Consider the following 55463-nt stretch of genomic DNA (forward strand, 5'->3'; position numbering starts at 1 on the left):
CGATCATAAGCTTTGACCGGCCGTACGGGTTGGTCGCGCTGGTCGGAAAGTTTTCAGTGATCGGCAGGCTGGCCGGGTCGCCATAGACGGTGGCTGACGAGCTGAATACCAGATTACGCACGGTGGATCGCTGCATGGCCTGCAGTAGCGAAACCGCGCCGGTGACGTTGTTGTGGTAATACATCAGTGGCTCGGCCACGGATTCGCCGACGGCCTTGAAACCAGCAAAGTGAATGACCGCGTCAACCGGGTTGCTGGCAAACAGGTCGTCCAGCAGGCTGCCGTCGTTGACGTCGCCGGTGATGATGTCGAGCGTCTTGCCGGTGAGGTTTTGCACCCGGCGGAGCGCTTCAGGGGAGCTGTTGCTGAAGTTATCCAGCACGATGACCTGGTAGCCGCATTCCAGCAGGCGCAGGCAGGTGTGTGAACCGATGTATCCGGCACCGCCGGTCACCAGTATGGTTGCTGCGTCGGTGTTCATGGGGTGGCTCCCTTAGGGTGTGCGGCGGTAGCCGCACACCTGCCTTGAGCGGTGGTTACTCGACGGTAACCGATTTTGCCAGGTTTCGTGGTTTGTCGACATCGGTGCCCTTGACCAGTGCAACGTGGTAGCTCAGCAGTTGCAGGGGTAGGGTGTAGATAATCGGTGAGACGCAGTCTTCAACCCACGGCAGGCTGACGTCGCGCACTTCGGGGTCGGTACTTTGCTCGATGGTTTCGCAGGCAAAGTTGATCAACTGGCCGCCACGGGCGCGCACTTCTTCCAGATTGGACTTGAGTTTTTCCAGCAGGCTGTCGCTGGGTGCGACTGAGACCACGGGCATGTCTTCGTCCACCAGGGCCAGCGGGCCGTGCTTCAACTCCCCAGCAGCGTAGGCCTCGGCGTGGATGTAGGAGATTTCCTTGAGTTTGAGGGCACCTTCCATCGCGATGGGGTAATGCGGACCGCGGCCGAGGAACAGGGCGTGGTGTTTGTTGGCGAACTGCTCGGCCAGCGCAACAATCGCCGGTTCCAGCCCAAGCACCTGTTCCACCAGGGCGGGCAGCGTGCGCAGGGCGTTGACGTTACGGGCAACAAACTGGCTGCGGCCGTGGGTCTGGGCGAGGGCCGTGGTCAGCCACAGCAGTGACACCAGTTGAGTGGTGAAGGCCTTGGTTGAGGCCACGCCAATTTCCGGGCCCGCATGCGTGAGCAAACGCCAGTCGGCCTCACGTACCAGCGAGCTGCCAGCGACGTTGCAGATGGCGAGGGTGGCGAGGTAGCCCTGATCCTTGGCGTAACGCAGCGCGGCCAGGGTGTCTGCGGTCTCACCTGACTGGGAGATGGTGATCAGCAGGGTGTTGGCCGGCACCACAACGCTGCGGTAGCGGTATTCGCTGGCGACTTCAACCTGGCAGGGAATGCCAGCCTGTTCTTCGATCCAGTAGCGGGCGACCAGTCCGGCATGGTAACTGGTGCCACAGGCAACGATGTGGATGTTGGCGATGTCGGCCAGTCGGGTTTCCGCTTCGGGGCCGAGGATGGCGGTCAGCACGTGGTCATCGCCAAGGGTGCCAGCCAGGGTGTCGCTGATGGCTTGTGGCTGCTCAAAGATTTCCTTGAGCATGAAGTGGCGGTATTCGCCCTTGTCCAGACTGTGGGCAGCGTGCTCGTAGCGAACTACCGGGCGGTCGGCAGTATTGCCGGCGTGGTCCCAGATGTCGCAGGTGTCCAGAGTAACGCGGGCGTAGTCGCCTTCTTCCAGGTAGCGGAAGCGGTCGGTTACCTGCAGCAGCGCCAGCGGGTCGGAGGCCAGATAGTGTTCGCCGCTGCCTTCTCCGATCACCAGCGGGCTGCCCATGCGTGAGCAGTATAGGGTGCCGGGCTCGGATTCATGGACCACCGCCAGCGCATAGGCCCCGTGAATCTCGCCCAGAGTGTTGCGGAACGCGCTGAGCATGTCGCCGGTTTCGGCAAAGTGGTGCGCCAGCAGGTGGGCGACGACTTCGGTATCGGTTTCGGACGTAAAGCTGTAGCCCAGATCCTGCAGCTGTTTGCGCAGCGGAGCGTGGTTTTCGATGATGCCGTTGTGGACGATCGCCAGTCCGTTGGACAGGTGCGGGTGGGCGTTGTGTTCTGCCGGTTTGCCGTGTGTCGCCCAGCGGGTGTGGGCGATGCCAAGGTGACCACTGACCGGTGTGGCCTGCAGTGCGTTTTCCAGCTCTACGACCTTGCCGACGGCGCGGACGCGTTGAATTCCGCCGGCGCTGTCGATGATTGCAACGCCGGCCGAGTCGTAGCCGCGGTACTCAAGACGGCGCAGGCCTTCAAGCAGGATGGGGGTGATGTCGCGCTGGGCGGTTGCGCCGACGATTCCGCACATGGAGGTGTCCTTGTTTCACAGGCAAAGGCGGCAGTTTAGCACTGTCGCCCCGCGGGTGGGTAACGTCTCAGGGGCGGCAGGACAAGGTTGTCGAGAGCGCTGGGGCTTGGCCCGGCGAAGCGCGTGTGGTGCGGCCTGTGGGTCGAGCTGATGCTCGACCTTCTCGGGAGGTGGTTACCGGTCAACGGCGGTTAAAACGGTCAACCAGGTCGACCTGGCGCTGGGCGGTGGTCGCCAGTTCGCCACTGAGCTCGGCGCTGCGGCTGGCCTGGCCCGCCGTGCTGTCTGCCAGCGAGGCGATGCTGGTGACGTTGCGGTTGATCTCTTCGGCAACGCTGCTTTGCTCCTCGGCGGCGCTGGCGATCTGGCCGGCCATTTCGTTGATCCGTTCGATGGCCTGACGAATGCCTTCGAGCGCTTCGTCTGCTTCGATGACCTGAGCAACACCGCGCTCGGCCTGTTCGTTGCCGGCCTGCATGGTATCTACCGTGCTCTTGGCGGCCTGTTGCAGGTTGGCGATCAGACCATGGATCTGTTCGGTGGCTTCGGCTGTCCGGCTGGCGAGGGCGCGCACCTCGTCGGCAACGACGGCAAAGCCGCGTCCCTGCTCGCCTGCGCGTGCCGCCTCGATAGCGGCATTCAGAGCCAGCAGGTTGGTCTGTTCGGCGATTCCTTTGATGACGTCGACCACGGTGCCAATTTCACGGGCGTCTGATGCCAGTTTGTTGGTGACGGTGCTGGCTGACTCAACCACGCCGGACAGGTTCTCGATGGCGGTACGGGCGTTGCTGGCCAACTGTTTGCCTTGTATGGCCAGTTGCGCTGCGTCGTGGGTTGCGCCTGCGGCGTTCTGGACGTTGCCCGATACCTCTAGCGTCGCCGCAGCCATCTGGTTGATGGCAGTAGCCACCTGATCTGTTTCGGCACGCTGTTGGGCCAGCCCCTCACTGCTTTGGCGAGCGATGTCGCTGGCTTCATGGGCCTGCAGCTTCAGGCTGTCAGCGCTGTCTGCCACTCGGGTGAGGCAGGTCGTAAGGCGTGCCTGCTGGCTGAGAATGGCCATTTCCAGTTGGCCCATCGCGCCGCGGAAGGGGGTAAACATCTGGGCCAGCAACGGGTCACTGATACTGTTGCCGGCCGAGTGCACAATACGCTGCAGACGTTGCTCAAGGCTGGCTTTCATGAGGTACCCGGCGGGCACACCGAGCAGACCCGCGACAGCTGCGCCGGGCCAGCCGAACAGCACGCCTGCAGCGCCGCTGGCCGCCATTGCCACTGCGGACGGCAGGATCTGCATGCCCAGACCGGCGACGTCACTCTGCACCGCCTTGCCGCCACGTGAGAGGCGTTGGTAGAGCGCTGATGCCCGTTCAATCTGCCCGGCCGTGGGTTTGGTGCGGACCGACTCGTAACCGGTGATCTGGCCGTTCTCCCAGATGGGGGTGACGAAGGCATTGACCCAGTAATGATCGCCGTTCTTGCAGCGGTTTTTGACGATCCCCATCCAGGCCTTGCCGGCTTTGATATCAGCCCACATGTGCGCGAAAACCGCTGGCGGTACGTCCGGATGACGGACCAGGTTGTGCGAGGTGCCGATCAGTTCGTCGCGGGTAAAGCCGCTGATTTCAATAAAAACGTCATTGCAGTAGGTGATGACGCCCTTGAGGTTGGTCGTGGATATGAGCCGCTCGTCCGCCGCAAAGGTACGTTCACGCTGGGTTACGGGCTGGTTGTTACGCATTGGTGAATGTCCTTGAATGTCTGCCCGTGAGCCATATCGGGCTGACTATTGTCTAAACTGCTATATCGGCAGCGATGGCAATGGCTGTAGGCCTCGACTCTGACTCCTCCGCAGGACGGTTTCAGTCTGCCGTGGGGGAAGTGAGTGGAGCCGTGTGAGCGGTTTCCGGATGGTGGGAGTGGTTCCGGCGACCTGCGGGTTTCAGCATTTACCGGAACTTCCTGCCATCCTTGCAGGCCAGATACTAGAGGCCTCGCAGAATCTTGCCTCAGATTATAGCAATCCATGCAGGCCCAGTGCCCGCGCAAGGAGGTTTATCGCATGACCCAAGCCAATAGCCTGAGTACGCTTGACACATTGGATGTCTCGGGAGAGCGCTATCAGTACCACTCGCTCAAGCGTGCAGCAGCCGAACTGAATGGTGTCGAGCACCTGCCCAAGTCGCTCAAGGTGCTGCTGGAGAATCTGCTGCGTAATGAAGACGGCGAGACGGTCACGCTGGATGATATTCGCGCCGTAAGTCAGTGGCTGGAGCAGCGTCGATCCGACCGTGAAATTCAGTACCGTCCGGCGCGGGTGTTGATGCAGGACTTTACCGGGGTGCCGGCGGTCGTGGATTTGGCCGCCATGCGTGATGCGGTTGCGCGGGCTGGTGGCGATCCGGAGCAGATCAATCCACTGTCGCCGGTCGATCTGGTCATCGACCACTCGGTGATGGTTGACCGCTTTGCCAGCGACTCGGCCTTTCATGACAACGTGGAGATCGAGATGCAGCGTAACGGTGAGCGTTACGCATTCCTGCGCTGGGGGCAGAAGGCCTTTCAGAACTTTCGCGTAGTGCCGCCGGGCACTGGCATCTGCCACCAGGTGAATCTGGAGTACCTGGCCCAGACTGTTTGGGCCGCTGAGGTGGACGGTGAGCAGTGGGCCTGGCCTGATACCCTGGTCGGCACTGACTCGCACACCACCATGATCAACGGGCTGGGCGTACTGGGCTGGGGCGTCGGCGGTATCGAGGCCGAGGCGGCCATGCTCGGTCAGCCGGTTTCGATGCTGATCCCGGAAGTGATCGGTTTCAAGCTGACCGGGCGCCTGCGTGAGGGCATCACCGCGACCGATCTGGTGCTGACCGTTACTCAGATGTTGCGCAGCAAGGGCGTGGTTGGCAAGTTTGTTGAATTCTACGGTGACGGTCTGGCCGACCTGCCGCTGGCGGATCGGGCGACCATTGCCAACATGGCCCCGGAGTATGGCGCGACCTGCGGCTTCTTCCCGGTGGATGACGAGACCCTGCGCTATCTGCGCCTCAGTGGCCGCCCCGATGCGGTGGTGCAGCGGGTAGAAGCCTATTGCAAGGCGCAGGGACTGTGGCGCGAACCGGGTGACGAGCCGGCGTTTACCGACAGCCTGCACCTGGACATGAGTACCGTGGAGGCCAGCCTGGCCGGTCCGCGTCGACCGCAGGACCGGGTGGCGCTGCCGGATGTACCTGAGGCCTTCGATGCACTGCTGGCGCTGCAGGTGGCACCGGCTGATACCGAGCAGGCACGGCTGGAAAGTGAAGGCGGTGCCGGTACCGCCGTCGGCGGCCCGAATGCCCATGCCACGGTGCAGCTGGATGGCAAGGAGTACGCGCTGGACCACGGCGCCGTGGTGATCGCTGCGATTACCTCCTGTACCAATACCTCCAATCCGAGTGTGATGATGGCTGCCGGTCTGCTGGCGAAGAAGGCTCTGGAGCGGGGGCTGCAGCGCAAGCCTTGGGTCAAGTCGTCACTTGCGCCGGGCTCCAAGGTGGTGACCGACTATCTGAATAAGGCCGGTCTGACCGAGAGCCTCGATGCGCTCGGATTCAATCTGGTGGGCTATGGCTGCACCACCTGTATCGGCAACTCCGGGCCGCTGCCCGACGAGGTGGCGCGGGCTGTCAGCGAACACGATCTGGCTGTGTCGGCGGTGCTGTCCGGCAACCGTAACTTCGAAGGGCGGGTGCATCCGCAGGTCAAGGCCAACTGGCTGGCGTCGCCGCCGTTGGTGGTGGCCTACGCGCTGGCCGGCAACACCCGAATCAACCTGCGTGACGAGCCGCTTGGTCTGGATCAGGATAACCGCCCGGTGTTTCTCAAGGACATCTGGCCGACCAACAGCGAGATCGCCGATGCAGTGGCGCTGGTCGAAGATGAGATGTTCCGGACCCGCTATGCCGACGTGTTTACCGGTGATGATCACTGGCGCTCGATCAGCGTCAGCGAGGGCAAGACCTATGCATGGGATGATGCCTCGACCTACGTGAAAAATCCGCCGTACTTTGATGCCATCGACGAGCCACTGGAACCCCTGCAGCCGGTTACCGGCGCGCGGGTGCTGGCGGTATTCGGCGATTCGATTACCACCGACCACATTTCGCCGGCCGGCAATATCAAGGCAAGCTCGCCGGCAGGTGAATATCTGCAATCGCTGGGCGTGGAACCGGCCGACTTCAACTCCTACGGTTCGCGACGCGGTAACCACGAAGTGATGATGCGCGGCACCTTCGCCAACATCCGTATCCGCAATCGGATGCTCGGTGGCGAGGAGGGCGGTGAGACCATTCATGTGCCTTCCGGTGAGCGGATGTCGATCTATGATGCAGCCATGCGCTATCAGCAGGATGGCACGCCGCTGGTGGTGCTGGCCGGCAAGGAGTACGGCACAGGTTCAAGCCGGGATTGGGCGGCCAAGGGCACCAACCTGCTGGGTGTGAAGGCCGTTCTGGCCGAGAGCTTCGAGCGCATCCACCGTTCCAATCTGGTTGGTATGGGGGTGTTGCCGCTGCAGTTTGTGGATGGTCAAAGCGTGGCCGAGCTGGGTTTGACCGGGCACGAACAGATCGAAATCACGGGTATCAGCGATGACCTCAAGCCGGGGCAGCGGCTGACGGTGGAAGCAACCGGAGACGATGGTCAAAGCGTGAGCTTCGAGATGCTCTGCCGAATCGATACCGTCAATGAGATCGCTTACTTTAAGGCGGGCGGCATTCTGCATCACGTGTTGCGTGAGATGCTTGATTAGAGCCTGTCGCCGTTTCGTTCACTTGCCTGCCGGAGACCGTTCTTCGGCCAGGCAAGGCGAAGCGGCAACAGATCTTGGACGGCAGAAAAAGAAAAACCCCTGACTCAATGAGTCAGGGGTTTTGCTGTTGGTCGGAGCGACTGGAATCGAACCAGCGACCTTCTCGTCCCGAACGAGACGCGCTACCAGGCTGCGCTACGCTCCGTTGTGGGCGGCATTTTACCTAAAGTTTGTCATCGCACAAGAGGCAAACGAAAAAAAATCGACTGTTTATCACAGGGTTACTGCAGCGCCTGCCACAGAATAGGGGTATTGGCGCTGGTCAGGCGTGGCTCGTCGGCGGCCAGATCGAGGCAGATCGCGTCCATTGTCCGCAACCAGCGCAACGGGCTGCGCACTCCTTGCAACCAGGCGTTTTCCAGCGCCGGTAGCAGCCGGCGTGGGATCAGGCAGGGCAGTGGCTGGGGCTGCTCACCGGTGCGAAAAAACACCGGTCGGTCAGGGTCGGCTTGGTCAAGCAGCTGCTCAAGCAAGGCTTGATCGATCAGCGGCATGTCACAGGGCAGCACCAAAAGCTGCTCGCCGCTCGTCTGGCGCAGGCCGCTCAGAATGCCGGCCAACGGGCCGGGGTAGTCCGTGCTGCTGTCGGTCACGAGCCTGTCAGCCCATTGCCGGTAGTGCTCGGCGTTGCGGTTGCAACTGATCAGCAGCTCATCGGCCACGCTGCGCAACAGCGCGCTCAGATGAGCGCTGATAGGGGCGCCGCGGTAGGTGAGCAGGCCCTTGTCTGCACCGCCGACGCGGCGGCCCCGGCCGCCGGCCAGCAGCAGGGCGCTGATACGGGGTGACGCTGACATGTTCAATGCTCTGGCTGGTGTGGTCTGTGTTATAACACCGGGCCTGTAGCGGACGAAAGCGGCGCCTCTGCTGATTGCCGTCCGGCTTTATCCGAACGCAAGGAATCCATCCATGAGCTGCTCATCTGATACTCCCTTTGCCGCCCTTGGCATCGCCGTGCTGACCGTCAGCGACACCCGTACCCTGGAAACCGACACCTCTGGCCAGTTGCTGGCGGACAGCCTGACCGCTGCCGGCCATCGTCTGGCCGATCGCCAGCTGCTGCCCGACGACCGCTACCAGATGCGCGCACGGGTGTCGGCCTGGATCGCAGACCCGGCAGTTGAGGTCGTGTTGATCACTGGTGGCACCGGCTTTACCGGCCGTGACAGCACCCCTGAGGCCATCGCGCCGCTGCTGGACAAACAGGTCGATGGCTTTGGTGAGCTGTTCCGTCAGGTGTCTTACGAAGACATCGGCACTTCCACGCTGCAGTCCCGTGCGCTGGCTGGCTTGGCCAATCGTACGCTGGTGGTCTGCATGCCGGGCTCATCCAACGCCTGCCGTACCGCCTGGACGCGGATTCTCGAAACCCAGCTGGACAGTCGTACCCGCCCGTGCAACTTCGTGCAGCATCTGGGCAACCCGGATCAGGACGGTCGCCGCGCATGAGTCTGATGCCGGTTGCCGAGGCCCTGCAGCGGCTGCTCGCCAGCGCGGCCGCCCATCAACAGCAGCCCGTGCGGGCGTTGTCGCTGACCGATGCGCTCGATCAGATTCTGGCCGAGCCGGTCTGTTCTGCTATCGACGTACCGCCTTGGGACAACAGTGCGATGGACGGTTATGCACTGGCCGAGGCCGACCTGGCACAGGCGATGGCTGATGGCCTGCCGGTTAGTCAGCGCATCACCGCCGGGGTTGCTCCGGTGGCGCTGCAGCCCGGCACCTGTGCGCGTATCTTTACCGGTGCTCCCTTGCCTGCTGGCGCCAATGCCGTGCAGATGCAGGAGAATGCCGAGCTGCTGGCGGGTGGCCGGGTGCGCCTGCTGGAACCGGTGGCTGCTGGCGACAACGTCCGACGCCAAGCGCAGGACGTCGTTGCCGGTCAGCCGTTGCTGGCTGCCGGAACCCGGCTGAGACCGCAGGATCTGGGGGTAATTGCCTCGGTAGGGATAGATCAGGTCGGGGTCCGCACGCCGCTGCGGGTAGCGGTGGTATCGACCGGTGACGAGCTGGTCGAGCCGGGGCAGCCGCTGAGCCCCGGGCAGATCTACAACAGCAACCGCTTTACCTTGATCGGCTTGTTGCAGGGCATGGGGCAGACTGTGGTCGACGCTGGTATTCTGCCGGATGACCTTGCCTCGACCCGTGATCGTTTGCAGCAGTTGGCCAGGCAGGTTGATGTGATTATTACTTCCGGCGGGGTGTCGGTCGGCGAGGCGGACTGCCTTGGTCAGGCGTTGCGCGAGGCCGGTGAGGTCGCTCTGTGGAAGCTGGCGATCAAGCCGGGCAAGCCGTTCACGCTGGGTCACTATGCCGGTGTGCCCGTGCTCGGTCTGCCCGGGAATCCGGCGGCGACGCTGGTCACGTTTTTGCTGCTGGTGCGTCCCTATCTGTTGACCCGCCTTGGCGCAGCAGAGGTGGCCGCGCCTGCCTATACCTTGCCTGCCGGGTTCGCCTGGAGCCGCGCTGGCAGTCGTGAGGAGTACCTGCGTGCGCATGTCGAAGACGGCCGCGTAATGCTGTCGGGCAATCAAAGTTCCGGTGTGCTCAGCAGCGCCAGTCGCGCCAGCGGCCTGTTACGGGTGCCAGCCGGGCAAACCTTCAGCCCCGGCGATCTGGTCGCGTTTCTGCCGTTCTCGGGCCTGCTCGGCTGAGCCGCAGCCCGAGTTTCTGCTATGGCCGAGTTCTCATTCGGCCATATGTCTGGGCAAACGCTTGTCGGTCGCCCCATCGTTCTACCTTCCCGGGTCTAACAGACCGTGTTCCACCAAGGCCCAAGCCGCTGCCCGTTCGGCGGCCCGTCTGCGGCTGGTGCTGGGCTACTCCTTGATGCTTTAGATGAAAATCAGCGTTTCCGATTTGGATACGCTGAAATAGTGTTTTACATATTTTGTTACAGGTATGATTTGGCCGTATTCAAATTCATTCTCAATTGCGGCTGATTTTCATGATTGTTCCATTTCTGATTATGCTGCGCGAAGGTCTCGAGGCTGCGCTGATTGTCGGCATCATTGCCAGCTACCTCCGTCAGACCGGGCGCGCCGCATGGATGCCGGTCATCTGGACTGGCATTTTTCTGGCTGTGACGCTGGCCTTGCTTGGCGGCGCAGCCTTGCAGTTTGTCAGCGCCGAGTTTCCCCAGCGTCAGCAGGAAATGTTCGAAGCGGCGGTTGGCCTGATTGCCGTCGGCGTGCTGACCTGGATGGTGTTCTGGATGCGGCGCGCGTCGCAGGGGCTGCGCAGTGAGCTGACTGGCGCACTGGACCAGGCGTTTCAGGCCGGCCAGGGGCAAACTTGGGCGTTGATCGGCATGGTCTTTCTGGCGGTTGCCCGTGAGGGACTGGAGTCGGTGTTCTTCCTGCTGGCCGTGTTTCAGCAGGGGCGGGGCACCGGCGCGCCGCTGGGGGCACTGCTCGGCGTTCTATGCTCGGTGCTGGCCGGTTGGGCGTTCTATCGGGGCAGCCTGCGCTTGAATCTGAAGCACTTTTTCCGTGGCACCGGCCTGTTCATTTTGCTGGTGGCTGCTGGTTTGTTCTCGGGTGCGGTGCGCGCATTGCACGAGGCGGGCCTGTGGAATCACGGCCAACGCATTGTCTTCGATCTGAGCGAATGGCTGCCGCTGGACACCCCGTTGGGCAGCCTGTTTGCCGGTATTTTCGGCTATCAGCCTGCGCCCAGTGTCAGTGAAGTCGTCGCCTATCTCGGCTTCTTGCTGATCACCCTGTTTTTCTTCTTCCGACCCGGTACTGCGCAGCTCGCTAGACCTGCCGCAGCGCGGGTTGGTGGTTGAGTTTTACACCTGTCCAACACTGCCTGCGAGTGTCCTGATGTCTGATCCTTCTGCTTCTGCTCCGTCGCCGCTTGCGTTGTGGGCTGGCATGGCTGGTGCTGCCGTGCTGATGCTCGGCGCGCTGGGTATTTTCTATTTGTCGCTGGGTTCGAAGTCGGCAACCGACACGGCTGATACCCACCAGATCACCATTGACGCCAGTGGTTGTACGCCGAACACGCTTACCGTGCCTGCCGGTGCTCAACGCTTTACTGTGATCAACGAGAGTGAGCGTGCGATCGAGTGGGAAATTCTCGATGGCGTGATGGTGCTGGAAGAGCGGGAGAACATCGCTCCCGGTCTGCATCAGCAACTGACAGCCAGGTTGCTGCCCGGTGAATACCAGATGACCTGTGGCCTGCTCAGTAATCCGCGCGGGACGCTGACGGTGACGGCGGTCGCCGGGCAGACCGTTGCCGCCGATCTGTCCGCACGCGCACTGATCGGCCCGTTGGCTGAGTACCGCGTTTACCTGACGCTGGAAGGCCGTGCGCTGGCGCGCGCGGTGGGCGACCTGCAGCAGCAAATTGCCGACGACAACCTGGACGCGGCGCAGCAAGCCTGGCTGCAGGCCCGCGCAATCGATCAGCACATGGCGCTGGCGGTGGGGCTGTTCAGCGATCTGGATCAGCGCCTGAATGCCCGCGCCGAGTACTTCGCCGAGCGCGAACAGGATGCCGATTTTCGCGGCTTTGAACGCCTGGCTTATGGCCTGTTCGAGCAGCAAAGCACTGCCGGGTTGCTGCCGGTGGTCAAGCAACTGAGCGCCGATGTGGGCGCTCTGCGGTCACGTTTGAGTGCCCAGGGTGTGCCGGCCTCCCAATTGGCCAATGGCGCCGGTCGGGTATTGCAGGCCTGGCATGACCAGCAGCAGAACAGCGAGCAGCTCAGCAGCAGGGCGCGCAGTGACCTGCAGGGCTTGCAGGCTGGTATCGACAAGGTCGTATCGCTGCTGCTTCCGGTTCTCCAGCAGGCGCACCCGCAGGAGTCTGAGGCCCTGCAGGCGGCCAATGCGTCACTGGCCGAGCAGGTGCCCGACGCTGATACCCAAACCCTATTGCAGGCCAGCCAGCAGTTGGCCGACCAGTTGGCCAGCGTTAACGCGTTGCTGGCCAGCGCCTACTGACATTCCGCATCGGGAGTATTTATGAGTGATCGTGATGACCTTTCACCGGGCTGCCCGTTCTCGGGCCTTAATCGTCGCCGCTTTCTGCAAGGTCTGGGCGCTGCGGGTATCGGTGCTGCTGCGACGGCCCTGAGTGGCGGTGCGTTGGCCAGTCAGCAGCCGCGTACAGCGGAAGTAACCGATGCGCCGTCCAGCTCGGCAACCCACCAGGCCCATCCGTTCTTCGGGGCACAGCAGCAGGGCATTACCACCCCGCGTCCGGCGGTCGGCATGCTGGCCAGCTTTGATGTGCTGGCGACAGACCAAGCCGGGCTGGAGCGCCTGCTGCGCACGCTGACCGAACGCATTGCTTTTCTGACACAGGGCGGCACCTATGAGCAGCGCGACCCGCGCTACCCTCCGGTGGATTCCGGCATCCTCGGCCCCAGCATCGACCCGGACGGGCTGACTATCACGCTGTCGGTTGGGGCCTCGCTGTTTGATGACCGTTTTGGACTGGACGCGGTCAAACCCCGTCACCTGCAGCGCATGGTCGCGTTCTCCAACGATGCGCTGGATGCCGATCGTTGCCACGGTGATATTTCCCTGCAGTTCTGTGCCAACACCGAGGGCACCACCATTCACGCCCTGCGCGACATCATCAAAAATACCCCTGGCATGCTGATGCTGCGCTGGAAGCAGGAAGGCACGGTGCCGGTCATGGCGCCGCGCTCCGACGGCTCGACCGAGAGTGCGCGTAATTACCTTGGTTTCCGCGATGGCACCGCCAACCCGCCAGCAGATAACAGCGGCCTGATGCAGAAAGTGGTGTGGGTCGATGACAGCAACCAGGAGCCCGAATGGGCACGCAACGGCAGCTATCAGGCCGTGCGCATCATCCGCAACTTCGTCGAACGCTGGGACCGCACACCGCTGCAGGAGCAGGAAGCCATCTTTGGTCGTCGTCGCGATAGCGGCGCGCCCATGCACGGTGGCATCGAACACGATCTGCCGGTCTACGACAACGACCCCGACGGCAAGGTGACGCCACTGGACTCGCATATCCGTCTGGCCAACCCGCGCACCCACGGCAGTGAGCGCAACCTGATTCTGCGTCGACCGTTCAACTACTCCAACGGCGTTGAAGCCAACGGCCAGCTGGATATGGGCTTGCTGTTCATTGCCTATCAGGCGGACCTGGAGGCCGGTTTCATTACCGTTCAGAAGCGCTTGGACGGTGAGCCGCTGGAGGAATACATCAAGCCCGTGGGCGGCGGCTACTTCTTCACGCTGCCGGGCGTACAAGCCGGGGACTACCTCGGCAGCAGCATGCTGGCTGCCAGCCAGCGCCATTCGTGATTGGCCTTAATACGTCTATTCAGGAGCAGGACAATGTCTAACCTTCGCACCGTCATTACCGCCGCTGCCTTCGGGCTGGTTGCCATGCAGGCACAGGCCGCTGTGGCACCGCAGGATCTGGTCAATCCGATTACCGACTACAAGCTTTATGTGCTCGACAACCTGGAGCAGTTCAGCAGCCACACCCGTGAGTTCACCGATGCCATCAAGGCCGGCGAACTGCAGCGTGCCCAGCAGCTGTACGCACCGACCCGCGTTTACTACGAGCGCATCGAACCAATTGCTGAACTGTTTGCCGATCTGGATGCCAGCATCGACGCCCGTGAAGACGACTACGAGCATGGCGTGCAGGACCCGACCTTCACCGGTTTTCACCGCTTGGAGTACGGGCTGTTTCACGAGCACAGCACCGCTGGCCTGGGCGACTATGCCGAGCGCCTGATGAGTGATGTCGAGACTCTGGAGCAGAGTGTGCAGGACCTGACTTTCCCGCCGGAGAAAGTGGTGGGTGGCGCTGCGGCGTTGATGGAAGAGGTCGCCGCGACCAAGGTCTCAGGTGAAGAGGATCGCTACAGTCACACCGACCTGTGGGACTTCCAGGGCAACCTGGACGGCTCGAAGAAGATCTTCGAACTGGTTAAACCGCTGGCAGCGCAGGAAGACCCCTCTTTTGTTGCGCGTATTGAAGAAAACTTCACTGCCATCGAAAACACCCTGGCGCATTACTATCTGATCGAGGGGGATGCCAGCAGCGGCTTTGAGTCCTACGACAAGGTCAGCGAGCGTGATCGCCGTGCGCTGGTTGGGCCGGTCACGGTACTGGCGGAAGAGCTGTCGACCTTGCGCGGGTTGTTGGGTCTGAATTAACCCCCGGGCACAGCATGCTGAGCCCGAGCGGACTGCGCGGGTTCTTCGGGGTGTAGAAGGGTGTGCAATCATCACCACGGGCACGGCATGCCGTGCCCGAGCGGGTGTACCTTGCGCCGATGGTTGCGTCGGGGCGTAGTATGCGGCGTTCTTATTCCCGCACCCGCCGAATCGCATCCAGCCACCCTTCATACAGTGCGTCGCGCTGGGTTTCCGCCATTTCGGGCGCGAAGGTGCGCTCGCAAGCCCAGTGGGTGGCGATATCGTCGAGGTTTTTGAAAATGCCGAGCTGCAGGCCTGCCAGGTAGGCGGCACCCAGCGCGGTGGTTTCGGTAACCTGGGGGCGGTCGACGGTGACGCCGAGGATATTGGCCAGTTCCTGTACCACCCAGTTGTTGATCACCATGCCGCCATCCACGCGCAAGGCGGCGGTGCTCTGAGCGCCATCGGCCTGCATGGCTTCGAGCAGGTCGCGGGTCTGGAAACAGACCGATTGCAGGCCGGCGGCGACGATCTGGGCGATGCCGGTGTCACGGGTTAGGCCGAAGATGGCCCCGCGTGCGGTTGGGTCCCAGTAGGGGGCGCCAAGGCCGGTAAAGGCGGGCACCAGATAGACACCGGTGTGCTCGCCAGCCTGGCGGGCGAGGGCTTCGGTTTCGCCCGCGTGCTGGATCAGCTTGAGACCGTCGCGCAGCCACTGGATGGCGGCTCCGGCAACGAAAATACTGCCCTCCAGCGCGTAACTGGTCTGACCGTTCAGGCGATAACCGACCGTCGTCAGCAGGCGATTCTGCGAGCGAATCGGCGTGTTGCCGGTGTTCATTACCATGAAACAGCCGGTGCCGTAGGTGCTCTTGACCATGCCCGGCTGGAAGCAGGCCTGGCCAATCAGGGCGGCCTGCTGGTCGCCGGCGATGCCGCAGACCGGAATGCTGGCGCCAAGTACCTCGGGCGCGGTCTGGCCAAAGTCGGCGGCGCTGTCCATGACCTCGGGCAGCAGGCTGGCGGGGATGTCGAGCAATTGCAGCAGGTCTTCATCCCACTGCTGGGTGTGGATATTGAACAGCATGGTGCGTGAGGCGTTGGTGGCGTCGGTGCGGTGTACCTTGCCGCCGGTCAGGCGCCAGAGTAGGAAGCAGTCGACGGTGCCAAAACGCAGTTCACCGTGCTCGGCGCGGGCACGAGCGCCTTCGACATTGTCGAGAATCCAGCGCAGCTTGGTTGCGGAGAAGTAGGGGTCGATCAGCAGGCCGGTACGTTCGCTGACCATCGCTTCGTGGCCGGCGGCCTTCAGTTCGGCGCAGTAGCTGGCGGTGCGACGGTCCTGCCAGACGATGGCACGGTAGAGCAGCTCGCCAGTCGCTGCGTCCCAGACCAGCGTGGTTTCGCGCTGGTTGGTAATGCCGATCCCGGCGATCTCTCCTGCGTCCAGCCCGGCCTTGGCCAGCACTTCGTGGCAGACGGCGACAGTCGAGCGCCAGATTTCCTCACCATCGTGCTCCACCCAGCCGTCTTTGGGGAAGTGCTGGGCGAATTCCTGCTGGGCGACGTGTTCCGGGCGACCGTCGGCGCTAAACAGAATGGCACGGCTGCTGGTGGTGCCCTGGTCGATGGCGAGGATTGGCTTGGCCATAGGGATGTGTCCTGTTCTTGATCTTGTTGTGAAAACTCAGTCGCGGCACAGCTCGCAGAGTTGAGCGCGGGTCTGGGCTTGCAGGTCGCTGGCGGCCAGCTCGATTTCGAGCCCCCGTCGACCGCCGCTGATAAACATCGTTGGCCATTGGTTGGCGGAGGCGTCGATAAAGGTGCGCAGACGCTTTTTCTGCCCCAGTGGGCTGATACCGCCAACCAGATAGCCGGTGCTACGCTGCGCCGCAGCGGGATCGGCCATGGCGGCTTTCTTCACGCCTGCAGCCGCCGCTAACGCCTTGAGGTTCAGCTTGTCCGATACCGGGACCACCGCGACCAGTAGCTCACCGGTTTCGGTGGCGGCGAGCAGGGTCTTGAAGACGCGGCCGTGTTCCAGTCCCAGTTTGTCGGCGGCCTCCGTGCCGTAGGACGCGGCCTGAGGGTCGTGGCTATAGCGGTGTAGTTGGTAGATGACCTTGGCTTTGTCGAGCAGTTTGGTGGCGGGTGTCATGTCGGGTCCGTACTGTTCAGGGCAAGGCGCGTTTCGGTTTTGCGCCCGCGCCGCTACGATAAGGCTCCAAGGGTAAACCGGGCGAGGGCAACGGCCAAGAGGCTGCGCGGACTGCGTGAGCGGTCACACGGCGTGTCTTGTCGCTGACACAGTGCCCGTTGCACACTGGGGCTCGCTGCGCACCGCCCATTGTTGAGGAACCATCATGTTGCCACCCCATCCGGACGAGCGTCAGGCTGTGCCTGACAAAACTGCCAGAGTGATAGACCTGGTCGTGATCGGCGGGGGCATCAATGGCACTGGTATTGCGGTGGATGCAGCCGGACGCGGGTTGTCTGTGCTGCTTTGCGAGCAGCATGATCTGGCGGCTCATACCTCCTCTGCCAGCAGCAAGCTGGTGCACGGAGGGCTGCGTTATCTCGAACAGTTCGATTTTCGTTTGGTCCGCGAGGCGCTGGGTGAGCGCGAGGTGCTGATGGCCAAGGCACCGCACCTGATCTGGCCGCTGCGCTTTGTACTGCCGCATCGGCCGCACCTGCGCCCGCGTTGGATGCTGCGCGCGGGGTTGTTTCTCTACGATCATCTGCACCGGGGAATCAGTTTGCCGCGCTCAAAAGCGCTGGAGTTGAACGGGCAGGGCATTCTCAATCCGGTGATCAGTCACGCCTTCGAGTATTCCGACTGCTGGGCTGACGATTCGCGGCTGGTTGCGTTGAATGCGGTGCAGGCCGCCAGTCTGGGCGCTGATATCCGGCTGCACACTCGCTGTGAGTCGGCGCGTCGCCGCAGTGATCTCTGGGATATAGATCTGGTCGGGCCCGATGGCGAGACTCAGCAGGTCACCGCTCGCGCACTGGTCAATGCGTCTGGTCCCTGGGCTGCGCGCGTGATGGAGCGGGTGATTGATCAGCGCTCGCCGCACGGCGTGCGGCTGGTCAAGGGCAGCCATATCGTGGTGCCGCAGATTCATCGAGGCCAGGAAGCTTACATTCTGCAGAACGAAGACAAGCGCATTGTATTTGTTCTGCCTTACGAGGGCGCGTTTTCGCTGATCGGCACCACCGACGTCGATTTTCAGGGTGATCCGTCGGTGGTCAAGCCGGATGCGTCTGAGGTCGACTACTTGATCAGCGTGGTCAATGCCCACTTCAAGCGCCAGTTGCGTGCCGAGGATGTGGTGCACAGCTTTGCGGGTGTACGACCGTTGATCAGCACCGACACGGCCAAGCCCTCCGAAGTGAGCCGCGACTACAGTCTGACGCTGGAGGGTGAAGTGGGGCAGGCGCCGTTGCTCGCTGTGTTTGGCGGCAAGTTGACGACCTACCGGCGGCTGGCGGAAAACGCGATGGATCAGCTTGCCCGCTGGTTCCCCCAGGCTGGCAAGGCCTGGACGGCAGAGTATGCCCTGATCGGCGGAGATTTCGCGTCACAGACCAGCCTGCACGCCGAACTGCGCGCCGAGTATCGCTGGCTGGATGAGGCGCAGATTGCCCGTTACGTGCGCAGCTACGGCACCTTGAGTCGGATTTTCTTGCGGGGTATGCGCTGTGCGCCGGACATGGGCGAGGACTTTGGCGCCGGGCTGACCGAGCGCGAGGTGAAATACCTGCGTGAGCGCGAGTGGGCGCGGGATGCCGAAACGCTGCTTTGGCGGCGCAGCAAACTGGGCTTGCACCTCAGTGCGGGCCAGCAGGCACGACTGGCGGCTTATCTGCAGGAGCTCAACACGGCCGAACGGGAAGTCTGCCCGTCCTGAGACGGGCAGAGCGGGCTGATCAGTCGGCGATCTTGACCACCAGCTTGCCGAAGTTCTTGCCTTCGAGCAGGCCCATGAATGCCTCGGGTGCGTTCTCCAGGCCTTCCACGCGGTCTTCCTTGACGCGTACCTTGCCTTCGGCCACCCAGGGCGTCATCGCCTTGAGGAAGTCCGGGTAGCAGTGGCCGTAGTTGTCGAAGATGATGAAGCCCTGCATGCGGATGCGCTGGCTCAGCATCAGGCGCATCAGTTGCGGCATGCGGTCCGGGCCGTCCGGCAGCGAGGTCATGTTGTACTGGGCGATCAGGCCGCAGAGCGGGATGCGGGCGTGGGCGTTGAGCAGCGGCATGACCGCGTCGAACACCTTGCCGCCGACGTTTTCGAAATACACGTCAATGCCATCCGGGCAGGCGGCCGCCAGCTTTTCGGTCAGCGCCGGGTCCTTGTGGTCGATGCAGGCGTCAAAGCCCAGTTCCTTTACTGCGTATTCGCACTTCTCGGCGCCACCGGCGACGCCGACTGCACGGCAGCCCATTAGCTTGGCGACCTGACCTACCACGGTGCCGACCGGGCCGGTGGCGGCACCGACCACAACGGTTTCACCCGGCTTGGGCTGGCCGATGTCGGTCAGGCCCATGTAGCCAGTGAAACCGGGCATGCCCAGCACGCCGAGTGCCAGCGACGGTTCAGCCATGTTCGGATCAAGGCGGAACACCATGCTGCCGTCGGACAGGGTGTAGTCCTGCCAGCCGGAGGCAAAGCACATGACCAGGTCGCCAGCCTTGTAGCCGTCGAGTTCCGAGGCGATAACCTCGCTGACCGTGCCGCAGGTCATCACGCCGCCAACCGGCACCGGATCCGCGTAGGATTTGGCGTCGCTCATGCGCCCACGCATGTAAGGGTCGAGTGACATCCAGCGGTTGCGCAGCAGCATCTGGCCGGGGCCAGGTGTGGGGACCGGGGTTTCAACCAGTTGGAAGTTGGCAGCGGTCGGTGCGCCGACCGGGCGGGAGGCGAGCAGGATCTGGCGATTGACGTTAGCTGTCTGGGGCATTGTTGTTTTCCTTTGACCAGGTGGATGCCGAATCCGTCTGTTGACGGGCGTGTCGGGCACAATGCTCCTCTGATCGGACCCGGGTCAAGCTGACCCCGACCTGCTTGATGCTGTGCTATAGATGGCTCAACTGAGCGCCCGCGGACGTCGGCGAAAGGCTTGGCGCCAAGCATAGAGGAAGTCGCTCGCCTGACCACCCCGATGGGGGTAGGAGGCCTCCCAGATTCGCGCTAGGCTAGCTGGATCCGAGCCGTTGGGCAGTTGCAGTTGCTGGCTGTGATAGACCAGCCAGGCGATGGCAGTGGCGTAGGCGAGGTTGTAACCCAGCTCGGCGTGGGGATCGCGCAAGAAGCAGTGCTGACTGGCTAGGCCACGTATCTGACTGGCCAGCTCCGGTTGCAGCGCCAGGTAATCGTCCCACAGGTGGGTGTGCAGCTGGGCGCTGATGCCGTAGGGGCCGATGGCCTGGGCGGCCCGCTTGCCAGGTGCCAGACGTGCCGTGCAGAGCAGGGTGCCGAGGAGCAGTTGGGTCGTGCGTTGACAGCTCACTCCGAGGTAGTCGAGGGTCGGCTGGATGATCCCCTGGTGCAAGCTGGCGCTGTCACCCAGCTGGACAAGACTGAATGAAGGAGTCGGTTCGGGCTGTTTCGGGGTGGATTGCGCTGCAATGGCGGACATCGGTTTACGTCCTGTAGGTTACCGTCATGTTTTAAAGCGTAGTTGTAGTTTTATCTGGTAATGCATTGTTTTTAAATTATTTTGAATGCTGCGGCGCGCCGCATATAACAGCTCGTCATAACAGCTGTATCCATAACAACAATGGGCCTTGAACCATGCAGGAACCGCCACGCCGGAGCAGTACCAGCCCTATCGACGAGCCCGCCTTTCTGGCCGAAGAGCAGGGGCTGAAGCAACTGCGCTTCAGTAAGCCGATCGAGGATGCGTTTCAATATTACCTGCACGCCAAAATGGCGAGTCGGGTGGTTGTGGTGGCGCTATCATCGGTCTTCTTTATGCTGCTGTTCATGTGGCTGGACCATGTCTATCTGCCGCCCGAGCTGGCGCACTACACCCTGAGTATTCGTGGGGTTGGTCTGGCGGTGATCTGTTTCGCCATCTGGTATGCCAACCGGCCGGGGCGGGTGCCGCCACGCCGCGCGTTTGCGGTCGCGACCATGGGGTATATCTGCGCGGGTCTAATGGTGGTGATGGTCATTACCATGGCTCGCGCGGCGCAGGTGCCGATTCGGGTGACCCACGATGGGTTGTATCTGGTGCTGCTGTCAGGGATGTTTCTGCTGGCACTGCCAATGCGTCAGGCGGTGCTGGGGTCCTGGGTGATTGTGCTGTGCTATCTGTTTGCTGAGAACCTGATCGATGCGCCGCCGGCGATGAGGATATCCGACGGGATATTTCTGTCCAACTTTGCGGTCATGGGCTCACTGGGCACCTATCTGTATGAATACATGCAGCGCCGCGCCTACCTCAATGAGCAGTTACTTGAAGCGGCCCGGCGCCGCGCCGAGCGCGAAAGTCAGAGCAAGACGCACTTCCTGGCAACCGCCAGTCACGATCTGCGTCAGCCATTGCATGCGATGCTACTGTTCATTCAGCATCTGCAGGAGCAACCACTCAGTGGCGAGGTACAACGCACGGTCGGGCGGTTGAGCGACTCGACCCAGCTGTTGCAGGCGATGCTGAATTCGCTGCTGGATATATCGCGGCTGAGTGTCGGTATGGTCCGACCGCAGCTGCGCTCGTTCAATCTTGCCCCCTGGCTGCAGCGGCTTGTCGCCAGCCTCGATAGCTACGCGCAACGCCGCGGCATTCGCCTTGAGGTTTCCTGTCCACCTTATCTGGCGGTTCACAGCGATACGCTGCTGCTGGAACGGTTGCTGCGCAACTATCTGAACAATGCTCTGCTGCACGCCGAGGCGACGCTGGTCCGGATCGAAGTTACCCGCAACCAGGAGCGTTTGCGCATCGCTGTGGTGGATGATGGGTGCGGGCTGGCTGAAGCCGACCAGGAGCGGATCTTTGAAGAGTTCACCCAACTGCGCAATCCGGCGCGCACGCTCGACAAGGGCGTGGGCCTAGGACTGAGCATTTGTCGACAGATACTGCACTTGCTGGAGTATCCCTCGGGGGTCCAGTCGCGTCTGGGAGAGGGGGCATGCTTCTGGGTAGAGGTGCCGGTCGGCGAATGGCAGAACCAGCCAGAAGAGCTGCGTCAGGCGGTGGTACCCAGCCTGAAGGGGCAGGTGGCATTGATTGAGAATGATCGGGTGAGCCGTGAGGCAATGCAGTCGTTGCTATCCAGCTGGGGCTGCGTGGTCTGGGCGTTCGCGAGCGCCGATGAGGCGCTGGCCAGGCTGGACACCGCGAGTGTGGATGTACTGCTCAGTGATTTTCGACTGGAGGGCGAGCTCAATGGCCTCGAGTTGATTCGACAGCTGCGTGAGCGCGGCATCTTTGGTGGGCCGGCCGCGCTGGTAACAGCCGATACCGCAGAGGAATTGGTCGAGGCCGCACGGCTGGCAGACCTGCAGCTGCTGTACAAACCGGTATTGCCGGCGCGGCTGCGCCGGGTTGTCAACGATATGCTCGTGCATGCCACCCGCGCGGTGTCGGGCAGTTGATCAGAAGCTGACCAGGCCCAGCTTGCGGGCATGGCTGACACACTCGGTACGGTTGTGGCTGTTGAGTGAGGCAAACAGCGCCTTGAGGTGGGTTTTGACGGTGTCTTCCGATAGCGACAGGCGCTGGCAGATCACCTTGTTGGGCAGGCCCTCGGCCAGCAGGTCAAGAATTTCCAGTTGCCGTGGGGTAATGCCCACTTCGCGCGCGTTGCTCTGACGGTCGACGGCCATGGTGGCGTCGCCAATCACGATCTGGGCGCCGTATAGCAGTTGGGTAACCGCATCCAGCAAGGTTTTGCCATCGGTCGTCTTGCTGATGAAGCCAGCGGCACCCATCTGCAGGGCTGTTTCCAGATCGCTGGGGCTGTTGCTGGCAGTGAGGATGGCGATCGGGACCATGGCGTCGGCGGCGCGGAGTTTTTGCATCAGCGCCAGACCGCTGCTGTCGGGTAGCTGCAGATCGAGCAGGATCAGGTCGTAGGGGTGTTCGCGAACGCTCTGCATGGCCTCGGCGGCGTTGCGAGCGTGGTCGAGCTGCACCCCTTCGCAGAGTGAACCAAGGGTCAATGTGAGGCCATCCAGGTAGATCTGGTGGTCGTCAATCAGCAAAAGCCGGGTATCGGGCGGCAAGCTGCTCATAGGTCGTCCTCGACTCTAGTGCCGCCGATTGTCCGGTGGAAATGGCGACGTTTGTTATTGTTTGCCGCTTGATGATATGCAAAGCCCGCAGTGAGTACCACCCCGGGCATGCAAGGGGGTGACTCAGTCGCGTGGGGGCAGCTGTTTGCGCAGTTCCTGCAGCTCGCTGCGCAAGGCCTGCAGCTCACTGAGTAGTGCCTGTGGGCTGGCCGGTTCGGCCGCCGCATCGGCGGCAGTGTTGGCCTCACGCTGGTGCTGGATTGCATCGACGATGACCGCGATGAACAGGTTCAGCATCATGAAGGTAGCGATCAGGATGAAGGGAATGAAGTACAGCCAGGCGTAGGGAAACTCCTCCATTACCGGCCGCACGATGCCCATCGACCAGCTCTCTAGGGTCATGACTTGAAACAGGGTGTACAGGCTATCGCCTAGGGTGCCGAACCATTCGGGAAATGCTTCGCCAAACAGTTGCGTGGCGATGACTGCGGCGACGTAGAAGATCAGCCCCAGCAGCGCGACGATGCTACCCATGCCGGGCAGCGACGATAGCAGCGACTGCACCACCACCTTCATGCTCGGCACGATGGAAATCAGCCGCAGCACCCGCAATACCCGCAGGGCACGCAGCACCGCCAACGGTCCGCTGGCCGGTACCAGCGCGATGGCAATCACCAGGGTGTCGAACAGACCCCAAGGGTCGCGCAGCAGGCGCCAGCCGTGGGCGATGAAACGCAGGCCGATCTCGATAACGAAGCAGCCGAGGATCAGGTGGTCGAGCAGTCGCAGCATGCCGCCCCAGCGTTGCATCACCGAGGGCGCCGTTTCCAGTCCGAGAATGACCGCGTTGATCAGGATCAGCGCGGTGATGAAGTATTGAAAACGGGGGCGTTCCAGCCAGGCGGCAAGACGCTCGCGCCAGTGCGCGTTGAGTTCCAGGGTTGTGTTCATGGTGTTCTTCGGGAGAGGAGATAGCGGCCCGCAGGGCGGGCCTCAGTGCTCGTTCTCTGCAAATGCGCAGAGTGTGTAGGTCGGAATGCCGCTGTCTTGCATGACCTGAGAACCGCCGAGGTCCGGCAGGTCGATGATAGCGGCGGCCTCATAGACATCGGCGCCGCATTGACGAACCAGACTGGCTGCAGCGAGGAAGGTACCGCCGGTAGCGATCAGGTCATCCAGCAGCAGCACCTGCTCGCCACCGGTGAGAGCGTCACGGTGCATTTGCAGGGTGGCTTCGCCGTATTCGGTGGCGTAACCGGCGCTGATGGTATCAGCAGGCAGCTTGCCGGCCTTGCGGAACAGCACCAGCGGACGGTTCAGTTCGTAGGCGAGAATCGAGCCAATCAGAAAACCGCGGGCATCGATCGCACCGATGTGGGTCACCGGGCTGTCGATATAGCGCTGGATCAGGCTGTCCGCCACCATGCGCAGTCCTTTGGGTGACTGGAACAGTGGCGTGATGTCGCGAAAGGTCACGCCTTCCTTGGGAAAGCCGGGTACCGGTCGGATCAGGGATTTGATGGCGTATTCGTCAAAGATCATCTCTGGGTCCTGAAGGTCAGTCGAGTTGGCCGCCGGCTACCGCACACAGCTCGCCGTGGTCGAGAATCTCTACTTCCTTGCCGTCGGCGGCAATCAGCCCCTGCTGCTGGAAGCGGGTAAAGACGCGGGACACGGTTTCGACCGCCAGGCCCAGGTAGTTGCCGATGTCGTTGCGTGACATTGCCAGGCGGAACGAGCGGGCCGAGTAACCACGGGCACGGAAACGCGCCGACAGGTTGATCAGCAGGGTGGCGATACGCTCGTCAGCGGTCTTCTTCGACAGCAGCATCATCATCTGCTGGTCATCGCGAATTTCCCGGCTCATCAGGCGCATGACCTGACGACGCAGCGTTGGCATGGTCGCAGTGAGGTCGTCCAGGCGCTCGAAGGGAATCTCGCATACCGATGTGGTTTCCAGCGCGACGGCGGTGACCGGCTGGCGTTCACCGTCCATGCCGGACAGGCCGATCAGCTCGCTGGCCAGATGAAAGCCGGTGATCTGCTCGATCCCTGCATCGTCCACGGTGAAGGTCTTGACTGTGCCGGAGCGAAGAGCATACAGGGAGTCGAATGAATCGCCTTGGCGGAACAGTACCTCACCCTTACGCAGTGGGCGGCCACGCTTGACGATGCTGTCCAGCGTGTCGAGCTCCTGATCCTGTAGTGCCAACGGCAGGCACATCGCAGCGAGGCTGCAGTCCTTGCAGTGCGCTTCAGGAAGCGCTTTGAGTTTGATTGCATCGGTCATGACGGTGACGGCTCCGTGTGTCAATGGGCAAAGCGTACAACATGCGAGGCAGAGCTGCCACGTCCGGGAGTGTTGCAACAGGTTTTCACGGGTGTGACTGGTGTGATTGCGACGGCAGGCTCAGGTGCTGCATTAACCATTTCTGGTGTGGACCGGGCAGTGTCCAGATGCCGAACAGAATGACCAGTAGCGCAGCGCTGACGCGCAGGCTGCGGCGCCGCAACAGTGCGGTCAGGCGCTCGGCAGCGGCGCCCGTGGCGAGCAGCGTCGGCAGCGTGCCGAGGCCAAACGCCAACATCAGCAATGCTGATGTCACGGCATCGCCGTGGCTGCTGCTCCAGATCAGGGTACTGTAGACCAGGCCGCAGGGCAGCCAGCCCCAGAGTGCACCCAGTAGCAGTGCCTGACGGGGGCGCTGTACCGGCAGAAGGCGACGGGCGTGCGGTTCGATATGGCGCCACAGGCCGCGCCCGACCCCTTCGATCCGGGTCAGGCCGGACCACCAGTTGGCCAGATAGAGGCCCATGGCGATCATGATCAGGCCGGCGATGCCGCGCAGCAGTACGTCCAGCCCGGCGCCATGCAGTGCCCAGCCCAGGCTGCCAATCAGCGCACCAGCGAGGGTGTAACTGGCAATGCGGCCGGCGTTATAGGCCAGCAGCAGACGCCAGAGCGGCCAGCCACGGCGTTGCTCCGGTGGGATGGCCATGGTCAGGGCGCCCATCAGTCCGCCGCACATGCCAATGCAGTGCCCGCCACCGAGCAGGCCCAGAGCCAGCGCGGTCAGTAGCTGGGCAACAAGTAGTTCACTCATTTTGTTTGATCGCTGTCGTCTTGCTCGGCGTTGTCTTCGCGTTTCTGAGCGGCGAGGTGGGCCGGGTCGTCATCATCGAACAGGATACTGTGAGCCGGGCTGTCGAGGTCGTCGTACTGACCATTGTTAACCGCCCAGTTGAAGACCCAGATAGCGATAATTACCAGCACGATGGCAATGGGCACCAGGATGTAAAGAACGGTCATGCGCTTGCCTCCGGTAGATGGCTGGCGGCTTGGCTGCCGGCGGGATGGCCGACGCGAGTCAGTCGCAGGGCGTTGAGTACGACCAGCAGCGAGCTGAGTGACATGCCGAGGGCGGCGAGCGCTGGGGTAACCAGACCGAATGCGGCCAGCGGCAGCACGGCGAGATTGTACAGGGTAGCCCAGCCGAGGTTCTCAATCATGATCGCTCGGGTCTTGCGGGCAATGGTCATGGCCTGCAGTAGGGCGCTCAGATGGCTGCCGAGCAGCACTGCGTCGGCGTTGGTCTTGGCCAGATCAGATGCGTTGCCCATGGCTACCGAGATATCGGCACTGGCCAGTACCGGGACATCGTTGACGCCGTCACCGAGCATCATCACCTTTTCTCCGGCGGCCTGGCGGGCCTGGACGAAGGCCAGCTTGTCGTCCGGACTGGCGTTGCCGAGGGCCTGCTTAATGCCAAGCGTGCGGGCGACGCGATCGACGACCCGTTGATGGTCGCCGGACAGCAGGACGATTTTCAGGCCGCGGGCGCGCAGTCCGTCAATCAGCTCGCCAGCGTCGCTGCGCAGCCGGTCATTGAGAGCAAACCAGCACAGCGGTCCCTGTTCGCCGGCGAGCAGCAACCATTGGCCGTCTCCAGCAGGGCGCTCGGGTTCAGCCTGGCCGGACAGCGCCATGGCGAAATCGGGCTTGCCGATGCGTAGCATCTGACCGTCGCATTCGCCTTCCAGACCCTGGCCGGGCACGTTGTTGCATTGCTGCGCCTGGGCGCTGCTGCGGCCGAATGCGCGGGCGATGGGGTGCTCTGAGTGGCTTTCGAGCATCTGCGCCCAGCGCAGAGCCTGATCCGCATTGACCCCGGCCAAGGGCAGCACCTGCTCGAGTGTCATGCGGCCTTCGGTCAGGGTGCCGGTCTTATCCAGAATGACCGTCTGGATCTGTGGCAGACCTTCGAGCACGTGGCCGCGGGTGATCAGCAGCCCCAGCTTGTGCAGGCTACCGGTGGCGGTGGTCAGCGCGGTGGGCGTGGCCAGTGACAGCGCGCAGGGGCAGGTGGCAACCAGCATCGCCAGCACGATCCAGAAAGCTGTATGCAGATCGGCCGCCCACCACCATGCGCTGCCGACCACCACGGCGGCGAGCAGCACGGCCAGCAGGAAGTACTGGGCAACGTCATCAGCCAGACGGCCGAGTCGCGGTTTGTCGGACTGGGCACGTTCCAGTAGACGAACGATAGCGGACAGCCGCGTCTCCTCGCCCAGCGCCTCGATGCGCAGGCGCAGCGGGCCTTCCACATTGAGCGTGCCGGCGGTGACGGTATCGCCGGCTGCTTTGGCGATCGGCAGGTACTCGCCGGACAGCGCGGACTCATCAAGGCTGCTTTGGCCGCTGATAATGGTGCCGTCGGCGGGGATGCTTTCCCCCGGTCTGACTTCCACCACGTCGCCGCAGCGCAGCTCATCCAACATGATGCGCTGGCTGTTGCCGTCGGCATCTATGCGCACGGCGCTGGGCGGCAGCAGGTTGACCAGTTTGGCGGTGCTTTCGACCGTACGCTGTCGAGCCCGCCGCTCCAGGTAGCGCCCGGCAAGCAGGAACAGGGCAAACATGGTGACCGAGTCGAAGTAGACCTCGCCGCTACCGATCAGGGTGGCGTAGATACCGGCCAGATAGGCACCGCCAATCGCCAGCGAAACCGAAACGTCCATGCTAAGGCGCCGGTTGCGCAGGTCGCGCCAGGCACCCTGGAAGAAGGGCGCACAGCTGTAAAACACCACGGGTGTGGTCATCAGCAGGCTGGCCCAGCGCAGCAGGTCGGCCATGCGTTCGGTGACGTCCTGGTTGAATTCCTCGGACAGAGCCATGGTCGCCATCATTACCTGCATAAACAGCAGGCCTGCCAGTCCCAGACGGCGCAGGTAACGACGGTTCTCGGCAGCGATCTGCTCCGAGGCCTTGTCCGGCTCGTAGGGGTGGGCGGCGTAGCCAATTTTGCGCAGCGTTTTGAGCAGCGTCGACAGCCGGGTCTGGTCGTCTTGCCAGCGCAGGGTGAGGCGTTGGTTGCCCATGTTCAGGGCAGCGTCACTGACCCCGGGCTGGGCACGCAGGTGGCGTTCGATCAGCCAGCCGCAGGCTGCACAGCTGATGCCTTCGACCAGCAGTATGGCCTGTTGCTCTTCGCCTTCACGCCGGGTGAAGCGCTGCTGTACGTCGTCCCGATCGTACAGCTCCAGTTCTTCCTGCAATGCACGTGGCATGGCCTCGGGGTTGGCCGAGGTTTCGGTACGGTGACGGTAGTAGGATTCGAGACCCGCGCTGCAGATGGCTTCGGCCACGGCCTGACAGCCGGGGCAGCACATCGGCCGCGATTCGCCGAACACGGTAACGTGCCAGGGCGCGCCGGTGGGAACCGGCTCGCCGCAGTGGTAGCAGGGGGTGGGGTGGGACATGCCTTACTTTGCAGTCAGCTGGTATTGCTTTCCCTTGGCCAGATGCAGTTCACCGGTCAGGCGCCATCCATCGTCGCCTGAGTTGTCCGGGTCACCCAGTTCGATGTAACGACGCCCTTCGATACGATTTTCCAGCTGACCGGTGTAGGTGTTGCCCTGAATTTGGCGCAACACGATGCTGCGGTCGCGGGAGGCGTGGGTCGGTGAGATTAGATCGAGTTTGAGACTGCTTGGCAGCGGCTGCAGCTCGCCACCGAGCTGCAGGCTGATATCGCCGGTCACATCGTCGATACTGAAGCCAGCCACAATGCCCAGCCTGCTGGCATTGTGGTCCTGGTCCAGGTACATGTTGATGGCCTTGCCTTCACTGTAGTAATTGTCGCGAACCAGACTGTCAGGATTGAGGGTTGCGACCATCAGCAGGCCAATACCAATGAGCACCGCAAAACCAAGGATGGCAATAACAAACCATGCCCAGAACTGCTTATACCAGGGTGAGGTTGAATTGAGGTGCTGCGTCATGCTTGGTCCTGTGGTCATCAGCGAACCTGCGGTGCCATAAAGCGGCTTTCGGCTTCGGCGCGCACGTCCTCATCATCAGTTGCGGTCACTTTGAAGGTGATCGGGATGTTGGTCGCACCACCCAGCTCGGCCGGATCCATCTGCACGTTCAGAGGCAGCTCCAGCTTGTGGCTAGGGGCTACGGTGAGACGGTTGTCGGGCAGTTCCAGTTTCAGGCCCGGATGCCCGGCCACCTCGATCTGATAGGTTCGCTCGGTCTGTGCCTTGTTGAAAACTTTGACAATGTACACGTTCTCGACATCACCAGCACTGGTTTCTCGATACAGAACGTTGCGGTCGCGTTCAATATCCAGCGACACCTGGCTGAGGTTGCCCACAGTGATGATGAACAGGCAGATCATGGCCACCAGAGCGGTACCGTAGCCGATCAGGCGAGGGCGCAGCCAATGGGTGTTCTTGCCTTCCAGCGCGTGCTCAGTGGTATAGCGAATCAGGCCGCGCGGGTATTCCATCTTGTCCATGATTTCATCACAGGCGTCGACGCAGGCAGCACAGCCGATGCACTCGTACTGCAGGCCTTCACGAATGTCGATGCCGGTAGGGCAGACCTGGACACAGACCTGGCAATCGATGCAGTCACCCTTGCCAACTTCTGCCGGATCGACCCCTTTCTTGCGTGCGCCGCGTGGCTCACCGCGTTTGGTGTCGTAGGAAACGATCAGGGTGTCGGCATCAAACATGACGCTCTGGAAGCGGGCGTAGGGGCACATGTAGATGCACACTTGCTCACGCAGCCAGCCAGCGTTGATGTAGGTCGCGGCGGTAAAGAAAAATACCCAGAACAGTGCCCAGCCAGCGATCTGCAGGGTGAAGATGTCGACGAACAGCCCGCGAATAGGCGTGAAATAGCCGACGAAGGTAATCGCGGTGATCAGTGATACCGCCAGCCAGATGCTGTGCTTGGCCGCCTTGCGCAGGAACTTGTTGGCGCTCATGGGGGCGTTGTCGAGCTTGAGTCTGGCGTTGCGCTCACCTTCGGTTACGCGCTCGGCCCACATGAAAATCCAGGTCCACACGGTCTGCGGGCAGGTATAGCCGCACCAAACGCGGCCAGCGAACACGGTAATAAAGAACAGGCCGAAGGCGCAGATGATCAGTAGAAACGACAGCAGGAAGAAGTCTTCCGGTTGGAAGGTTGCGCTGAAGATATGGAACTGGCGCGCTGGCAGGTCCCACAGCACGGCCTGGCGGTCGCCCCACGGCAGCCAGACGGTGCCGAAGTAAAGCAGAAACAGGAAGGCTACACCGAGCAGCCGAATGTTCTTGAACAGGCCCTTGTAGGAGCGGGTCTGAATCTTGTTGCGTTTGGCATACAGGTCGATGGTTTCGACCTTGGGAGTCACATCTTCGAGAGGGATCTTGCTCATGGTCAGGCTAACCCTATCAGGCAGGTAGGATGGCTAGGCAGACTGGCCTCACGTAGGGACAGACTTTGCCTTCAGTACAGAAAATAGACCTCTTGGGCCAGTAGAACAATGCGACCGGTAGTCGCGTGCAGGGTCTATTGACCTAGGTCATAAAGTAAAACGGGGAGACCTAGTCTCCCCGTTTTACTGTCAGAACACCCTGCGTGTTACTGCGCGTCTTTGTGGGACAGGCTGTAAACGTAGGAGGCGAGCATGTGAATCTTGTCCTCGCCCAGGTGTGCCTGAGTCGGCATGTGACCGTTACGACCGTAGCGGATAGTCTGCTGGACTTGCAGGTTGCTGGAACCGTACAGCCAGATGTCGTCGCTCAGGTTCGGCGCACCCAGTTGCTGGTTGCCCTTGCCCTCGGGGCCGTGGCAGACCGCACAGGTGTTGGTGTAGATAGTCTTGCCTGCTGCCAGGTCGACACCTTCGGTTTCCAGACCAGACAGGCTGCGGACGTAGCCAGCGACGTTACGTACACCGTCTTCGCCGATGACCGCCAGCCAGGCCGGCATCGCAGCCTGACGGCCGCCACGCAGGGTGGTCTTGATGGTCTCCGGGTCACCGCCATACAGCCAGTCGTTGTCGGTCAGGTTCGGGAAGCCGAACGCGCCGCGGGCGTCAGAGCCGTGGCAGACCGAGCAGTTGGTGGCAAACAGACGTTGGCCGATGGCAACCGCTTCCGGGATCTTCGCGACGTCTTCTACCGGCATGGCCGTGTATTTGGCAAAGATCGGCGCAAAGCGCTCTTCGGCTCTGGCAACTTCAGCCTCGTACTGGCCAACCTGGGTCCAGTTCAGGTAGCCCGGCCATTTGCCCAGGCCCGGGAACAGGAACAGATAGACCGCAGAGAAGACCATGGTCAGGATGAAGAGCATGAACCACCAGCGGGGCAGGGGGTTATCGTACTCCTCAATACCGTCAAAGCTGTGGCCCATGGTCTCGTTGGTCGGGCCGGGACGCTGGGTTTTGCGGGTGGCCAGCAGCAGCCAGAGGATCAGGCCAAGGCAGGTCAGGGTCAGAATGACAATGTACCCGCTCCAGAAATTAGTCATTGCTTGTTACTCCTAGCATCTTTGTGCTGCTCGTCCGAGGTCTCTTGCACGTCGTCGTCGGCAAACGGCAGCTGAGCGGCTTCGTCGAAGTCCTTCTTCTTGTATGAGCTGTAGGCCCAAATCACGACGCCGATGAAGGCCACCATGGCGAAGACGGTGCCGAGACCCTGGAGAGTGCTGTTATCCATGGTGGCTTACCGATCCGACAGGACAGTGCCGAGGTGCTGCAGGTAGGCGATCAGAGCATCCATTTCGGATACACCCTGAACGGCTTCCTTGGCACCGGCGATGTCTTCGTCGGTATAGGGAACACCCATGCTGCGCAGCACTTCCATCTTCTTGGCGGTGTACTTGCCATCAAGTACGCCTTCCTGAAGCCAGGGGAATGCAGGCATTTTGGATTCCGGCACTACATCCTGAGGTTTGATCAGGTGAGCGCGGTGCCAGTCGTCGGAGTAACGACCGCCGACACGAGCCAGGTCCGGACCGGTACGCTTGGAGCCCCACAGGAAGGGGTGATCCCAAACGCTTTCACCGGCAACCGAGTAATGACCATAACGCTCGGTCTCGGCACGGAACGGACGGATCATCTGCGAGTGGCAGCCAACGCAGCCTTCACGGATGTAGATGTCGCGACCTTCCAGTTCAACCGCAGTGTAAGGGCGCAGGCCCTCAACCGGTTCGGTGGTTTCTGGCTGGAAGAACAGCGGGACGATCTGCACCAAGCCGCCGAAGCTGATCGCAATGACCATCAGGACGACCATCAGACCAAGGTTTTTTTCTACTGTTTCATGCAGTTTCATTAACGCGTCCCTCAGGCAGTCTGTGCGGCGGCTTCGAGGTTGGCCGCTTTGCTGTGGCGCACGGTACGCCATACGTTGTAGGCCATCAGCAGCATGCCGATCAGGAAGAAGGCACCGCCGATTGCGCGGACGATGAAGCCATAGTGGCTTGCTTCCAGTGCTTCAACGAAGGAGTAGGTCGGTGTGCCGTCTACGTTCACTGCGCGCCACATCAGGCCCTGGGTGATGCCGTTGACCCACATGGAGACGATGTACAGTACGGTACCGATGGTCGCCAGCCAGAAGTGGGTGTTGATCAGCGCGGTGCTGTACATGGCTTCACGGCCGAACACTTTCGGGATCAGGTGATACAACGAGCCAATGGAGATCATGGCAACCCAGCCCAGTGCACCGGCGTGTACGTGACCAATGGTCCAGTCGGTGTAGTGCGACAGCGCGTTGACGGTTTTGATGGCCATCATCGGGCCTTCAAAGGTGGACATGCCGTAGAACGCCAAAGCCACAACCAGGAAGCGCAGGATCGGGTCGGTGCGCAGTTTGTGCCAGGCGCCGGACAGGGTCATCATGCCGTTGATCATACCGCCCCAGGAGGGTGCCAGCAGAATCAGGGACATAACCATGCCCAGGGACTGAGCCCAGTCAGGCAGAGCGGTGTAGTGCAGGTGGTGCGGACCGGCCCAGATGTAGATCGCGATCAGCGCCCAGAAGTGCACGATGGACAGGCGATACGAGTAGATCGGACGCTCTGCCTGCTTGGGAACAAAGTAGTACATCATGCCCAGGAAGCCGGCAGTCAGGAAGAAACCAACCGCGTTGTGGCCGTACCACCATTGAACCATGGCGTCGGTTGCACCGGCATACAGCGAGTACGACTTGGTCAGGCTGACCGGAATCGCCATGCTGTTGACGATGTGCAGGACGGCAACGGTGATGATGAAGCCACCGAAGAACCAGTTACCTACATAGATGTGCTTCATCTTGCGCTTCATGATGGTGCCAAAGAACACCAGAGCATAGCTGACCCAGACGACAGCAATCAGGATGTCGATCGGCCATTCCAGCTCGGCGTATTCCTTGCTGGAGGTCAGACCCATCGGCAGGGTAACGGCGGCGAGCACGATGACTGCCTGCCAGCCCCAGAACGTAAAGGCTGCCAGGCCATCAGAGACCAGGCGCGCCTGCGAGGTACGTTGTACCACGTAGTAGGAAGTGGCAAACAGGGCACATCCGCCGAAGGCGAAGATGACCGCGTTAGTGTGCAACGGACGCAAACGTCCGAAGGTAGTCCACGGCAAGCCAAAATTCAGTTCGGGCCAGACCAGTTGGGACGCAATGAAGACGCCCATGGCCATGCCCACGATACCCCAGACCACCGTCATGACGGCGAACTGGCGTACCACCTTATAGTTATAGGCTGTCGGAGTGGTAGCTGTGCTCATGCGAGATTCCACGGATAGCAGTTGGTTTATGGGTATTAAAGCGTTGGCAAGTATGAGGAAAGCCCGTGCTCATTGCAATGACATAGGTCAGTGCTACGGTGCCTTGCAGAGCCTCTGAGCTGGTCGGTTGCGGTAGCCAAAAGCAGGCATTCAGCTGCTCTTTGCTGACTGCCTTATGCCCCCGAGCGACCTGCACAGGGCGCTGCGCAGTTCTGCCATTGGCGGCAGACCGTGCCTCGCTCTTGAGCCTAGCCAGCTATTGCCGAGAAGTGAAGCTGGCAGGCGTCGCCAGTGTGTGACAAGGTGTCGCACTGTTTCAGTGCATATATATAAAAGGAAGGCATGAGCGTTTCATTTCTTGTTGATGAACCAACTGGCGCTCCGTTAGCACAGCTGTTGCTGGCTCATGGCGCGGGCGCCCCGATGGATAGCCCGTTCATGGATTTGCTCGCGGCGGCGCTGGCTGCGCGTCACGTGCGGGTGCTGCGCTTCGAGTTTCCTTATATGGCCGAGCGGCGGGAAACCGGGCGCAAGCGTCCACCGAATCCGATGCCGGTGCTGCAATCTGCGTTTCGTGATCAGGCGGGTCGGATTGATGCTCCTTTCTATGTCGGAGGCAAGTCGATGGGCGGGCGGGTCGCCAGCATGCTGGCTGCCGAGATCGGCGCCAGTGGCTTTGTGTGTTTCGGCTATCCATTTCATCCGCCGGGCAAGCCGGAGCGCACCCGTATTGATCATCTGCAGGAGCTGGGTTGCCGCGGGTTGATAGTGCAGGGTACCCGCGACCCGTTTGGCAAGCCGGATGAGGTGGCTGGCTATGCGCTGGACCCCGCGTTGCGTTTGCACTGGCTGCAAAGCGGTGAGCACGACTTCAAGCCGCTCAAGGCCAGCGGGTTGTCCCAGCAAGGGCTGATAACGGAGGCCGCCGAGGTGGCGGCCGGGTTTATGCGCGGCATTTGAGGCGCGGCCGGGTCGCCGTCCCGCTGCGTCTGCTCCTGAGGCTTGCTGGCAAGGTTACACGCCAAGCGCTGCCGGCATTACCGCAGCTGACATGGTGCCCCAGCGGCGGCCCTTGACGAACAAGGGAACGTAAAGCACGAAAATCACGGTGCTGGTGCCGGGTAGCACGAAGGTCCCCAGGTTCAGATAGGTGCAACTGCTCATCACCCGCAGGTCGCTCTCGCTGGCGACAGCAAAGCGCTTGTAGTTGCTGCGTGCGGCGTCGATGCGCGGGTCTCCGGTCGGCGGCTGTGACGAGGCGCTGCGACTGGTCGGCAGGTAGCCTTTCTCGTTCACTGCGGCCATATAGACAATGCCGTCCTTGCCGCCCTTGTCCCACTCATCCAGCAGTGGCCGAATGCGCTCGATGAAGGCATCTGCCCAGCGCACGTCGTGTTTCGGAGGATTGGTGTTTGGGATGGGGGAGTAGTTCTGATCGAACAGATCAACGCCTGTTGCGGCAATCTGATCCAGCTGCGATTCGATTTCGTGCCGGCGCGCCATCAACAGTTCGGTTACCGCCTCCATATGGCCTTCGCCGAGCCGGAACCCGGCCAGCGAGCGCAGCGTCAGGTTGGTGTTGTCACGCAACGAGTCGGCCTGGCTGAGGCTGGACTCCATATGCTGGCTGATGGTGATACTCAAATCGCGAATTTCACCCCCATGCTTGAGCGTCTCGGCATTCGTAGCGGTCAGCTCTTCCAGCGCGCTGCTGACCACCAGCAAGTCATCGTTGGCGCGCTGGAAGTCGTCGACCATGGCGTCGAACTGATCGGCGGCGCTGCTGACCGCGACGCCTGCTGATGCCGCCTGTTCCTGCATGCCCTGGGTTTGCTGGTCAGCGCCGGCCATGGCGCTGGACATCTCTTCCATAAGCTGACTGATCTGGTCAGCCGCGCTGCCTACCTTGATTGACAGGTTACGGACCTCGTCGGCAACAACGGCAAAGCCGCGGCCTTGCTCTCCGGCACGCGCCGCCTCAATGGCAGCGTTGAGCGCGAGCATGTTGGTCTGTGCGGAAAAGTCCTGCACGGTGGTCAGGATCTCGCGAATACGGCTGGATGTGGTATTCAGTGCGCTGACGTTGTCCTTGAAGCCACTCATGACGTCGCCGATGCGCTGCATCTGCGTACGCGCGTCATTCATCTGCACGCGCGACTCGCGGGCGACGTCGAGGTTGCGTGCGTTCACTTCGGTGACGCCACTGGCTCGATGGGAAATATCCTGCAATGCGCTGGTGGTCTGCTCGCTGGCCTGGAAGATCAATTCGGACAGTTGTTGCTGGACCTGGGCGTCCCGCGCCGCCTGCTCTGACAGTAGCCGGCTATTGGCCGAGGCGAGGGCGGTGGCCAGGCTGTTGTGCTGCAGCTCGATAATCACGCCGCGCAGGCGATTATTCAGCTGCGCAAAGGTTTGGCTGGCGTCGTCCTGTTCGAGCTGCTGGGGGTTGAGCCGAAGGTCGATTTGGCTGCTGTTGATGCGAGTAAAGAGTTGGGCAAGGCCGCTGCTGCTGCGCTGGCGCGCCAGCCCCTGCCAGGTAAACGCCAAGGTCGGCAGGATCATCGCCGCTGCGACCCAGAACAGCACGCCAGACGTGCTGGCAAGGACCGCAGCAAAGAAAAAAGCTTCGCACGCAAGCAGGCCGCTGAGGGTCAGACGTCCGCTGGTTAAGCTGGATGCGGGGGTGTCCGCAAGGGCGTTGCTTTGTTGTTGGGATATCATGCGGCCTCCGTGGCTGCCTGGTATTAGTTGTTATCTCGGCAGTGACAAGGAAGGCTTTCGCAGTGGTTTTTTACGCGCTTCCCTGCTGTCTGCTTGCCAGCATATCGGCGCCGTTTCCCATTTGCGATAGGGCATTTATGCCATTGTTAGCGACATATTTCTTTGCCGCCTATTTGGCCAGCGAAGGCAGCCACAGCGACAACTGTGGAAATAGCACCAGCAGAGCGGTTGCCAGCAACAGAATGAGAATAAAAGGAGGCGTTCCGCGAATAACCTCAAAGTAGGGACGGCGGAAGATCGCCATGGCGGTGAAGATATCGCAGCCGAACGGCGGGGTTGCGGAGCCGATGGCGGCTTGCAGGGTGACAATGACACCCACATGCACCGGGTCGAGGCCGGCGGCTTCCACGGCGGGCTTGAACAGCGGGGTCAGGATCAGGATCACCACAATTGGGTCGACGAACATGCAACCGATGAAGAATGAAATCGCAATCAGCCCGAGTACCAGGGTGGGGCTGTCGCCAATGCTGGCAATCACCGGTTCCAGGATGGCCTGGGGAATCCCGGCGAAGGAAATGGCGTAGGTAAAGGCGTTGCCGGCTGCGACCAGAATGAAAACCACAGCAGTAATCAGCCCGGTGGAAAGCGCGACGTCCCACAGCTCGGTCAGCTTGACCGCACGCAACACCACGACCTCCAACACCAGTGCATACAGCACAGCGATGGCCGCTGCCTCGGTCGGGCTGAAGATGCCGCCATAGATGCCGCCAACCACCACCAGAGGAAAACCCAGCGGCAGCAACGCTTTCTTTAGTGCGGTCAGTCGGGTCGCCCAGTCGCTGCGCGGCTCGGGGGCGATACCCATGCGAATTGAGGCAATCCAGCAGTAGATGGAAAACAGCAGCAGAATCAGCAGGCCCGGAATGATCCCGGCGATAAACAGATCGCCGATCGACGAGCCAGAGATAACGCCGTAGATGATCATGCCGATACTCGGCGGGATCAGCAGCGCGATGTCGCTGGCATTGATGATCAGTGCCAGGGTGAAGGTATCGGAGTAGCCCTTTTCCAGCAGTTTCGGCCGCATTGGCCCACCCATCGCGACGACCGTAGCCTGGGTGGAGCCGGAGACCGCGCCGAACAGGGTACAGCTGGCTGCGGTGGTGATTGGCAGCCCGCCGCGCAGGTGGCCGACAAAGCTCTGAACCAGGTCCAGCAAGCGATTCGCGGTGTGCCCTCGGGTCATGAGATCGGCGGCGAAGATGAACAGCGGGACGGCGGCGAGTGCCCAAGATTGAACGCCGCTAATCATCTGCCCCATCAGCAGTTCGACATTGCCCAGCCCGATCACCAAAAACAGCAGCATCAGTGCCGCGACCAGCAACGGCACCATCATCGGAAAACCCAGGGCCAGCAGCGTGATCATGGTTATCAGGGTTAGGGTCAGCATGGGAGGTCCGTGTCGGTGCGGTTCAGAGAGTGCCGTCGTCGGGCGCGGCCAGATACTCGTCTTTCTCGGTGAAGGAGCGATAGGTATCGCGTGAGGTGAGGTTGCGTACGGCGGTCAGGCAAAACTGGATGCCGGCCAAGGCCAGGCCAATAGGCGCGGCGAGATAGGGAATCCACAACGGGATTTGCAAGGCCGATGAGGTTCGACCCCGTTCAGCCATGGTGGCTACGTATTCGCCGGCATACCAGGCCAGGTAGAACATCAGCGCCGCTGTGCCGAGACTAATGATGATCAGCATTACCTTGCGCGGCAGACCGCTGAGCTGGTCGAAGAAAGCCGACATGCTGATATGGCGAGCCCGACGGACGGCGTAACCAAGGCCGGCGAAGGTCATGATAACCAGGCTCATCTGGGTCAGTTCCACCTGGCCGGTGACGCCGTTGCCGAGCAACTGGCGGCCCAGTACGTGGATTATCAGCAGGCCCGCCAGAAACAGCACGCTGGCGCCAAGAATGCCCTTTTCCAGCCATTCGGTCAGGCGGTCAACGCCCTCGAGCAGGCGCAGTACAGCGGAAGCGGGACGACGTTTTGCCGAGCTGTCGGCAGGTCGGGACATCGGTTTGTTCCTTTTCGCGGCGCTAACGGTCAAATTGTGACCGAAAAGGCTAACTCCGGGAGTTAGGCGCCGACTTCTGTGTGCAAATGGACGTATTGGTCACATTCGATTCAGATGGTGAATTTGCTCTCCTTTTTTGACCTTAGCGCATATGAATCGTCTTTGCACGACGTGAACATGTGCGTTTGCTGTGTTAGGGTCTGACAGGAATCCAGAACAATTGAAAAGGAGTGTTCCATGAATTTGCGTAATGGATGTCTTGCAGCGGCTGCTGTCTTGCTGGCTGCCTGCGGTTCCGAGGAAGAACCTGTTGCTGGTGACAGCAGCACGGCGGCACCGGAGCAGAGCACTATTGCCCAAGTGGAAGAAGTGGAAACCGAAACCTGGGGTTTCGCTCTGGAAGAGATTGAGGGCAGCGTGCAGTATGAGTACGGGGCCAAGTTTGCAGAGCTGATCAAACAGAAAACCGGCGGGGCGGTTGAGGTCAAACTTTACCCCTACGGTCAGCTCGGTGGTTTGACCGACATCTATGATCAGGTTCAGTCTGGCGCGGTCCAGTTTGCTTTCGGCTCCGGCTTTCTCGGCGGCACGGTGCCCGAGTCGCAGCTGTTCAGCCTGAACTTTGTGCTGACCGATGACGAAAAGACCAACACGGAAATTCTCAACGCTCCCGAGTTCCGCAAAAACGACGATCTGGTTGCCTCCTATCGTGACCGCGGCTTGCAGCCGCTGGCCATTGTCCCTGAGGGCTGGCAGGTCTGGAGTGCCAATAAGGCTGTCAGGTCACCGGCTGATTTCGACGGTATGGCTATCCGCACCATGGACAACCGCCTGCTGCGCGAGACTTACAGCGCCTACGGTGCCGATCCGACTACCATGGAATACGGTGAGTTGTTCAGTGGCATGCAGCTGGGCCAACTGGACGGCAATATCCAGCCCGTATTTGCCCATCAGGAGATGGACTTCTACAAGGTTCAGGACTATCTGATCTTTGCCAATCAGGCGCAGTTTATCGCCACCTTCATGGCCAACAGCGACTGGTATGACGGCCTGACCGAAGAGCGCAAGGACATCATTGATGATGCGGTCGTTGAGCTGGTGCCGTGGATTCATGAAGTGCAGACGCGGCTGAACACCGAACGCCTGGACATCATCACCGAGAACAGTGACATCGAACTGGTTTACCTAACGCCCGAGGAGCGCGAGGTATTCCGCGAGCGCAGTTTGCCGGTGCGCGATGTGTTTGCCGAGATGGTGGGCGAGCGCGGTACCCGTCTGATGAACACCTTGATTGAGCAAGTCGAGGCTGCCTCGGCGGGCAAAGAAGCCGAGCAACCGGCTCAGAGTGAAGCCGACTCTGCCGCAGAAGAGCCATTGAAAGACGCTGCCTGAGCAATCAGCAGTGATGCGCGGCCCGTCCGGGAAACCGGTCGGGCCGCGTTGCGTTTGGCCCTGTACCCTTTCATCGTGACAGATGAGCCAGTAGCATAGCGGCCTGTTTCCTCCAGTCCTTCCGGGATATCGCCATGACTACGCTTGATCGCGCCGCTGTTGAGCAGGCCCTCGCTCAATATCAGGACCCTTACCTTCGCACCGACTTGCTGAGCGCCGGGTGTTTGCGCCGGCTGGATATTGATGGTGGTCGGGTCGAGGCCGAGCTGGTGCTGGGTTACGCCGCGGGTAGTTTGGTCGGTGGTATCGCCCAAATGATGCAGATGGCGGTCGAGAATATTGACGGCGTGACCGCAGCGAAGGTCAGCGTGCGCTGTGACGTTCAGGCTGGCAACGTGCAGGGTCAGGTGCCGGCGCTGGAGAAGGTCAAGAACATCATCGCTGTTGCCTCTGGCAAGGGCGGTGTCGGCAAGTCTACGACCGCAGCCAACCTGGCGCTGGCGCTGGCGCGCGAAGGTGCCAAGGTGGGCGTGCTGGATGCCGACATCTATGGTCCGAGCATGGGGCTGATGCTGGGTCTGCCGGAAGGGACCCGTCCGCAGGTCAGTGATGGCAAGTGGTTTGTGCCGCCGCGCGCGCATGGCCTGCAAGTGATGTCGATGGCGTTTCTGGTTGACGACAACACGCCGGTGGTATGGCGCGGGCCGATGGTGTCGGGCGCGCTGATGCAGCTGCTGACCCAGACCGCCTGGGATGAGCTGGACTATCTGGTAGTCGACATGCCGCCAGGTACCGGAGATATCCAACTGACGCTGGCGCAGAAGGTACCTGTGACCGGCGCGGTGATCGTCACCACCCCGCAGGACCTGGCGCTGCTCGACGCCCGCAAGGGCATCGGCATGTTCGAGAAGGTTAATATTCCGGTGCTGGGTGTGGTCGAGAATATGGCCATTCACATCTGCTCCAACTGCGGTCATGCCGAGCACCTGTTCGGTGAGGGCGGTGGCGAGCGGCTGGCGGCGGACTATGGCGTGGAGTTGCTGGGTTCGATGCCGTTGTCGATGATGATTCGTGAACAGGCCGATGGCGGCAAGCCGACTGTCATTGCCGAACCGGAGTGCCAGATCAGCATGGTCTACCAGGATATGGCACGCCATGCTGCCGCACGTATCGTCGAGTTGGCGAACGCCGCACAGATGCCGGAAATCAGTATCAGCGACGACTGAATCTCCGGACTTTTGTCGGCGGGTATAACCCGGTAACATGCAGAGTCTTTTTTTCGCACCGCCTATTTCAGGACACGCCATGAGCATCAAATCCGACCGTTGGATCCGTACCATGTCCCAGGAACACGGGATGATCGAGCCCTTTGTCGAGCGCCAGATACGCGGTGCGGAAGGCGATCGGGTGATTTCCTACGGTGTATCGAGCTATGGCTACGATGTCCGCTGTGCCAATGAGTTCAAGGTGTTCACCAACATCCACTCGGCTGTGGTTGATCCGAAGAACTTTGATGACAAGAGCTTCGTCGACATTCAGAGCGATGTCTGCATTATTCCGCCGAACTCCTTCGCGCTGGCGCGTACTGTCGAGTACTTCCGTATTCCGCGCAATGTGCTGACCATCTGTCTGGGCAAGAGTACCTACGCGCGTTGCGGCATCATCGTCAACGTCACGCCGCTGGAACCGGAATGGGAAGGTCACGTGACGTTGGAGTTCTCCAACACCACCAACCTGCCGGCGAAGATCTATGCCAACGAAGGTGTGGCGCAGATGCTGTTCTTTGAATCGGACGAGCCCTGCGAAGTGTCCTACCGCGACCGCGGCGGCAAGTACCAGGGCCAGCGCGGTGTAACCCTACCGCGCGCCTGATTGCACAGGGAAGGAAAAACCGGCCATGGGCCGGTTTTTTTGTGCTTGTGATTCAGGCAAAAAAGAGCCGGTTTGCATGCCTGCCGTGGAACAGGCTGCGAACCGGCGTAAGGTACTGCGTTAGCTGACGGGAACCCCGGAGCAGGGCGCCCGTTTTCAGATGGTGCTCTTACAGCGACTTGGAAACCGACAGGGTGACGTTGGCATCGCAAGAGTCGGAATCGGAGTAGGCGCAGTCGCTACCCAGGTCGGTGTCGCTGTACATGACAGCCCAGTCCAGACCCAGTGCGGTTTTACCCAGGGTAACGGCCCAGTCAGCGTACTTCTCGTCACCATCAACGCCATCCAGCGGGTCTTTGGTGTCAGTCAGGCCGTAGTGCAGGCCCAGGCCGATGTCGTAAGGCAGGGCGAAGTCGTAACCGACGTAGGTGTACAGCGCGCTGGACGGATCGTAGGCGTACTTGGCGCCGACGGTGAAGCCATACAGGCTCAGGCTGGCCAGGGCTTCTTCAACGTCGATGGAGCTGTTTTTCGGGTACGTGTAGGTAGCCCACTGCAGGTCGTAGCTGATGTCGTCGGTGATGTTTCCGCCGTAACCGGCGTAATAGTCGATCTCAACGCTGGAGCCGCCAAAGTCGTCGCCGTCGATGTTGGATGCCCAAGCGCCGATGTACAGGCCGCTTTCGTGTGCGAAGTCCAGGCTGCCCTGGATCGCGCCGGCGCCGTCAGTTTGAGACTGACCACGCCAGATGTAATCGGTAGCCAGCGTGACGGTCATGCTGGAGTCAATTTTGCCAATGGCGGTATCGAATTCTTCAGCGTGAGCCATGTTGGCAAAAGACAGTGTGCTGGCGGTAGCAACGGCAACTGCGAGTTTCTTCATCATCACGTATTACCCCGTAGGTTTTTGATTTAAGTGCGTTGGCATAGGTCCTATAGCATTTTGCTTGCCAAAAAATAATTTTCTTCTTAAATCAATTGCTTGGGGTTTGTTTGGTGAAAGTTTGATCAGTTGTCGATGAGGCGGGATAGAGGCGGTGCGCGTTATTGGTGCGGGTGTTTTGCCATTGTGTCGCATTCTGTGGCAATCACTGTGCCAGCTTTTCAGGAAAGGGGTTTACCGGCCCGGATTCACCATGGCGATAAGCGATTTGCTGCGTTGATAGCGGGCCAGACGGTCGCGCAGCGGCGCTGGCGCCATGTCGCTGGGCTGGAAGCCATTGAGGGAGTAGAGCGGCGCAAGGGCCGGATTGCAGAACAGCCATATGTCGTTCTGATAGTGCGCTCTGACGGTTTGCAGCAGTTGGCTGGCCAGGCGCTTGCCACGTTCACCGGGAGCGACCAGCAAACCGGTTAGCCACCAGCACTGTTCGATTGGCTGAAGGCATAGACTGGCAGTGATCTGCGGGTTCCTGGCGACCCACACGTGCTGGTCGCCGCGCGCTTTCATGCCGCGCTGGTATTGCCGGTAAAGACGGTTTACCAACGGCAGTTGTTCGGCTGGCAGGCGGGTGATCAGCGGCTGCCGTGGTGGATCGTCTCCAGGCACTAGCGTTCCCGCTGCCTGCCGCGCTTGCCCAGCAGGATGCTGACAGCCGCCAGACCCAGGAATACGGGGACCAGCAACTTGGCGGCACTGGCGTAGTCCTGATCAAAGCCGCCGAAGGCAAATACCGCTGCGGATAGAGCGATGATGGTGAAGGTGATAGCCCAGTTGTACATGGGGGATCTCCTTGGTGTGTTGACACTGATGGCTTGAAGCGGTCCGGCGTCCAGTGCGCCTGCCTGGGTTGTTTCGATTATATGAAAATAGATCGCGGATTTGTGTGGTGTGCTCATGTTGATTTCCTCTGGCAGGGTCGTGGCGTGCGGATTTACAGACTCAGACGGCCCTTGGCGACCAACGCCGCTGGCAGGGGGGGGCGGTTGTTCACCGGTTGCGCGCTGCCGATACGCAGGGAGCTGGTATCAACGCTTCGCACTCCGGGAGTGTGCAGGGCGGTCTCGGTGGCGACGCGGAAGTCGTTGTTGTTGAGCACGGTGCCGCTCAGCGTTACGACGCCTTTGTTGCAGCTGACCCTTATCTGGATGCCTCGCGTGTTACCCTGCCAGGCTAGGCGTGACTCCAGCGCGCGGGTGATGCTGGCGTCGTCGTGTGATTGAACTATCGCCGGGTGACTCTGCTCCATGCTGTACGGGCCGGTTGAAGCGGGGGTGCCGAATACCAGGCTTGAGAGCAGGCTGGTGGACAGGGCAAGCAAGGCTGGGGGTATGGCGCTGTGCATGTCATCTATCTCCGTTGAATGTCCTTATCGAGTGTCGCTTGTGGCGAACTTCGCTGAAGTCAGTACAGATAGAGCAAGCACTGTGCCGTAATTGTTTGATATTTTATTTCAATTAAATCAATAGCTTATGTGTTTTTGTAATGGTGTGGGTAATGCGTATTGCATGATTGCTTTAAAGTTGTCGTGCAATTTGCATGAGGCGTGGGCGGATGACTGGAGTTAAAGACAAGATGGAAGCGAATCAAGGCAACGGACGAATTCTGCTGGTTGATGATGAGCCAGCCATTTTGCGCACCTTCCGTTATTGCCTGGAGGATGAAGGCTATCAGGTTGCTACCGCCAGCAGTGGTGCGCAGGCGGAGGCGGTGCTGCAGGGGCAGGTTTTTGACCTGTGCTTTCTGGACCTGCGCCTTGGCGAGGAGAGCGGCCTTGATGTAATGGCGCGGATGCGCGTGCAGGCCCCCTGGATGCGGGTGGTCATTGTGACTGCGCACTCGGCCGTTGATACGGCGGTAGATGCCATGCAGGCCGGTGCTTCCGATTATCTGGTCAAACCCTGCAGCCCGGACCAGCTCCGGATGGCGGCCGCCAAGCAGCTGGAGGTGCGTCAGATGGAAGCGCGTCTGGAAAGTCTCGAGCAGGCCGTTGAACAGACCCGGGTGGCACCGGAGTCCCGCAGCCCGGCGATGATGGCGGTACTCGAGACCGCACGCCAGGTAGCGGGCACTGACGCTAATATCCTGATCCTGGGCGAGTCGGGCACCGGCAAGGGTGAGCTGGCCCGTTTGATCCACGGCTGGAGCGGTCGTCATAAGCGTGATTGCGTGACCATCAACTGCCCCTCGCTTACCACTGAATTGATGGAAAGCGAGCTGTTTGGGCACAGCAAGGGCGCTTTCACCGGCGCCAGCGAGAGCACGCTGGGACGGGTCAGCCAGGCCGACGGCGGCACTCTGTTTCTGGACGAAATTGGTGATTTCCCGCTGACCCTGCAGCCTAAGCTACTGCGCTTTATTCAGGACAAGGAGTACGAACGGGTAGGGGATCCGGTGACCCGGCAAGCGGATGTGCGGATCCTGGCAGCGACTAACCTGGACCTTGCCGATATGGTCAAGGAAGGGCTGTTTCGGGAAGATCTGCTCTACCGGCTGAATGTGATCACGCTCACCTTGCCCCCGCTGCGCGAGCGGCGCGACGATGTGATTGACTTGGCTGAACGCTTCCTCGCACGCTTCGTCAAGGAATACGCCCGTCCGGCCAAAGGGTTCAGCGACGATGCCAGAGAAGCGCTGCTGAACCATGACTGGCCCGGTAATATCCGCGAGCTGCGCAACGTCATCGAGCGCGTCAGTATCATCTGTGCCGATGAGCTGGTTGGTGCCGGACATCTGGGGCTGGGTGAGCCGGACCCCGACAACGCAGCGCCGCGGGTCGGAGCCAATCTCAGTCTGAGTGAGCTTGAACGGGCGCACATTGCCGCTGTGCTGGCCTCCAGCGCAACGCTGGATCAGGCGGCGCGCACGCTTGGCATCGATGCCTCTACCTTGTATCGCAAGCGTAAGCAGCTTGGCTTATGAAGTTGCGGACTCAGTTGTTTCTCAGCAGCAGCGCGCTGTTGACCGTGGCGTTGGTCGGCCTGCTGGTGGGGCTGTTCGGGGTGCTGAGCCTGACCCAGTCGCAAACCTACAGTGTCGGCAGCAATATCGGCATTCTCAAAGCCTCACTCGGCATGCGGCAGGAGATAGGCAAGCAGGTCACGCTGTTGTTGTCCGAGCAGCTGGATCGCGATGCGCTGCAAGCCTCGGATCAGCAGTTCAAGGAATGGCTGGCTGAGGCCGGTGACCAGGCTACGACAGATGAAGACCGTCGGGCGGTAGCCGAGATTGGTCGTGCCTATGCGGTGTATGACAATGTTCTTCAGCGTCCGCGCAGCATGCGTCGCGACCTATTGGTTGATGATAGCTTCAGCCGCAGCGTGGCGGCGATGCGCGACCGGATCAACGAAGTGCAGTACCGCTATCTGGCGTACGTGGAAGAGGCAGAAACGACGGCCCACCAGCGCGCCTGGCTGATCGCGGGCTTGCTTAGCTTGATTGGGCTGGCAGTGCTGCTGCTGGGTTTGTTAACTGCGCATAGCATTGCTCAGCGCTTTGGACGGCCTATCGAGGCGCTGGCGCAGGCCGCAGACAAGATCGGGCGGGGGGACTTCAGCGTCACGCTGCCGCTATCGCCAGTCAACGAGATTAGCGCCTTGAGTCGCCGTTTTGGTGCCATGGCTGAAGCCCTGCGTCAGTTCAAGAACAGTGACCTGGAAGCCCTCCAGGCCGAGCAGCGGCGGTTGCAGGCGGTGCTCGACAGCATTGATGACGGCCTGCTGATCCTCGATCAGCAGGGCGATGTTGATCACTTCAACCCGGTAGCCCGCCGCCAGCTCGACTGGGACTCACGTGAACTGGGGCAGACGCTTGGCCAGGCAATGGGGCGTCCTGAGCTGGACGAGCAGGTGCGTGAAGTGCTGGCCGGGAATGCCTTTGGCAGTGAGCAGGAGGATCTGGCGGTCGAGGTGGCTGGTGAAATCCGTCTGCTGGATTACAGCCTGACGCCGGTCGTGCGTACCGACAGCTGGGTCCAGGGTGCGGTTATGGTACTGCGCGACGTCACCGAGCAACGGGCGTTCGAGCGGGTACGGCGCGAGTTTGTGCTGAGGGCATCGCATGAGCTGCGCACCCCGGTTACCGGCATGCACATGGCATTCGCTCTGCTGCAAGAGCGGTTGCAGTTTGCCGAGGGCAGCCGCGAGCGGGACCTGCTCGATACGGTAGACGAGGAAATGCGCAGGCTGGTCGACCTGATCAATGACCTGCTCAACTTTTCGCGCTACCAAAATGGCCTGCAGAAACTGGAGCTCGAACCCTGCAACCCGGTTGAGCTGGCCTCAGCCGCAGTCGCGCGTTTTCAGGCACAGGCTGAGGAGCGAGACATATCCTTGGTGCTGGAGGCCGGGGAAGAGGTGCCCCATGCGCGGCTCGACCGACTGCAGATCGAGCGGGTGCTGGATAACCTGATCGGCAATGCCTTGCGCCATAGCAACAGTGGTGGGCAGGTGGTAGTGCGAATACAGCGTCAGGGCGAGCGGGTGTTGTTCAACGTAGTCGATGACGGTGAAGGTATTGCCTACAGCCAGCAGGTACGGGTATTTGAACCCTTTGTTCAGGTTGGTAGCAAAAAGGGCGGTGCCGGCCTGGGCCTGGCACTGTGCAAGGAGGTGGTACAGCTGCACGGTGGCCATATCGGCGTACAGTCCCGCCCAGGGGCGGGTGCACAGTTCTATTTCACGCTGCCGCTCTAGGCCAGCCTAGCGCTTGCCCATGGAGCGACGAGTGCCGCGCGGTGGCATGTGTACCCGCTTGGTATGCGGATCGAAGCCGGCCTTGCCTTGCTGCGGCGATGCCGCTTTGCCGGTTTGCTTGCTCGCTGCGGCGAAGAGCGCGCCGAGGCCGGTCGGTTTCGTTGCGCCGACCGATTCCGTGTTTTCATCGCTCAGGCTGTGATCGTTTTGCTCGCTCATTTGCGGCTCTCCGGAGGCTGGGGCGGCGAGTATAGCTGCTTGCATACGCTGCCATAAGTCCTTGTTGCTGTGCTGCCGAGATGCTGCGCGCTGCTCTCTCTGGCCGTGTTGGCACATCTGCGGCGGGAAATGGCTATGGCCGCAGCCGGTGTTTTGGCAGAATGCCGGGCTAACCTCCGCTACAGACAGTGAACATGCAGCCTATTCAGTTTGCCAACGCAGACACCCTCAGTCTTCGCCAGCTTGATGAGCTGAACAAGGCGCCCAAAGGCACCAGCTTTCGGGTTTTTCGCCGTTGTGAAGCACAGCTGCAGGAGGGGCAGGACTTCTTCTACCTTGCTGCCGACGAGCACAAGGCGCTGATTGACAGCCTCAAGGCGAGCGGGCAGATCTACGCCACTACCGTCAATCTGGTGCTGCTGACCCGCTCGGGTTATGAGCGCATGATTGCACTCAGCCGAGCAGACCAAACCAGCCAGACCCCGCCAGCAGCACCCCCATCAGCAGATTGAAGCGGCGCATCGCAACAGCTGAATGCAGCCAGTGCCTGGTCTTCAGACCCAGCCATGCCCAGAGCAGCATGCAGGGAATAGCCATCAGCAGGAACAGCAGAGCGAGCAGCCAGGCCGGAGCGCCGGAGGTGCTCATGAATACGCCCACGACCGCCAACGCAACCGTCCAGGGTTTGGGGTTGATTACCTGCATCAGCGCGGCTGCGCCAGCGCCGAGCGGTTTATCCGTTACCGCGTCTGGGTCCTGTGCGATCTCGGCGCTGGCGATTTTCCAGCCAAGCCAGCTTAGCCAGAGCGCTCCAGCCCAGCCCAGCACCGCGGCGATCTCCGGTCTAGTCAGCAGGGTTACGCCGGCTCCCAGGCCGACTGCGAGCACCAGACCTGCCGATGCCAGGCAACCGCCGAACACGATTGGCAGACTGGCGCGCAGGCCGAAGCGCGCGCTACTGCTCATCGCCAGCAGATTGGTCGGGCCGGGGGTGATGGAAGCGACGAAAGCAAATACAAGAAAGGGCAACAGGGGGCTCAAGGCGGGGTCTCCCGAAGGTGGATTCGAGAGTCAGTCTGCCGTGCGTCTCAGCGTCGGTCTGGAAGGCCTGTGCAGTGCTGCTGATAGTGGGCAGGCGTCAAGCCGTAGGCGCGTTTGAACCAGCGACCAAGGTGGCTCTGATCGGCAAAGCCCAGCCCGACAGCGACATTGGCGGGCGCCTTGCCCGCTGCCAGTTGCCGACGGGCTTGCGCCAGTCGCAGCTGAACAAGATAGGCGTGCGGAGCGATGCCGAATGCGGCCTTGAAGGCGCGGTTCAGGCGAAAGCGGTCCACGCCGGTCACCATCGCCAGCTCATTCAGGCCAACATCTTCGTGCAGGTGAGCGTGCAGATAGTCCCGGGCGCGCAACGCGACTTGCGGCATGCGTGGGTTCGCTTCGGTGCGCTTGCGCCAATGGGTGTGCGCGGACAGCTGGCTGAGCAGATAGTCCAGGGCGGTCTGCCGGACGATGCGCAGCTCATGTTGGTGCAGAGTCTGAAAGGTACTGGCGATGGCAAAGATCAGCTCTGGCGACTGCGCTACGGTCATGCTCATGCCCGGCACACAGTGCTCGGGTGCATCGGCAAACAGCCCGCGTAGTTCGCGCTCCATCCAGCCTGGATCCAGATACAGCATGGAATAGGTGAAGCCGTCTTCGCTCGCTGCCTCGCCGTCATGCACCTCGCCCGGCTCGATCAGAATGACCTTGCCCGGCACACTGTCGTAACGCTGGTGTCCGCAATTAAAGCGCTGCACGCCCTGCTCGGTGTAGCCGACCAGATAGCTGTCGTGCCAGTGCGGATCGTAGGCGTGGCCCTCGAAATGGGCACGAATCGTCTCAATGCCGGTATCGGCATCCTGCTTGAGATCGATCCAGTTGCTGCTCTTCATGCGCACGGCTTCGGGTGACGGGTGTCAGTGCAGCATAACGCAGTGTTTGCGGGTGTCTGGAAGATTTGTGCACAGCAGCCCATGTTTCTTGGGGTGCTGTGCAGAGAGATTAGCGCTCCTGTGCCTTAACCCATTTGGACACGCTTGGCGGGGTATAGCTGCGGACCTTGTCGAGCAGGGTGTTTACTTCGCCGTCAACGATCAGCATGTCGCGGTAGGGCTGGCGCATAAAGCCTTCGGTGACGGCGTGGTTGAGGAACTCGATCAGCTTGTCGTAGTAACCGGCGGCGTTGAACAGGGCGCAGGGTTTCTGGTGGTGACCGAGTTGGCCCCAGGTCCAAACCTCGAACAGTTCTTCAAAGGTGCCGACGCCACCGGGCAGGGCGATAAAGCCATCCGACAGGTCGGCCATCATGGCCTTGCGCTCGTGCATGGAGCCGACTTCGTGCAGGGTGGTCAGGCCTTCGTGGGCGAGTTCGCGTTCAACCAGATGACGCGGGATCACGCCGATCACCTCTCCGCCAGCGGCCAGTGCAGCGTCGGCAACGGCACCCATCAGACCGACCTGAGCACCACCATAGACCAGGCCAATACCGGCGTTGGCTAGCGCGGTGCCGAGCTGTTGGGCGGCGGTAAGATACTCGGGGTTGTTACCGGGGCTGGACCCGCAGAAAACGCACAGACGCATGGGCTCTCCTGATGAGCTGAGGGGCGGGGAACGCTCAATGCAAGAGCGTCGTGAGGGCTGTCGATCTTACCCCCGCGAGGCTAATTTTTCCAGATTAGTCTGGTGCGGCTAACTGGTGATAAGCACGCGTGTTGCCAGCCCGGCGGCGATGCTGAAACCGAAACTGAGGAGCGTCCCCAGCAGGACATACTCGGACACCGGCCGTTTGGCCTGGCGGGTATCGTTGAAGCGCATGATGCTTTTGGCTGCGAGCAGAAAGCCGATAGCAGACCACTGCCCCATAACCACAAAGGCAAAGATCAGCATACGCTCCAGAAAACCGATCAGTCGGCCTGCCTGTTTCAGCGAGCGCTCATCCTGCAGGTCGTTGTGGTTGAGCCACGGGGTCAGAATCAAAGCGATCAGCGTTGAGGTGGGATGCAGGAGAAACAGTGCTGCCAGCAGTATTATCAGCACGTCCGGCTGAAGCAGCGCCGAGGCGCTCTCTACCAGTGCGTCCCAGCGACCGGTTGCACCGCTCCAGAGTAAAACCAGGACGGCGATTGGCAGTATCTGGCCCAGCAGCAGGCTGGTTGCAAAACGTGGCGGCCTGGTGATGCGTTGATGTTCCAGAATCAACTGGCTGACCAGTACGATAACGAAGGCCAGCAGCGCGGTTGTCAGACTCTGCGACAGCAGCAGAACAGCCGTCGCCACGGCCAGCGGCAATGCCTTGAGCATCAACCATGCCCGTTGCTGTGTCCTGGTTGCCTGCTCCGGCAGTGGCCGGGCGCTGGCCCAGAGGCTACTCAGCATGTGCAACACCAGCATCAGCGGCAGCAGTACGTTATCGGCCATCGGTGAGTTCCTGAATCCATTCGCGGCTGCGGGTAAGGTAGCGGTCGATCAGCGGGGCCTCGGCGCGTTGCAGCGCCTTATGTACGGTGACCTGGGACTTGCCGACCTGCTCGGCCAGCGCTTTTTGACTGGTGTTGGTGGTCGCGTGTAGCCACCAGGTTTCGGCCTCTACCCGTGTCCACTGATCAATGATGCGGGCGACAAACGCGGTCGGCAGCTCGGCGCGGTCGAGTAGGGTGGCATCGTGAGTGAACAGGCCAAGCGTTTCCTTTTTCATGCTGTCGAGCCCCTGGCCCGACAGGACAAAGGCTTCCCCGTAGCGGTTGCCTTCCGGCGCGGGGCCTATGCCGATGGCTATGCGTGCGTCGTAGCGCGCGTGCTCGGGGCTGGCGGCAATCAGGGCTGCCCGCAGCAGCAGCGCGCAGCGCATGGCGTCAGTGGCTGTTTCGAGTGTCAGTTGGAAGCCGTCGCCGCGGTAAATCTCATGGCTAAAGGTACAGACGTCAAGCAACTGCTCCAGTACCTTTCGTAGCTGATTGATGTATTCCTGCGTATTCTCGACACCTTGAGAGTCGATCAGATCGCCGGTGAGTACGGCTGCAATGGTCATAAGAGGCCTCTGGGTCATCTGTGCTGACGTTATCCTTTAAATGCTAATTTTTCAATATTAGCCTTTAGGGGGTAATTTTTTTTGCTTGCGCTGGCCTGATGTGGAAAAGAGGGAGGGCGGAGCCCTCAGCTGCTATCCGATAGCTGAACAACAGGAAGGAGTCGCCATGATTACCGGAAGTTGCCTGTGTGGTGGTATTCGTTTTGAGATTGATCAACCGCTGGCACCGATTCAGGTCTGCCACTGTGGCCAATGCCGCAAGGCACAGGGCACCGCTTTCGCCACCAATATTCCCGTAGCTGAGGCGCACTTTCGGCTGCAGGAAGGTGCTGAGTTGCTCAGAAGCTATAGCTCGTCACCGGGTAAACAGCGCTGTTTTTGCGACCGCTGCGGCTCACCGATCTATAGCTGCCACGAGCAGGTTCCGGGCGTGCTGAGGGTGCGTGCCGGGATACTGGATGGTGAGCTGGAGAGCAGAATGCAGGCGCACTTTTTCACCGCACACAAGGCCAACTGGTTCGAGATCAACGATGATCTGCCATGCTTTGCTGGACGGGCGCCTGCGGCGGAGTGATGGGCCATGCTTGAGTTGCTGGAAGCACTGGCGCGCGGGCTACTATTGCTCGGACGGTTGATGCTGGAGGCCGGCGCGGTGCTGGATATCAGCCTGCGCATACCGGGGCGCTGGCTGTTGCGTTGCCTGTGGCCACCGCATTGGTTCAAGCCGCACATTTATCGCGGTTGGCTGGAGAGTGCGGCTGGCATGGTGTTTTGGTTAGTGTTGGCACTGTCGCTGTATTATCTGGACCAGAATCTGTCTACCTGGATGTCATTGGAATAGCCATGTACTTGCCCGCTCACTTTGCCGAGACCCGCAGCGCAGAACTTCACGCGCTGATCAATGCCAATCCGCTTGGCGCGCTGGTGACCTGTGGGCCGAGCGGGCTGGACGCCAATCACCTTCCTTTCGAATTACTGGCCGAGCAGGGCGAGCACGGCACGTTGCAGGCGCATCTGGCGCGGGCGAACCCGCTGGTCGAGCAGATCGTCGACGGTATGAGCGTGCTGGTCATCTTTCAGGGACCGCAGGCTTATATTTCGCCCAACTGGTACCCGAGCAAACAGGCGTCGCATCGTCAGGTGCCTACCTGGAACTATCAGGTGGTGCACGCGCATGGCCGTATCCGCCTGCGTGACGACGAGCGTTATGTCCGTGGTGTGGTCGCGCGGCTGACCCGCGAGCATGAAGCGGCCTCTGGGCAGCAACGCCCCTGGAAAATGACTGACTCCAGCCCTGAGTACATCAACCAGATGCTGGCGGCCATCGTCGGAATCGAAATCGAGATTGAGCGGCTGATCGGCAAGTTCAAGCTGAGCCAAAACAAGACGCCGGAGGATGTGGCTGGTGCCGCAGCGGCGCTTGCAACTGGCGGGCATCACGATTTGGCCAGGGCGATGGGCAAATCAACGCCCTGACGCCTGCGATTGGCGAGTGACTCAGGAAGCCCTTTTTGGCTCGAAAAGCGGCACGTTAGCCCTGAACTGGTGCGCAATAGAGCCGTTTGTGGCGGTCAGGGCCGGTAACTGCGTGGCAAAGTAATGGCACTCTTCTTGCTGAGACATCTGCCCATTCAGTCAGGTTTTCCTCAGGGTCCGCCATCATGTTGTCCATGCTCCGTAATCTGTCCATGCGCGGTAAATTACTGTTGCTCATCCTGCCTGCGTTGGCGGGTACGTTGTATTTTTCCGGCTCCACCGTCGCTGATCGCTACACGCATCTGAAGAGCACCGAGTCTTCTCAGGCCTTGTTCGATCTGGTGCTGACCGCCGACCCTGCGTTGGAAAACCTGCAGAAGGAGCGTGGCCTGACGGCGCTGTTCATCGCCAGCGGTGGTGCCGATGGCCGGGTGGTCGAGCGACTGGAAGGGCAGCGCGCGGCGACGGATGCCAGCCTCGCCGAGCTGCGCTCTGCCATGGCCGCGCTAGAAGGACGCGAGCGCACGGTTGTGGCTGCGCAGCTGGGCTTGATTAACGAGGCACTGGATACGCTGGCACCATTGCGTGAGCGTGTGATCAACGAAGACGTTGATGCGGACCAGTCCTATCAAGTCTTTACCACTGCGGTCGAGCGCTTGATCGCGCTGATCCCCGAGATTCTGCTGCACTCCAACGAACCGCGTCTGACGCGCATGATGGGGGCTTTTCTGGCGCTGACCGAAGCGACTGAGTGGGGCGCACGCGAAATGGCCGCCGGGGCGCAGGTGCTGAGTGAGGGCACTGTATCGCTGACGTTGGTGAGCAAGGTCAGTGCTGCCGGTGCACGCAGTCAGGCGTTGCTTGATTCGGCGGCGGATTTGATCGGCCCGACCCTGCAGGGCCAGTTGGAAGCCTTGCAGCAGCGGCCTGAAAACGCTGCCTTTGCCGCATTGCGCAGCCGGCTGATTGGCTCCGAGTACGGTTTTCTCGGCATGGCCAACATTGAGTGGTTCGATAGCGCCAGCCAGGCGGGTGACGGTGTCTATCAGATCAAGCAGCAATTGGCTGCGGATATGGAGCGGGGGACCGAGCTGGTCTTGAGTGGTGCCCGGTCGCAGCTGCGTCGTGCAGCGATTATTGGTTGCGTGGTCATTGGCTCGGTGCTGCTGCTGGCTTTGCTGATCATCATGGGCGTATCCAGTCAGGTGAACCAATTGCTTGGTGATTTTCGTCAGGTGATGGAGCGCAAGGACCTGTCGGTGCGTACCCGGGTTTGCTCAAAGGACGAGATGGGGCTGATTGGCACGGCGCTGAATGGCCTGATCGAGAGCTTCTCCGGAGCGCTCAGCCAGATTGACGAAACCAGCGTCCGGCTAGCCTCCGCCTCGGAGCAGACCCGCGCAACGGCCAGTCAGAACTCCGATCAGGTAGGCCATCAGCAGACGCTGGTCGATCAGGTGGCGGCGGCAGCGGAGGAGATGTCCAGCACCTCGGAAGAGATCTCGCGTAATACCCAGCAGGTGGCTGAGGCAGCGCAGCACGCATCCGCCCGCAATGAAGCCGGCCGACGGGTTGTGCAGGAGAGTGTTGGCCGCATTCGTCATCTGGCGAATGCCATCGAACAGGTCAACGGCCAGATGGAGCGGCTACAAACGAGCAGTGAGTCCATGACTCGGGTTATCGACGTGATCAAGGCGGTGGCTGATCAGACCAACCTGCTGGCGCTCAACGCAGCGATTGAAGCGGCCAGGGCGGGTGAGCACGGCCGCGGCTTTGCCGTGGTTGCCGATGAGGTGCGTAACCTGGCACGGCAGACCCACGACTCCACCGTTGAAATCGAAAGCATGATCAGTGGTTTCCGGGACATCACCGACAGCGTTCGCGGCGCGGTAACCGATAGCCACAAGCTCGCCAACCTCAGTGCCGACGAAGCCGCGAAACTGGAAGACACCCTGGCCGCTATTCTGCAGGATGTTGACCGCATTTCTGGTATGTCTTCACAGATCGCCGCTGCTGCTGAACAGCAGGTGGCGGTAACACGCGATATCTCGCGCAGCATGAGTTCGGTGCGGGAAACCTCGCTGCAGACCCTTAGCGGCTCGCGGGAAATTTCCCAGGTGACTGACAGTCAGGCGCAGCTGGCCGGTGAGTTGCAGGCCTTGGCGCAGGGTTTCAGGGTCTAGCGCGTGGCGGGTTGACAGCTGCTGTATGGTGGTTAAAAAGAGCGCCTCACGCGCTCGTGACCACTCGGCATCAGGACTCACCATGGACGACAAGGCACTCCGTGAACTCTTTGACCGGCAGGCTGCCGGATACGATCAGCAGTGGGCGCACATGGCTCCCATTCGTGATGCGTTGCACTTTCT

The 55463-nt window shown here is 61.2% G+C and carries 55 protein-coding genes and 1 tRNA gene (2 of these 56 cut by a window edge); 21 read left to right on the forward strand and 35 right to left on the reverse strand.

Annotated features, from left to right (window positions below):
* The 3 genes from galE to C1949_RS09470 form a co-directional block, all read right to left on the reverse strand.
* Nucleotides 1–481 carry the start of a UDP-glucose 4-epimerase GalE gene (gene galE, locus C1949_RS09460; RefSeq protein ID WP_104738232.1) on the reverse strand. The gene continues 545 nt to the left of window position 1, outside the view, so 481 of the gene's 1026 nt are visible here — the first part of the coding sequence; it begins with the start codon at nucleotides 479–481; its stop codon lies off the left edge, out of view.
* A 55-nt stretch (nucleotides 482–536) separates the two neighbouring features.
* A complete protein-coding gene (gene glmS, locus C1949_RS09465; protein ID WP_104738233.1) occupies nucleotides 537–2363 on the reverse strand; it encodes a glutamine--fructose-6-phosphate transaminase (isomerizing) in 1827 nt (608 codons plus the stop codon).
* A gap of 181 nt (nucleotides 2364–2544) precedes the next feature.
* The gene (locus C1949_RS09470) at nucleotides 2545–4104 is read right to left on the reverse strand and encodes a methyl-accepting chemotaxis protein (protein ID WP_104738234.1); all 1560 of its coding nucleotides are present in this window, start codon (nucleotides 4102–4104) and stop codon (nucleotides 2545–2547) included.
* 321 nt (nucleotides 4105–4425) lie between these two features.
* On the opposite strand from C1949_RS09470, the gene acnA reads away from it, so the two are divergent.
* Nucleotides 4426–7155: an aconitate hydratase AcnA gene (acnA, locus tag C1949_RS09475; protein WP_104738235.1), complete on the forward strand. Its 2730-nt coding sequence runs from the start codon at nucleotides 4426–4428 to the stop codon at nucleotides 7153–7155.
* Between the two features lie 128 nt (nucleotides 7156–7283).
* On the opposite strand, the gene C1949_RS09480 is transcribed toward acnA, so the two are convergent.
* Nucleotides 7284–7360 (reverse strand) — tRNA-Pro (locus C1949_RS09480).
* A gap of 76 nt (nucleotides 7361–7436) precedes the next feature.
* Nucleotides 7437–8012 (reverse strand): molybdenum cofactor guanylyltransferase MobA, encoded by a 576-nt coding sequence (mobA, locus tag C1949_RS09485; protein ID WP_170063047.1) that lies wholly within the window; start codon nucleotides 8010–8012, stop codon nucleotides 7437–7439.
* Between the two features lie 112 nt (nucleotides 8013–8124).
* Between mobA and moaB the strand changes: the two genes are divergently transcribed.
* The 6 genes from moaB (at nucleotide 8125) to efeO (ending at nucleotide 14375) form a co-directional block, all read left to right on the forward strand.
* Nucleotides 8125–8664: a molybdenum cofactor biosynthesis protein B gene (moaB, locus tag C1949_RS09490; RefSeq protein ID WP_104738237.1), complete on the forward strand. Its 540-nt coding sequence runs from the start codon at nucleotides 8125–8127 to the stop codon at nucleotides 8662–8664.
* Nucleotides 8661–9869 (forward strand): molybdopterin molybdotransferase MoeA, encoded by a 1209-nt coding sequence (locus tag C1949_RS09495; RefSeq protein ID WP_229744389.1) that lies wholly within the window; start codon nucleotides 8661–8663, stop codon nucleotides 9867–9869. Before moaB ends, C1949_RS09495 begins: the two co-directional genes overlap by 4 nt.
* A gap of 293 nt (nucleotides 9870–10162) precedes the next feature.
* Complete coding sequence (efeU, locus tag C1949_RS09500) at nucleotides 10163–11005, forward strand: iron uptake transporter permease EfeU (RefSeq protein ID WP_104738302.1); 843 nt, start codon at nucleotides 10163–10165, stop codon at nucleotides 11003–11005.
* A gap of 37 nt (nucleotides 11006–11042) precedes the next feature.
* A complete protein-coding gene (locus C1949_RS09505; protein ID WP_146040306.1) occupies nucleotides 11043–12170 on the forward strand; it encodes a cupredoxin domain-containing protein in 1128 nt (375 codons plus the stop codon).
* A gap of 21 nt (nucleotides 12171–12191) precedes the next feature.
* Complete coding sequence (efeB, locus tag C1949_RS09510; protein ID WP_104738239.1) at nucleotides 12192–13508, forward strand: iron uptake transporter deferrochelatase/peroxidase subunit; 1317 nt, start codon at nucleotides 12192–12194, stop codon at nucleotides 13506–13508.
* Between the two features lie 33 nt (nucleotides 13509–13541).
* Nucleotides 13542–14375 carry an iron uptake system protein EfeO gene (gene efeO, locus C1949_RS09515; protein WP_104738240.1) on the forward strand — a complete coding sequence of 278 codons (834 nt, stop codon included), beginning with the start codon at nucleotides 13542–13544 and terminating at the stop codon, nucleotides 14373–14375.
* Between the two features lie 151 nt (nucleotides 14376–14526).
* Here efeO and glpK read toward each other — a convergent pair whose 3' ends face one another.
* A complete protein-coding gene (gene glpK, locus C1949_RS09520; protein ID WP_104738241.1) occupies nucleotides 14527–16008 on the reverse strand; it encodes a glycerol kinase GlpK in 1482 nt (493 codons plus the stop codon).
* Between the two features lie 36 nt (nucleotides 16009–16044).
* A complete protein-coding gene (gene ybaK / locus C1949_RS09525) occupies nucleotides 16045–16515 on the reverse strand; it encodes a Cys-tRNA(Pro) deacylase (protein WP_104738242.1) in 471 nt (156 codons plus the stop codon).
* A 205-nt stretch (nucleotides 16516–16720) separates the two neighbouring features.
* Here ybaK and glpD point away from each other — a divergent pair, with 205 nt between their 5' ends.
* Nucleotides 16721–18271, forward strand: a complete 1551-nt coding sequence (gene glpD, locus C1949_RS09530) for a glycerol-3-phosphate dehydrogenase (RefSeq protein ID WP_104738243.1) — start codon at nucleotides 16721–16723, stop codon at nucleotides 18269–18271.
* A 19-nt stretch (nucleotides 18272–18290) separates the two neighbouring features.
* On the opposite strand, the gene C1949_RS09535 is transcribed toward glpD, so the two are convergent.
* Both C1949_RS09535 and C1949_RS09540 read right to left on the reverse strand, forming a co-directional pair.
* Nucleotides 18291–19325, reverse strand: a complete 1035-nt coding sequence (locus C1949_RS09535) for an NADP-dependent oxidoreductase (RefSeq protein WP_104738244.1) — start codon at nucleotides 19323–19325, stop codon at nucleotides 18291–18293.
* A 126-nt stretch (nucleotides 19326–19451) separates the two neighbouring features.
* Complete coding sequence (locus tag C1949_RS09540) at nucleotides 19452–20003, reverse strand: hypothetical protein (protein ID WP_104738245.1); 552 nt, start codon at nucleotides 20001–20003, stop codon at nucleotides 19452–19454.
* Between the two features lie 155 nt (nucleotides 20004–20158).
* Between C1949_RS09540 and C1949_RS09545 the strand changes: the two genes are divergently transcribed.
* Complete coding sequence (locus tag C1949_RS09545; protein WP_104738246.1) at nucleotides 20159–21964, forward strand: hybrid sensor histidine kinase/response regulator; 1806 nt, start codon at nucleotides 20159–20161, stop codon at nucleotides 21962–21964.
* Here the strand turns inward: C1949_RS09545 and C1949_RS09550 are convergent, their stop codons facing one another.
* From C1949_RS09550 to ccoN, 13 genes are all read right to left on the reverse strand, one after another.
* Nucleotides 21965–22603, reverse strand: a complete 639-nt coding sequence (locus C1949_RS09550) for a response regulator (protein ID WP_104738247.1) — start codon at nucleotides 22601–22603, stop codon at nucleotides 21965–21967.
* A 123-nt stretch (nucleotides 22604–22726) separates the two neighbouring features.
* On the reverse strand, nucleotides 22727–23554 hold the full coding sequence (locus C1949_RS09555) for an ion transporter (protein WP_104738248.1): 828 nt from the start codon (nucleotides 23552–23554) through the stop codon (nucleotides 22727–22729).
* Between the two features lie 42 nt (nucleotides 23555–23596).
* Nucleotides 23597–24145 carry an adenine phosphoribosyltransferase gene (locus C1949_RS09560; RefSeq protein ID WP_104738249.1) on the reverse strand — a complete coding sequence of 183 codons (549 nt, stop codon included), beginning with the start codon at nucleotides 24143–24145 and terminating at the stop codon, nucleotides 23597–23599.
* A gap of 16 nt (nucleotides 24146–24161) precedes the next feature.
* Complete coding sequence (fnr, locus tag C1949_RS09565; protein ID WP_104738250.1) at nucleotides 24162–24893, reverse strand: fumarate/nitrate reduction transcriptional regulator Fnr; 732 nt, start codon at nucleotides 24891–24893, stop codon at nucleotides 24162–24164.
* 85 nt (nucleotides 24894–24978) lie between these two features.
* Nucleotides 24979–25707, reverse strand: a complete 729-nt coding sequence (locus tag C1949_RS09570; protein WP_104738251.1) for a sulfite exporter TauE/SafE family protein — start codon at nucleotides 25705–25707, stop codon at nucleotides 24979–24981.
* Nucleotides 25704–25913: a cbb3-type cytochrome oxidase assembly protein CcoS gene (ccoS, locus tag C1949_RS09575; protein ID WP_104738252.1), complete on the reverse strand. Its 210-nt coding sequence runs from the start codon at nucleotides 25911–25913 to the stop codon at nucleotides 25704–25706. Before ccoS ends, C1949_RS09570 begins: the two co-directional genes overlap by 4 nt.
* Nucleotides 25910–28363: a heavy metal translocating P-type ATPase gene (locus C1949_RS09580; RefSeq protein WP_104738253.1), complete on the reverse strand. Its 2454-nt coding sequence runs from the start codon at nucleotides 28361–28363 to the stop codon at nucleotides 25910–25912. The genes ccoS and C1949_RS09580 overlap by 4 nt, the downstream gene beginning before the upstream one ends.
* 3 nt (nucleotides 28364–28366) lie before the next feature.
* Nucleotides 28367–28885 (reverse strand): FixH family protein, encoded by a 519-nt coding sequence (locus C1949_RS09585; protein WP_170063048.1) that lies wholly within the window; start codon nucleotides 28883–28885, stop codon nucleotides 28367–28369.
* A gap of 17 nt (nucleotides 28886–28902) precedes the next feature.
* Nucleotides 28903–30312, reverse strand: a complete 1410-nt coding sequence (ccoG, locus tag C1949_RS09590; protein WP_104738255.1) for a cytochrome c oxidase accessory protein CcoG — start codon at nucleotides 30310–30312, stop codon at nucleotides 28903–28905.
* A 206-nt stretch (nucleotides 30313–30518) separates the two neighbouring features.
* On the reverse strand, nucleotides 30519–31409 hold the full coding sequence (gene ccoP / locus C1949_RS09595) for a cytochrome-c oxidase, cbb3-type subunit III (protein WP_104738256.1): 891 nt from the start codon (nucleotides 31407–31409) through the stop codon (nucleotides 30519–30521).
* Nucleotides 31406–31597, reverse strand: a complete 192-nt coding sequence (locus tag C1949_RS09600) for a cbb3-type cytochrome oxidase subunit 3 (RefSeq protein ID WP_104738257.1) — start codon at nucleotides 31595–31597, stop codon at nucleotides 31406–31408. The genes ccoP and C1949_RS09600 overlap by 4 nt, the downstream gene beginning before the upstream one ends.
* A 6-nt stretch (nucleotides 31598–31603) precedes the next feature.
* On the reverse strand, nucleotides 31604–32212 hold the full coding sequence (gene ccoO / locus C1949_RS09605; protein WP_104738258.1) for a cytochrome-c oxidase, cbb3-type subunit II: 609 nt from the start codon (nucleotides 32210–32212) through the stop codon (nucleotides 31604–31606).
* Between the two features lie 11 nt (nucleotides 32213–32223).
* The gene (ccoN, locus tag C1949_RS09610) at nucleotides 32224–33651 is read right to left on the reverse strand and encodes a cytochrome-c oxidase, cbb3-type subunit I (protein WP_104738259.1); all 1428 of its coding nucleotides are present in this window, start codon (nucleotides 33649–33651) and stop codon (nucleotides 32224–32226) included.
* Between the two features lie 342 nt (nucleotides 33652–33993).
* Here ccoN and C1949_RS09615 point away from each other — a divergent pair, with 342 nt between their 5' ends.
* Nucleotides 33994–34611, forward strand: coding sequence for an alpha/beta family hydrolase (locus C1949_RS09615; RefSeq protein WP_104738260.1), 618 nt, complete (start codon nucleotides 33994–33996; stop codon nucleotides 34609–34611).
* Nucleotides 34612–34665: 54 nt separating this feature from the next.
* Here the strand turns inward: C1949_RS09615 and C1949_RS09620 are convergent, their stop codons facing one another.
* The 3 genes from C1949_RS09620 to C1949_RS09630 form a co-directional block, all read right to left on the reverse strand.
* On the reverse strand, nucleotides 34666–36372 hold the full coding sequence (locus C1949_RS09620) for a methyl-accepting chemotaxis protein (protein WP_104738261.1): 1707 nt from the start codon (nucleotides 36370–36372) through the stop codon (nucleotides 34666–34668).
* A gap of 169 nt (nucleotides 36373–36541) precedes the next feature.
* Nucleotides 36542–37822, reverse strand: coding sequence for a TRAP transporter large permease (locus tag C1949_RS09625; RefSeq protein WP_104738262.1), 1281 nt, complete (start codon nucleotides 37820–37822; stop codon nucleotides 36542–36544).
* Nucleotides 37823–37844: 22 nt separating this feature from the next.
* A complete protein-coding gene (locus C1949_RS09630) occupies nucleotides 37845–38438 on the reverse strand; it encodes a TRAP transporter small permease (RefSeq protein ID WP_104738263.1) in 594 nt (197 codons plus the stop codon).
* A 237-nt stretch (nucleotides 38439–38675) separates the two neighbouring features.
* Here C1949_RS09630 and C1949_RS09635 point away from each other — a divergent pair, with 237 nt between their 5' ends.
* The 3 genes from C1949_RS09635 to dcd all read left to right on the forward strand — a co-directional run bounded on the left by C1949_RS09635 (nucleotide 38676) and on the right by dcd (nucleotide 41702).
* Nucleotides 38676–39830, forward strand: a complete 1155-nt coding sequence (locus tag C1949_RS09635) for a TRAP transporter substrate-binding protein (protein ID WP_104738264.1) — start codon at nucleotides 38676–38678, stop codon at nucleotides 39828–39830.
* Nucleotides 39831–39964: 134 nt separating this feature from the next.
* Nucleotides 39965–41056 carry an iron-sulfur cluster carrier protein ApbC gene (apbC, locus tag C1949_RS09640; protein WP_104738265.1) on the forward strand — a complete coding sequence of 364 codons (1092 nt, stop codon included), beginning with the start codon at nucleotides 39965–39967 and terminating at the stop codon, nucleotides 41054–41056.
* Nucleotides 41057–41135: 79 nt separating this feature from the next.
* Nucleotides 41136–41702: a dCTP deaminase gene (gene dcd / locus C1949_RS09645; RefSeq protein ID WP_104738266.1), complete on the forward strand. Its 567-nt coding sequence runs from the start codon at nucleotides 41136–41138 to the stop codon at nucleotides 41700–41702.
* Between the two features lie 169 nt (nucleotides 41703–41871).
* On the opposite strand, the gene C1949_RS09650 is transcribed toward dcd, so the two are convergent.
* The 4 genes from C1949_RS09650 to C1949_RS09665 all read right to left on the reverse strand — a co-directional run bounded on the left by C1949_RS09650 (nucleotide 41872) and on the right by C1949_RS09665 (nucleotide 43987).
* Complete coding sequence (locus C1949_RS09650) at nucleotides 41872–42588, reverse strand: TorF family putative porin (protein WP_104738267.1); 717 nt, start codon at nucleotides 42586–42588, stop codon at nucleotides 41872–41874.
* A 231-nt stretch (nucleotides 42589–42819) separates the two neighbouring features.
* Nucleotides 42820–43251, reverse strand: a complete 432-nt coding sequence (locus tag C1949_RS09655; RefSeq protein WP_104738268.1) for a GNAT family N-acetyltransferase — start codon at nucleotides 43249–43251, stop codon at nucleotides 42820–42822.
* On the reverse strand, nucleotides 43251–43424 hold the full coding sequence (locus C1949_RS09660) for a DUF1328 domain-containing protein (RefSeq protein ID WP_104738269.1): 174 nt from the start codon (nucleotides 43422–43424) through the stop codon (nucleotides 43251–43253). Before C1949_RS09660 ends, C1949_RS09655 begins: the two co-directional genes overlap by 1 nt.
* 152 nt (nucleotides 43425–43576) lie before the next feature.
* Nucleotides 43577–43987: a BON domain-containing protein gene (locus C1949_RS09665; protein ID WP_104738270.1), complete on the reverse strand. Its 411-nt coding sequence runs from the start codon at nucleotides 43985–43987 to the stop codon at nucleotides 43577–43579.
* 230 nt (nucleotides 43988–44217) lie between these two features.
* On the opposite strand from C1949_RS09665, the gene algB reads away from it, so the two are divergent.
* Nucleotides 44218–45564 (forward strand): sigma-54-dependent response regulator transcription factor AlgB, encoded by a 1347-nt coding sequence (gene algB / locus C1949_RS09670; protein WP_104738271.1) that lies wholly within the window; start codon nucleotides 44218–44220, stop codon nucleotides 45562–45564.
* Nucleotides 45561–47336, forward strand: coding sequence for an ATP-binding protein (locus C1949_RS09675; RefSeq protein ID WP_104738272.1), 1776 nt, complete (start codon nucleotides 45561–45563; stop codon nucleotides 47334–47336). Before algB ends, C1949_RS09675 begins: the two co-directional genes overlap by 4 nt.
* 6 nt (nucleotides 47337–47342) lie before the next feature.
* Here the strand turns inward: C1949_RS09675 and C1949_RS09680 are convergent, their stop codons facing one another.
* Nucleotides 47343–47555, reverse strand: a complete 213-nt coding sequence (locus tag C1949_RS09680) for a hypothetical protein (protein WP_104738273.1) — start codon at nucleotides 47553–47555, stop codon at nucleotides 47343–47345.
* Between the two features lie 194 nt (nucleotides 47556–47749).
* Here C1949_RS09680 and C1949_RS09685 point away from each other — a divergent pair, with 194 nt between their 5' ends.
* Entirely contained in the window at nucleotides 47750–48067 is a 318-nt protein-coding gene (locus tag C1949_RS09685; protein WP_104738274.1) for an ORF6N domain-containing protein, read from the forward strand.
* Here the strand turns inward: C1949_RS09685 and C1949_RS09690 are convergent.
* The 5 genes from C1949_RS09690 to C1949_RS09710 all read right to left on the reverse strand — a co-directional run bounded on the left by C1949_RS09690 (nucleotide 48009) and on the right by C1949_RS09710 (nucleotide 51621).
* Nucleotides 48009–48596, reverse strand: coding sequence for a LysE family translocator (locus tag C1949_RS09690; RefSeq protein WP_104738275.1), 588 nt, complete (start codon nucleotides 48594–48596; stop codon nucleotides 48009–48011). The genes C1949_RS09685 and C1949_RS09690 overlap by 59 nt on opposite strands.
* A 47-nt stretch (nucleotides 48597–48643) precedes the next feature.
* The gene (locus C1949_RS09695) at nucleotides 48644–49486 is read right to left on the reverse strand and encodes an AraC family transcriptional regulator (RefSeq protein ID WP_104738276.1); all 843 of its coding nucleotides are present in this window, start codon (nucleotides 49484–49486) and stop codon (nucleotides 48644–48646) included.
* Between the two features lie 109 nt (nucleotides 49487–49595).
* Nucleotides 49596–50174, reverse strand: a complete 579-nt coding sequence (locus C1949_RS09700) for an LOG family protein (protein ID WP_104738277.1) — start codon at nucleotides 50172–50174, stop codon at nucleotides 49596–49598.
* A gap of 108 nt (nucleotides 50175–50282) precedes the next feature.
* Nucleotides 50283–51011 (reverse strand): hypothetical protein, encoded by a 729-nt coding sequence (locus tag C1949_RS09705; RefSeq protein ID WP_104738278.1) that lies wholly within the window; start codon nucleotides 51009–51011, stop codon nucleotides 50283–50285.
* Nucleotides 51001–51621: a hypothetical protein gene (locus tag C1949_RS09710; RefSeq protein WP_104738279.1), complete on the reverse strand. Its 621-nt coding sequence runs from the start codon at nucleotides 51619–51621 to the stop codon at nucleotides 51001–51003. Before C1949_RS09710 ends, C1949_RS09705 begins: the two co-directional genes overlap by 11 nt.
* A gap of 166 nt (nucleotides 51622–51787) precedes the next feature.
* On the opposite strand from C1949_RS09710, the gene C1949_RS09715 reads away from it, so the two are divergent.
* From C1949_RS09715 to C1949_RS09735, 5 genes are all read left to right on the forward strand, one after another.
* Nucleotides 51788–52195: a GFA family protein gene (locus C1949_RS09715; protein ID WP_104738280.1), complete on the forward strand. Its 408-nt coding sequence runs from the start codon at nucleotides 51788–51790 to the stop codon at nucleotides 52193–52195.
* Nucleotides 52196–52201: 6 nt separating this feature from the next.
* Nucleotides 52202–52462, forward strand: coding sequence for a hypothetical protein (locus C1949_RS09720; RefSeq protein ID WP_104738281.1), 261 nt, complete (start codon nucleotides 52202–52204; stop codon nucleotides 52460–52462).
* Between the two features lie 2 nt (nucleotides 52463–52464).
* Nucleotides 52465–53097, forward strand: a complete 633-nt coding sequence (locus tag C1949_RS09725; protein WP_104738282.1) for an FMN-binding negative transcriptional regulator — start codon at nucleotides 52465–52467, stop codon at nucleotides 53095–53097.
* Nucleotides 53098–53282: 185 nt separating this feature from the next.
* On the forward strand, nucleotides 53283–55280 hold the full coding sequence (locus C1949_RS09730) for a methyl-accepting chemotaxis protein (protein WP_104738283.1): 1998 nt from the start codon (nucleotides 53283–53285) through the stop codon (nucleotides 55278–55280).
* 82 nt (nucleotides 55281–55362) lie between these two features.
* Nucleotides 55363–55463 carry the 5' portion of a class I SAM-dependent methyltransferase gene (locus C1949_RS09735; RefSeq protein WP_104738284.1) on the forward strand. 598 nt of this gene lie beyond the right edge of the window, so 101 of the gene's 699 nt are visible here — the first part of the coding sequence; it begins with the start codon at nucleotides 55363–55365; its stop codon lies beyond the right edge, outside the window.

The organism is Halopseudomonas oceani (assembly GCF_002903165.1).
Taxonomy (GTDB): Bacteria; Pseudomonadota; Gammaproteobacteria; order Pseudomonadales; family Pseudomonadaceae; genus Halopseudomonas; species Halopseudomonas oceani.

Coding starts and splice junctions, on each gene's coding strand:
- glmS (WP_104738233.1), bottom strand. CDS start 2,363: ATGTGCGGAATCGTCGGCGCAACCGCCCAGCGCGACATCACCCCCATC.
- C1949_RS09470 (WP_104738234.1), bottom strand. CDS start 4,104: ATGCGTAACAACCAGCCCGTAACCCAGCGTGAACGTACCTTTGCGGCG.
- acnA (WP_104738235.1), top strand. CDS start 4,426: ATGACCCAAGCCAATAGCCTGAGTACGCTTGACACATTGGATGTCTCG.
- mobA (WP_170063047.1), bottom strand. CDS start 8,012: ATGTCAGCGTCACCCCGTATCAGCGCCCTGCTGCTGGCCGGCGGCCGG.
- moaB (WP_104738237.1), top strand. CDS start 8,125: ATGAGCTGCTCATCTGATACTCCCTTTGCCGCCCTTGGCATCGCCGTG.
- C1949_RS09495 (WP_229744389.1), top strand. CDS start 8,661: ATGAGTCTGATGCCGGTTGCCGAGGCCCTGCAGCGGCTGCTCGCCAGC.
- efeU (WP_104738302.1), top strand. CDS start 10,163: ATGATTGTTCCATTTCTGATTATGCTGCGCGAAGGTCTCGAGGCTGCG.
- C1949_RS09505 (WP_146040306.1), top strand. CDS start 11,043: ATGTCTGATCCTTCTGCTTCTGCTCCGTCGCCGCTTGCGTTGTGGGCT.
- efeB (WP_104738239.1), top strand. CDS start 12,192: ATGAGTGATCGTGATGACCTTTCACCGGGCTGCCCGTTCTCGGGCCTT.
- efeO (WP_104738240.1), top strand. CDS start 13,542: ATGTCTAACCTTCGCACCGTCATTACCGCCGCTGCCTTCGGGCTGGTT.
- glpK (WP_104738241.1), bottom strand. CDS start 16,008: ATGGCCAAGCCAATCCTCGCCATCGACCAGGGCACCACCAGCAGCCGT.
- ybaK (WP_104738242.1), bottom strand. CDS start 16,515: ATGACACCCGCCACCAAACTGCTCGACAAAGCCAAGGTCATCTACCAA.
- glpD (WP_104738243.1), top strand. CDS start 16,721: ATGTTGCCACCCCATCCGGACGAGCGTCAGGCTGTGCCTGACAAAACT.
- C1949_RS09535 (WP_104738244.1), bottom strand. CDS start 19,325: ATGCCCCAGACAGCTAACGTCAATCGCCAGATCCTGCTCGCCTCCCGC.
- C1949_RS09540 (WP_104738245.1), bottom strand. CDS start 20,003: ATGTCCGCCATTGCAGCGCAATCCACCCCGAAACAGCCCGAACCGACT.
- C1949_RS09545 (WP_104738246.1), top strand. CDS start 20,159: ATGCAGGAACCGCCACGCCGGAGCAGTACCAGCCCTATCGACGAGCCC.
- C1949_RS09550 (WP_104738247.1), bottom strand. CDS start 22,603: ATGAGCAGCTTGCCGCCCGATACCCGGCTTTTGCTGATTGACGACCAC.
- C1949_RS09555 (WP_104738248.1), bottom strand. CDS start 23,554: ATGAACACAACCCTGGAACTCAACGCGCACTGGCGCGAGCGTCTTGCC.
- C1949_RS09560 (WP_104738249.1), bottom strand. CDS start 24,145: ATGATCTTTGACGAATACGCCATCAAATCCCTGATCCGACCGGTACCC.
- fnr (WP_104738250.1), bottom strand. CDS start 24,893: ATGACCGATGCAATCAAACTCAAAGCGCTTCCTGAAGCGCACTGCAAG.
- C1949_RS09570 (WP_104738251.1), bottom strand. CDS start 25,707: ATGAGTGAACTACTTGTTGCCCAGCTACTGACCGCGCTGGCTCTGGGC.
- ccoS (WP_104738252.1), bottom strand. CDS start 25,913: ATGACCGTTCTTTACATCCTGGTGCCCATTGCCATCGTGCTGGTAATT.
- C1949_RS09580 (WP_104738253.1), bottom strand. CDS start 28,363: ATGTCCCACCCCACCCCCTGCTACCACTGCGGCGAGCCGGTTCCCACC.
- C1949_RS09585 (WP_170063048.1), bottom strand. CDS start 28,885: ATGACGCAGCACCTCAATTCAACCTCACCCTGGTATAAGCAGTTCTGG.
- ccoG (WP_104738255.1), bottom strand. CDS start 30,312: ATGAGCAAGATCCCTCTCGAAGATGTGACTCCCAAGGTCGAAACCATC.
- ccoP (WP_104738256.1), bottom strand. CDS start 31,409: ATGACTAATTTCTGGAGCGGGTACATTGTCATTCTGACCCTGACCTGC.
- C1949_RS09600 (WP_104738257.1), bottom strand. CDS start 31,597: ATGGATAACAGCACTCTCCAGGGTCTCGGCACCGTCTTCGCCATGGTG.
- ccoO (WP_104738258.1), bottom strand. CDS start 32,212: ATGAAACTGCATGAAACAGTAGAAAAAAACCTTGGTCTGATGGTCGTC.
- ccoN (WP_104738259.1), bottom strand. CDS start 33,651: ATGAGCACAGCTACCACTCCGACAGCCTATAACTATAAGGTGGTACGC.
- C1949_RS09615 (WP_104738260.1), top strand. CDS start 33,994: ATGAGCGTTTCATTTCTTGTTGATGAACCAACTGGCGCTCCGTTAGCA.
- C1949_RS09620 (WP_104738261.1), bottom strand. CDS start 36,372: ATGATATCCCAACAACAAAGCAACGCCCTTGCGGACACCCCCGCATCC.
- C1949_RS09625 (WP_104738262.1), bottom strand. CDS start 37,822: ATGCTGACCCTAACCCTGATAACCATGATCACGCTGCTGGCCCTGGGT.
- C1949_RS09630 (WP_104738263.1), bottom strand. CDS start 38,438: ATGTCCCGACCTGCCGACAGCTCGGCAAAACGTCGTCCCGCTTCCGCT.
- C1949_RS09635 (WP_104738264.1), top strand. CDS start 38,676: ATGAATTTGCGTAATGGATGTCTTGCAGCGGCTGCTGTCTTGCTGGCT.
- apbC (WP_104738265.1), top strand. CDS start 39,965: ATGACTACGCTTGATCGCGCCGCTGTTGAGCAGGCCCTCGCTCAATAT.
- dcd (WP_104738266.1), top strand. CDS start 41,136: ATGAGCATCAAATCCGACCGTTGGATCCGTACCATGTCCCAGGAACAC.
- C1949_RS09650 (WP_104738267.1), bottom strand. CDS start 42,588: ATGATGAAGAAACTCGCAGTTGCCGTTGCTACCGCCAGCACACTGTCT.
- C1949_RS09660 (WP_104738269.1), bottom strand. CDS start 43,424: ATGTACAACTGGGCTATCACCTTCACCATCATCGCTCTATCCGCAGCG.
- C1949_RS09665 (WP_104738270.1), bottom strand. CDS start 43,987: ATGCACAGCGCCATACCCCCAGCCTTGCTTGCCCTGTCCACCAGCCTG.
- algB (WP_104738271.1), top strand. CDS start 44,218: ATGGAAGCGAATCAAGGCAACGGACGAATTCTGCTGGTTGATGATGAG.
- C1949_RS09675 (WP_104738272.1), top strand. CDS start 45,561: ATGAAGTTGCGGACTCAGTTGTTTCTCAGCAGCAGCGCGCTGTTGACC.
- C1949_RS09680 (WP_104738273.1), bottom strand. CDS start 47,555: ATGAGCGAGCAAAACGATCACAGCCTGAGCGATGAAAACACGGAATCG.
- C1949_RS09685 (WP_104738274.1), top strand. CDS start 47,750: ATGCAGCCTATTCAGTTTGCCAACGCAGACACCCTCAGTCTTCGCCAG.
- C1949_RS09695 (WP_104738276.1), bottom strand. CDS start 49,486: ATGAAGAGCAGCAACTGGATCGATCTCAAGCAGGATGCCGATACCGGC.
- C1949_RS09700 (WP_104738277.1), bottom strand. CDS start 50,174: ATGCGTCTGTGCGTTTTCTGCGGGTCCAGCCCCGGTAACAACCCCGAG.
- C1949_RS09705 (WP_104738278.1), bottom strand. CDS start 51,011: ATGGCCGATAACGTACTGCTGCCGCTGATGCTGGTGTTGCACATGCTG.
- C1949_RS09710 (WP_104738279.1), bottom strand. CDS start 51,621: ATGACCATTGCAGCCGTACTCACCGGCGATCTGATCGACTCTCAAGGT.
- C1949_RS09715 (WP_104738280.1), top strand. CDS start 51,788: ATGATTACCGGAAGTTGCCTGTGTGGTGGTATTCGTTTTGAGATTGAT.
- C1949_RS09720 (WP_104738281.1), top strand. CDS start 52,202: ATGCTTGAGTTGCTGGAAGCACTGGCGCGCGGGCTACTATTGCTCGGA.
- C1949_RS09725 (WP_104738282.1), top strand. CDS start 52,465: ATGTACTTGCCCGCTCACTTTGCCGAGACCCGCAGCGCAGAACTTCAC.
- C1949_RS09730 (WP_104738283.1), top strand. CDS start 53,283: ATGTTGTCCATGCTCCGTAATCTGTCCATGCGCGGTAAATTACTGTTG.